Source organism: Actinomadura craniellae, assembly GCF_003289645.1.
Taxonomy (GTDB): Bacteria; Actinomycetota; Actinomycetes; order Streptosporangiales; family Streptosporangiaceae; genus Actinomadura_D; species Actinomadura_D craniellae.
Genome location: NZ_QLYX01000009.1, coordinates 1 through 55,182, shown reverse-complemented (window position 1 = coordinate 55,182; position 55,182 = coordinate 1). Strand labels below are relative to the sequence as shown.

Sequence of the window (55,182 nt, the reverse complement as noted above, 5' to 3'; positions counted from 1 at the left end):
CCCGGTCACCAAGGGCCACGACCAGCCGTTCACCGTGCTCGGCACCGGGACGGGCCCGGCGCTCGGCCCCGGGCCGGTCACCCTGGTCGGCCAGCTCTGCACGCCCAAGGACGTGTTCGCCACCCGGGTCGAGGCACCCGGCCTGCGGGTGGGCGACCGGGTGGCCTTCGGGATGGCCGGGGCGTACGCGTGGAACATCTCCCACCACGGGTTCCTGATGCACCCGCGCCCGGACTTCCACTACGTGTCCGGCTGACCGGACGCGCGCCGGCGCGCGCCCGAGCGGCTTCGGTCACCGCGCCCTCGCGCGAGGCCCGAGGGACGCGGCGTGCGTCTCGCCGTCGGGCGGCCGGGGCGGGTCAGTCGCGGGGGAAGCGGGCGACCCAGCGCCGCTGCCAGGGGGTTTCGACGGCGCGGTGATGGTGGTGCTCGCGCGTCCAGGCAACGGCCTCGGCCGGGTCCAGCCCGGCGCGGACGGCCAGGCAGGCGATGACGGTTCCGGTGCGGCCGACGCCGCCGCCGCAGGCCACCTCGACGGCGTCGCCGGACCGCGCCCGCTCGTGCAGGTCCCGGATGTGCCGGACGGCCGCCTCCCGGTCGCGGGGCAGCAGGAAGTCGGGCCACTCGATCCAGGTGTGCGCCCAGGAGATCTGCTCCGCGTGGCGGCGGCGCAGCCGGCCGGACCCCAAGTAGAGGCCGAAGCCGGGCACCGGCCCCGCGGGCGGCGGGTTGCGCAGCCCGCGCCCGCGGACCCAGGAGCCGTCCGGCAGCCGGCAGGATCCCGCCAGCGGAGGGCCGCTCACCTGCTCGCCCATCGAACGCCGCCGCCCATGTGCCGGCGAGCGTGGTCTGCGAAGTGGGGAGGTGCACCGTGCACGTTCTGCTCCAGGACTCGTCGGAACCTCTGCTCCACGTTAGGGCAACGACCTCAGGCGATCTTGGGCATTCGTCCCGGCTTCCGTCGTTTTGATGGCCGGACCCCTCGCTAACCCGCCCCCAGCAGGGTAAGTAATTACCTACAAGCCGGCGAGGAGGGTCCGACGTGGTGTTGCGGAAGGCACGTGCACTGGTGACAGGAATCTGGTGGTCAGGGATGCTGCGGCCGGTCCGGCCCGACCGGGCGGCCCGGATGTGGCCGATCTACCGGCGGCTCGGCCCCACTCCCGCGGCGGTCGGCGCGCTGGCGGCGCTGCGCTTCCCGAACCGCACGGCCGTGATCGACGACGCCGGCTCGCTGACCTTCGCCGAACTCGACCGGCGGGCCACCGCGCTGGCCACGGTGCTGGACGGCCTGCTGGACGGCCGGCCGGGGTCGGTCGGAATCCTGTGCCGCAACCACCGCGGGTTCATCGTGGCGCTGCTGGCCGCGGGCCGGCTGGGCCGGGACGTGGTGCTGCTGAACACCGACTTCTCCGCCGTCCAGCTCGGCGAGGTCATGGCCCGGGAGGAGGTCGGGCTGCTCGTCCACGACGCGGAGTTCGCCGACACCGTGCAGGCCGCGTCATTCGACGGCGTCCGGCTGCCGGCCGAGGACCTGGCGGAGCAGGCCGAGACCACCGGCCCGAAGCCGGTCAAGCCGTCCCGCCCCGGCCGGGTGATCATCCTGACCTCGGGGACGACCGGCACGCCCAAGGGCGCCCGGCACGACCTGTCGCTCCGCATGCTGATGGCCGCCGCGTTCACCCACATGAACCGGGTACGGACGCGCTCGGGCGAGCCGGTCGTCCTGTGCCCGCCGCTGTTCCACGTGCTCGGGCTGGGGTACTGCACGCTCTCGCTGAGCCAGGGCTCGCCGGTGGTGCTGCTGCGCCGGTTCGACCCCGCCGCGGTGCTCGCCGCGATCGAGCGGCACCGGGCCAGGGCGATGGTCGCGGTGCCGGTGATGCTGCAACGCCTGCTGGACCTCCCCCCGCCGGCGGGCTCCCCGCTGCGCACCGTGCTCTGCGGCGGTTCGGCCCTGAGCCCCCGGCTGGCCGACGCGTTCATGGACGCCTACGGCGACATCCTGCGCAACGCGTACGGCGCCACCGAGACCGGCTGGGCCGCCATCGCCACCCCCGAGGACCTGCGCGCCGCGCCGGGCACGGTGGGCCGCCCGACGCTGGGCATCACGGTACGCATCCTGGACGCCGAGGGCCGCGAACTGCCCACCGGGCAGACCGGCGAGATCTTCGTCGGTGGCGGGATCAAGTTCTCCGGCTACACCGGCGGCGGCGGCCGCCGGACCCGGGAGGGCCTGTCCGGCACCGGCGACCTCGGCCACTTCGACCCCGAGGGCCGCCTGTTCGTGGACGGCCGCGCCGACGACATGATCGTCTCAGGCGGCGAGAACGTCTTCCCCGGCGAAGTCGAGGCGCTCCTCCAGGCCCACCCCGGGATCACCGACGCGGCCGTCACCGGAGTCGACGACGAGGACTTCGGCCAGCGCCTGGCCGCCTTCGTCGTCCTCGCCGAGGACTCGGAACTCACCGCCGACGACGTCCGCGCCTACGCCAGGGAGCAACTGGCCCGCTACAAGGTCCCCCGCGACGTCACCTTCGTCGAGGAGATCCCCCGCACCGCCTCCGGCAAGATCAAACACAACACCCTCCGCACCTGAGGCGGGTGCTCTAGCGGGCGCTTCCCGCTTCTTTGGCGGCCAGGCAGATGCGGGCCAGGTCGTTGAGCGCCGCGACGCGGCGCTCCTCCACGGTGCGCTCGTCGCCGGGCTCGGGCGCCGCGAGCGTGTCGAGCACCAGGGAGAACACCGGCCACTCGGCGGGCCCGATCTGCCCCCGGAAGTCGGCCTCGCCCTCGGCGACCTCGTCGAGATCGACGTTGCGGGCGAAGGAGGCGAACGCCGCCTCGGCCGCGACCACGCCGATCCGCATGGCCAGCGCCGCGGGCTCCCGCTGGGAGGGAATCATGGACTGGGAGCCTACCGGGGTTCCTGTCGAACAGCGGTGCGAACCGCAGGGGCCTCAGGGGGCGATGGCGGCGAAGTGCGCGTGGTGGTGGGTCAGGCAGAGTTCGGGCTCGCCGTCCTCGCCGTCGGCCAGCACCGGGCGCAGGCCGGTCTCCGCGCCGCCGTCCAGTTCGGCCCGCAGTTCGGCCCGGATCCGGTCGGCGACGTCGGGGGTCACGCCGGTCTGCTCCAGCCAGGAGTCCACCGGGCGCACCACGTCGAAGCGGTCGATCCGCTTGACCTCGGCGCCCGCCGCGGCGACCAGTTCGACGATCTCGTCGGCGGTCAGCAGGTTCCGGTGGGACGGGTCGCGGTCCCGCTCCAGCCGGTCGGCGTCGGCCGCGGTGTCGGGCCGGATCAGGTCGGCCACGATGATGCCCGCCCCGGGCCGGCTGACCCGCACCATTTCGCGCACCGCCGCCGCGGGGTCCTCCAGGTGGTGCAGCGAGAACCGGGTGATGACCAGCGTGAACGAGCGGTCGAGGTAGGGCAGTTCGGTGGCGTCGCCGCGGGTGAAGGTGAGGTTGGTGACCGCGTCGCGGTCGGACTCCCGCTTGCCCTGCTCCAGCATGGCGGGGGTGACGTCGAGCGCGGTGACGTGGCGCACCCGCGGGGCGATCGCCCGGGACACCAGCCCGGTGCCGCAGGCCACCTCCAGGCACACGTCGGCGAGGTCGAGTTCGGGCTCGATGAAGTCCACCAGCCGCGCGAGGTAGCGGGTGAACTCCACGTTCAGCCGGGGATCGCCGAAGGCGCTCGACTGCTTGGTGAACTCCCGTACGACCCTGTCGTGATGCGCCGTCGTCACGCAGACCTCCTCGACCCGGCTGACCGTTGCCCCGGATCATCCCCTTACCGGAGGTCCCCTGACAACGCCGGGGGGCGGCCGATCGGTCAGCCCACCACCGGGACGGAGTCGAGCAGGGCGAGCAGCCCCGCCTCATCTTGCAGGTCGGCGGGGCGGAGGGTGGTGTTGGCCCGGACGTAGTGGAAGGCCGCGCTGACCGAGGTGACCGGGACGTCCGCCAACCGGGCCCAGGCCAGCCGGTACGCGGCGAGCTGCACCGCGGCGGTCTGCAGCTCCCCGTCCCGGGGCAGGGCGCCGGTCTTCCAGTCGACGACCTCGTAGCCGCTGCCGGCGTCGCCGAACACCGCGTCCATCCGGCCCCGGACCAGCCGGTCTCCGATGATCGTCTCGAACGGGATCTCGACGTCCAGCGGCCGCCGCGCCGCCCACTCCGACTCCTCGAAGCGCTCGCGCAGCATGGTGAACTCGGCGTCGTCGGCCGCGCCCTCGTCGGCGGCGCCGGGCAGCTCGTCCGGGTCGAGCAGCCGCTGCTGGCCCCACCGCGACTCCAGCCACCGGTGGAAGGCGGTGCCGCGCCGGGCGTACGGGGCGGGCGGGCGGGGCATCGGCCGGCGGATCTGCCGGGCCAGCTCCGCCGGGTCGCGGGCCAGCGCCACCAGGGAGGAGACCGACAGCCGGGCCGGCAGCTCCACCCGCAGCCCGTCGCCGCCGCGGCCCCGGTCGCGCTCGGCGAGCAGCAGTTCCACGTCCCGGGCCCAAGCCGTCATCCGGGCCCGGTCGGCGGTGGCCAGCCCGTGGTCGCCGGCCCAGAGCCGGGTGCGCCCGCCCATCGCGGCCTGGACCATCTCGGCGCCCTCGACGATCGCCGCGTACCGCTCCCCCTGCCCGTCGGCCGGCCAGACCGCCGTGGGGGCCTCGGCGAGCAGCGGGTTGGTGGCGTCCTCGTCGGGCGGGTCGGTCCAGACCGGCACGATCCCGGCGCCCGCCAGGCAGGACTCGCGGATCTCCGCCAGGAAGGGGGACGGGCCGAGCGGCCGGCTCGCCGACCCCCACCAGTAGCCGGTGGCGACGAGCAGGTGGGAGGCGCGGGTGACGGCCACGTACGCCAGCCGCCGTTCCTCGCGCAGGTCGCGCTCCGCGCAGGCCGCGTCGAAGTCGGCCAGCTCGTCCTTCTCCAGCCCGGCCAGCCGGGGCAGGTCGGCGCGGTCGCCGCGCAGCGGGAACGGCAGCAGCCGGGGGTTGGTCGTCCACCGGGTGGCGTACTGCGGCGGCGAGGGGAACACCGACCCCTTCGCGGGCGTGCCACCGCGCTGCGGGACGAACGACAGCCCGGGGACGACCACCACCGGCCACTCCAGCCCCTTGGCGGCGTGCACAGTCAGCAGCTTCACGCTGTCGGACTCGCCGACCCGGCCCGACTCCAGCCCGAACTCCTCGGACTCGGCGGCCTTCAGGTAGGCCAGGAAGGCGCCCAGCGTGGGGTCCTCGGCGTCCCCGGCGAACCGGGCGGCGGCGTCGATGAAGGCGTCCAGGTCGGCGCGGGCCGCCACCGGGTCGAGCCCCGACCGGGCGGCCACCTCGATGTCGAGGCCCAGCACCCGCTCCACCTCGGCGACCAGGTCCGGCAGCGGCAGGCCGGCCTGGGCGCGCAGCCCGCGCAGCTCCTGCCGCAACCGGGCCAGCCGGCCCCGCCCCTCCGGGGAGTACGCCTCCGGTGAGCCCGGGTCGTCGAGCGCGTCGACCAGGCTCCCGGTCTCCTGGTTCAGCTCGCCGACCAGCCGGTGCAGCGGGTCGAACTCCTCCGCCGCGGGGAGGTCCGGCTCCGCCGCCGCGGGCGCCGCCTCGGGGGCCTGGACGTCGCGGGCGGCCTCCATCGCCAGGTCGCGGGCGCGGCGCCCCAGGGCGACCAGGTCGCGCGGGCCGAGCCGCCAGCGCGGGCCGGTGAGCAGCCGGGCCAGCGAGGCGCCGGCCGTGGGGTCGTGCATCACCCGGAGCGTGGCGACCACGTCCTGCACCTCGGGGACGGTGAGCAAACCGCCCAGCCCCACCACCTCGACCGGGATGCCGCGCGCCTCCAGCCGCTGGCGGATCAGCGGGAACTGGGCGCGTTTGCGGGCCAGCACCGCGATGTCGGAGCACTTGAGCGGGCCTTCCAGCCAGGGCTCGCCGTCCGGCGCCCGCTCCGCCGGGGCGGCGAGCAGGCGCTCGATCCGGGCGGCGATCCGCTCCGCCTCCTGCTCGACCGTCTCCAGCAGCGCGCACTCGACCCGGCCGCGGCCGCGCCGGGTCTCGCCCGAGTACAGGCGGGGCACCACCTTCGCCTCGGCCCGCAGTTCCTCCTGCACCCGGGCGGCCACGTCGAGGATCCGCTCGCCGTTCCGCCAGCTCACCGAGAGCTGCGCGACCGGGGCGGGCACCGGCGGGGAGCCCTGCATCGGGAAGTCGTGCGCGAACCGCAGCAGGTTCCCGGCGCTGGCCCCCCGCCAGCCGTAGATCGACTGGCACGGGTCGCCGACCGCCGTCACCGGATGCCCGCCGGCGAACAACGCCTTGAGCAGCACCAGCTGGGCGTGGCTGGTGTCCTGGTACTCGTCCAGCAGCACCACCGGGTAGCGCGACCGCTCGATCGCCCCCACCTCGGGATGCCGGTGGGCGATCCGGGCGGCCAGCGCCATCTGGTCGCCGTGGTCGAAGACCTCCTTGCGGGCCTTGGCCGCCGCGTACGCCTCCAGCAGCGGCATCAGCTGCTCGCGCACCCCGTGCTTGGCCACGATGTCGCGCTGCGCCTTGAGCGGGCGGCGCACCGCGGCGAGCCGTTCGTCCAGCCACTCCCCGACCTTCCGCACGTCGTCGGGGGTGCGCAGGTGCTCCGACAGGTCGCCGGCCAGCTCGATCACGGCCTTGGTGACCGTGTCGGGCGACCACTCGACCATGTCCATCGGCCCGTCGTAGGCGTCCACCACCCGGGACGCGATCTGCCACGCCACCGCCGGGGAGATCAGCCGCATCGAGGGCTCCAGCCCCTCGCGCAGCGCGTGGTCGCCGAACAGCCGCGCCGCGTAGGCGTGGTAGGTCGACACGGTCGGCTCGCCGTCGAAGATCGTCTCTCCGCCGAGCCGTTCGACCTCGTCCTGCGGCAGCTTCTCGCGCAGCTGGTCGAGCCGGCGGCGAACCCGGGCGGCCAGTTCGGCGGCGGCCTTGCGGGTGAAGGTCAGCCCGAGCACCCGCTCCGGCCGGGCCAGCCCGTTGGCCACCAGCCACACCACCCGGGCCGCCATGGTCTCGCTCTTGCCCGACCCGGCCCCCGCCACCACCGCCAGCGGCGCCAGCGGCGCCTGGATGACCTGCGCCTGCTCGACGGTCGGCTCCGGGACCTCCAGCAGCCGCGCCAGCTCCCCCGGAGTGATCATGGTGACTCACTCACTGGACGTGCCCACCGTCCTCGTGCACCGGGCAGCAGGAGCGGACCGGGCAGGTACGGCACTTGTCGTTGGCGCGGGCCTCGAAGACGGGGCTGGACATCCCCTCGGCGACGATCTCGACGAGCTTCTTCGGCCAGTCGGGCTCGGCGTCCTCGGCCGGCGGCGGCTGGTTCTGCTCGCGGGCGCGGGCGGCGAAGGCGCCCTTGCCCACCTGGATCAGGCTGGCCCCGCCCGGCTCGACCAGCCCGTGCCGCTCGAACGCGCCGAGCGTCACCGCGTACTGGTAGACGCCGAGCTGCGGGTGCCGGTCGAGGTCGGCGGCGGGCACCGGGGTGGTGGAGGTCTTGATGTCGACGATGACCGCCCGGCCGTCGGCGTCGCGCTCGGCCCGGTCGATCCGGCCCTTGATGACCACCCGGCCCAGCTCGACCTTGAAGCTCTCCTCCAGGGCGACGACCTCGTTGGGGTTGTCGCGATGCCAGGTGAGGAACCGGTCGACCATGGCCGAGGCCTGCTCGCGCTGCTTCTCGGAGTACCAGGCGCTGCGGAAGTCCAGGTCGGTCCAGATCTCGTCGAGCCGCTTGGCGACGTCGACCTCGGTGACGCCGTCGTCGGCACCGGCCATCTCGGCGACCGCGTGGATCACCTTGCCCATCGTGCTGAACTCGTCCGGCCCGCCCTCCCGGGCGCCGACCGCCGAGGCCAGCAGCCAGCGCAGCCCGCAGGTGGTGAACGTCTCGACCTGGGACGGCGAGACGGTGATCGACTCGTCCGGCGCGAACGCCGGGCCGGGATCGGACAGCGCGGTGATCGCGTACCACTGGTCCGGGCCGGCGCCGCGCACCCCGGCGCGGGCCAGCCGGGCCAGGTGCCCGGCGGCAGCCCGGCGCAGCGGCTCCGGGCGGGACGGGTCGGCGACCACCGACCGCAGGTCGGCGACCAGGGCGGGTAGCGCCAGCCAGCGCGTCTTCTCGTCGAGTTGGGCCTGCTCGGCGGCTCCGGGCAGCAGCTCGTTGAGGAACCGGGACGGCCGCTCCTCGGTGTCCTCGCCGCCCACCGCGGTGACGACCAGCCGGCGCCGGGCCCGGGTCACCGCGACGTAGAACAGCCGGCGTTCCTCGTCGAGCATCTTGGCCGCCATCGACGCGCCGACCGCCTCGTCGCCGTCCGGCTCGGTGCCCGCGTGCAGCTCGACCAGCTCCTCGACGCCCAGCAGCGAGCCGCGCAGCCGCAGGTCGGGCCAGAGGCCCTCCTGCACGCCGGCCACCACGACCACCTCCCACTCCAGGCCCTTGGCGCGGTGCGCGGTGAGGATGCGGACGGCCTCGCCCTCCGGTGCCTGCTCGGCGAGGGTGTCGCCGGGGATCTCCTGGGCGGCGAGGTCGTCGACGAACACCTGGGGGCCGGCCTTGGGCAGCCGGTCGACGAAGCGCGCGGCGTGGTCGAACAGGGCGACCACCGCGTCGAGGTCGCGGTCGGCGGTGGCGCCGCGGGCACCGCCCCGGACGCTCTGGTCCAGCAGCCTTTCGGCCTGGCCGCTCTCCTGCCACAGCGTCCACAGCACGTCCTCGGCGGAGCCGCCCGCGGCGGTCGCCTCGCGGACGACGGAGATCAGGTGGGCGACGCGCTCGGCGGGGGCGCGGACCTTCTCGTGGACCAGCAGCAGTTCCCCCGGGTCGGTCAGTGCGGCGATCATGAGCTCGCCCAGCGTACGGCGTCCCCCCGACAGGTCCTCGACGTCGCGCAGCGCCCGCTTCAGCCGCCGCATGGCGAGCGCGTCGGCGCCGCCGAGCGGGCCGGTCAACAGGTCCTCGGCGACCTCCTCGTCGAGGTAGCCGCGGGTGAGGGCGGCCCGCAGCAGCATCAGCAGCGGCCGGACGGACGGCTCGGCGACCAGCGGCACCTCGTCGCCGGCCACCACCACCGGCACCCCGGCCTGGGCGAGGGCGCGGCGCAGCGCCGGCACCTGGAGCTGCGCCGACCGCACCAGCACCGCCATCCGCGACCAGGGGACGTTCTCCAGCAGGTGCGCCCGGCGCAGCTCGTCGGCGACCAGCGCGGACTCCTGGCTGACGCTGTCGGCGATGACGACGCTGACCTCGCCCTCCTCGGCCCCCTCGACGGGCAGCAGCGCGCGGTGCGCGGCGGACTGCGGGCCGGCCGGCAGCCGGCGCGCGATCCGCCGGGACGCCTCCAGCGGCTCCGGCCCCATCCGGCGGCAGGTGCGCAGCGCCACCACCGGGGCCGGCCAGCCGTCGCGGGTCGGGAACCGGTCGGGGAACTCCAGGATCCCCCGCACGTCGGCCCCCCGGAAACCGTAGATGGACTGGTCGGGGTCGCCCACCACGACCAGGTCGCGGCCCTCGCCGGCGAGCCGCCACAGCAGCTCCTCCTGGGCGGGGTCGGTGTCCTGGTACTCGTCGACGAACACGGCGTCGTAGGCCTGGTGCTCGCGCAGCCGCGTCTCCTCGTCGGCCAGCAGGTCGGCGGCCAGCTCGATCAGCTCGGCGTAGTCGTGGGTGGGCACCGGGTCGATCGCGAACCGGTCGGCGTAGCGGCCCATGAAGCGGCCGAGGGCGGTCCAGTCGTCGCGGCCCCGGGCGCGGCCCAGGCCGATCAGCTCCTCGGGGCCGTACCCGCGTTCGGCGGCCCGCAGGTAGAAGTCGCGCAGCTCCTCGGCGAAGCCGCGGGTGGCCAGGGCCGGGCGCAGCCGCTCCGGCCAGTCGGCGCCGCCGTCGCCGAGCTCGCCCACCAGCAGCCGCCGCACCTCCAGCAGCTGCTCGGGGCCCGACAGCAGGCGCGGCGGGGGTTCCTCGTTGCGGGTGGCCTCGCGGTGCATCAGCGCGTAGGCGTAGGCATGGAAGGTCAGGGCCAGCGGGGTGCGGGTGGTCCGGTGCAGCCGCCGGGTGATCCGCCCACGCAGTTCCTCGGCGGCCTTGCGGCCGAAGGTGAGCACCAGCACCCGTTCGGGATCGATTCCGCGATTCTCGATGCGGTCGACCACCGCTTCCACGATCGTGGTGGTCTTGCCCGTGCCCGGCCCCGCCAGCACGAGCAGCGGCCCACCCCCGTGTTCGACCACCCGCCGCTGGTCGTCGTCGAGCTCCGGCGGGCGCGCCTGCGCGACACCGGTGCGGCGCACGAGGCGATAGGGGGCTGATGACACAAGAGATGATTCCAACAGATCAACTGGCCTCGGCTGACCAGAATGACCGCATGTCGCGAAGGTGACGAAAGTTGCCGTTGGCACTTGTACGCAGCGTGTTGCCCCGATACTGGACTAAAGGGGCATGATGGAAGCATGTGGCGGGAGAGTGCGGTGAGCCCGGTGATGGATGGCTTCCGGGCAGAGGCCGAGCGGCTGGCCGGCGTGCTGTCGAACCTGCCCGAGAGCGGCTTCGACCGGCCCACGTCGTGCGAGCCGTGGACGGTGCGCGAACTGGTCGTCCACGTGACGAACACCACGGAACGGGTGGCCGGCTGGCTGGCCGAGCCCGAGCCGGCGACCGCCGAGGTCGACGCCGTCGGCTACTACCGGCCCGACCGGCGGTTCTCACCGGAGTCCAACGCCGTCCGGGTGGCCGACGCCCGGCGCGGGGCCGGCGGCTTCCGCTCCGGACACGAACTGGCCGGGCACTTCGACCAGGTCTGGCGAGCCGTCGACGAGGCCGTGCGGGCCGAGCCGCCCGGGCGCCGGATCAGCACCCGGTGGGACGACGCGATGCTCCTCACCGAGTTCATGGTCACCCGGGTCGCCGAGCTGGTGCTGCACGGCCTCGACCTGGCGCGCGCGCTGGACCGCGCGCCGTGGACCACCGACGAGGGCGGCGCCGTGGTCGAGCGGCTGCTGGTCACCGCGGGCGGCCCGGACGCCGTGGCCGCGCTGGGCTGGGACCGGCCCGCGCTGCTGGCCCGCGCGACCGGGCGCGCCCCGCTCACCCCGGCCGAGCGGCAGTTGGTCCGGGAACGGGGCGTACGGTGGTTGGCCCTGGGCTGATCCCCGGGTAGAACGCACGGGTCCGGCCTTTTTCAGGGAGGAGCGCCATGGCTCACACACGCTCGCAGGTGGATCTCGCCGCGGTCGAGGCCGAGCGGGCCCGGATCCGGGAGACGTACCTGCGGACCGAGGACCGGCCCGCCAGCTCCGCCCGGGGACTGCACCACACGGCGCTGCTCTCCTCGGACGTCGAGCGGACCGTCCGGTTCTACCAGGACCTGCTGGAGTTCCCGCTGACCGAGATGATCGAGAACCGCGACTACCCGGGCTCCACCCACTTCTTCTTCGACATCGGCAACGGCAACCTGCTCGCCTTCTTCGACCTGCCCGGGCTGGACCTGGGCCCGTACGCGGAAGTGCTGGGCGGCCTGCACCACGTGGCCATCTCGGTGGAGCGCCCGGCCTGGCAGCGGCTGCGCACCAAGCTGGCCGTGGCGGGCGTGGAGTACATGGAGGAGAACGGGTCCTCGATCTACTTCCGCGACCCGGACGGCGCGCGGCTGGAACTGCTCGCCGACCCCCTCGGCGAGATGTACGGCCACCAGGTTCTCTGACCACCGCCCGGCGCGCCCTGGCCCGGGGTCCGCCCGGTGGCGTGCCCGCCGGTGCTCACTGCGGCTCGGGCGGCGCGGTGGTGCGGCGGAACTCCTCGCCCGCCAGCCGGGCCGCGCGCTCCACCAGGGCGATGCCCGCCCCGGTGTCGGGGTGGTGGTCCGACAGCACCGCGATCAGCAGGTCGTGACCGCCGGTCCGGACCCGGCCGACGCTGTTGACCGCCCACAGCTTGCCGTGCGCGAGCCGGCGCTGCCAGCCGTTCTTCAGCGCCACCGGCTCGCCGGGCCGGGCCGCGGCGCTCACCCCCCACCGCTGCTCCGGGACGACCTGCGCCATCAACCCCAGGACGTACTCCCGGCCCGCCCGGTCCAGCGGCCCGTCGTCGCGGACCAGCGCCTTCAGCAGCCGGACCTGGTCGTCGGCGGTGGTGTCGGTGATGCCCCAGCAGTACAGGTCCAGGCAGCGCCCGCCGACCGTCTCCGTCTCGCGCAGCCCGAACCGCCGGTTCGCCGACCCCACCCCCTCGGCCCCGCCGGCCCGCTCCCACAGCCGGTCGGCCGCGCGGTTGTCGCTGTACCGGATCGCCGGCCCGGCCAGTTCGCGCTCGGCCGCGTCCAGCCCCTCGCCCTCCTTCTGGCGGCGCAGCAGCAGCGCCATCACCATGTCGACCTTGGCGCAGCTCGCGGTGACGAACCGCGCGCCGGGCCGGTAGCGGAAGACGGTGCCGGTGGTGAGGTCGTGCACGGTCATCGACAGCGGCCGGCCGGCGCGCGCCCGGTCGAGCGCGCGGGTGAGCCCCTTGCGGTCGAGCGACCGGACCTTCGGGGCCGCCGGGACGGGCGCCTGCGGCTGCGCGAGGACCTTGCGCGGCGGTTCCGGACGCGGCGGCGCCAGGGGGCCGGCCCCGGCCGCGCACACGCCCACCGCGAGCAGGGCGGCGGCGGCCGCGATCCGGTTCATACGCCAAGCATCCTCTCGCCCCATAAAGGACATATGTCGCGTTTACTCAGTCCAGCGTAAAGAACCCCGTGTAACGCGCCCGTTTCACTCTCCCGACCACCGGGCCCGGCGCATGTCGACCCGCGCCCCGCCCGGCCGCAGCGGGGTGCCCTCGGCCCGGTACCGCTCCAGCGCCCGCCGCTCGTGCCCGGCCGGCGGGCTGCCGTCGGCGCGGAGCACCCGCCACCATGGCACCGCACCGCCCCAGTGCGCCATCACCCGCCCGACCTGCCGGGGACCGCCGCACTCCAGCAACTCGGCGACGTCGCCGTACGCCAGCACCCGCCCGGCCGGGATCCGCTCCACCAGGTCGAGCACCAGCTCGGCGAACTCATCGGGTTCCGCTGCCATCCCCGGATTCTCCCGCCTCCCCGGCCCGCGCGTCCGCCGGCCCGGGCGGCTCCGGAACCGGATCGCCCGCGGGCCACGGCGGGCCACGGCGGACCGGCGGGGATCCCGCGGCCGGGACCGGGGCGCGGCGCCGGCCGCGCACGGCGACGAATACTGCGGCGAGCATCGCGAGGACGCCCGCCCCGGCCAGCGCGGAGAAACCGGCCAGTTCCCCCGCCGAGTGCCGGACCGCCTCGATCGGCTCCGGGCGGCCGGCGAAGCGTGACGCGTCCGGCACCGACCCCGGCGGCGGGCCCAGCGGGAGCGGGTTCTCCGCCATCTTCCGGGCCTCCCGCAGCGCGCCCGCCGGGTTCACGATCCCGAAGCCGAGGTTCGTGTCGTAGCGGCCGGCCCCCGCCGGGTGCCGCGCCGATCTCGCCAGCGCGGTGGCGACCTGGGCCGGAGTGAACCGCGGGTACGCGGACCGGACCAGCGCCGCGGCCGCCCCCGCCCAGGCCGTCGCCACCGACGTCCCCTCGTACCTCCAGAACCCGCCCGGCCTGAAGATGATGTGCTCGCCCCCGGGAGCGGCGACCAGCACGCCGCTGCCCGGCTGGGAGTACTTGCGGTACGGGCGCCCCTTCGTGTCGACCGCGCCGACCCCGACGACTCCGGTCATCGCGGCGGGGAAGGGCCGGTTACCGTGGCTTTCGGGGCCTTCCACCCGGCCGTTGCCCGCGACCACCACCGCGTTCTTGGCCAGGGCGTAGGCGACGGCCGGGCCGAGGGGACCCCCGTAACTGTCATCCCAGAAGTGCGGGCCCACCACGATGACCCCGGCGCCCTGGTCCGCGGCGTAACGAATCCCGTCGGCGGTGGTCTGCCGGCTGTCGTTCCGCGACTCCCATCTCTGCGCTCCCGGTTCCTCCCAGTCCATGTGCACCCGGACGGGAAGGATCTTCACCTCGGGGGCGAGCCCGAGCCCGCGACCTGCGAGGAGTCCGGCCAGCAGACTGCCCTCGATCTTCTTCGGTCGCGGCGTCCCGACGAAGTCGCGCCCCTTGCGCACCGCGTCGCGCCGGGCGACGAACCCGGCGTCCACCCCGGTGCTGAGGATCGCGACGGTGACCCTCCCGCCGCGGGTGGTCTGGTGGGCGTCGCGGAAGTCGCGGGCGAGCCTGTCGTCCCAGCCGGTGGAGTCGGCCCGGGCCGCCGGAACGGGGAACGCCAGTGGCGCGAGGAGGGCCAGGGCCACGGTGGCGAGCAGCGCGGACGGCCTGCGGATCAGCATCGGACGTTCCTCGTCTCGCACGGCCGCGCCACCTTCTGGAAGGACTCGATCAGGGTGCTGAAGATGTCACCGGCGAAGGTGAAGTCCTCGTCCCTGTCCTTGTCGGGGACCCGGCCTCTGGCGTCCGCCCAGCCGCTGGTGTGGAAGAAGATGTAGGGGGTTCCGTTGGCCGCCATCCAGCGTTTCTGCCGCCGGGCGTCGGTGAATCCCGCCGCGATCGTGCCGGAGAACGCGACGGCCCGCAGGCCGTACCCGTCCCTGTTCTCGGTTCCGGAGGCACTGAACCCGCCCTCCGCCGCCGCGGCCGCGGGCCGGTCGGGCATGACGACCACCCCGAAGGTGGTCAGCAACGTGCCGGTGGCGTCCGCGTAGGTGGCACGCAACACGGTCCGGCAGCCGTGGCGCGCCAGGATGGCCGCCGCCTTCGCCTCCATCGCCGCGGTACAGGATGCGGCGGGAGCGATGCCGATCCGGCGGGCCGCCAGCCGGGCGGTCTGCTCGGTGCCGGTCCAGGAGACCTCGTAGGAGAGGGTGGGCGGGAAGATCTCGCCGGCCGGGCGGAACCGCCAGCGGGCCGCGATTTCGGCGTCCCCGGCGGCCTCGACCTCGGCCCGGGTGGGTTCGCGGAGGAGTTCGGCGGCGAGCCCGGCACCGCCGCCCGCCACCGCGGCGAGGCCGAGGACGGCGAGCGCCGCGGCGAGGAGGGCCCGGCGCCGCCGGGACGGGGCGGGCACCGCCTGGTCGGCCGCCTGCTCCGGCGTTTCAGGCGTTTCGGATATGGAGTCGGCTTCGGACACGCAGGCACGGTATCCGAAAAATGATCATGAATCACTCGGATTATCCCCGGCCGCTCGGCGGGGGCGGCGGGCGGCCAGGAAGGTGAGGGAGACCAGTAGGCCGGTGGAGGAAAGGGCGGCGGCCAGCCCGGGAACGGCGAGCCGGCCAGTGTCCGGGAGAGCGATCTCGGCCGGGCCGGGCCGGCCGGAGTCCGGCCCGGGGCCGAACCGGCGGGATTCCGGCAGGCCCAGGCCGGCGGCGCGCGTGCCGGCGAGCCGGTCGGCCGCCGCCAGGGCCGCCGCGGCGTTGACCGTGCCGAAGCCGACGCCGGGGTCGTAGCCGCCGGCGGGGCGGTGCGCGGTACCGGTGACGAGGGCCTGGACCACCAGGGGCGGGGCCAGCCCGGGATGCCTGGCCCGGACCAGCGCCGCCACCCCGGCGACGAGGGCGGTGGCGGGGCTGGTGCCGTCGCCGACCCAGTAGTCCCGGCCCGGCCCGGCGCCCACGATGTCCACGCCGGGCGCCGAGACGACCACCGCGGAGTTCCGGCTGGAGAACCCGGCGTGCCGGCCCTCCCGGTCGGTCGCGGCCACCGAGACCACGCCGGGGAAGGAGGCCGGGTAGGAGTACGGCGGGCGGCGGGCGGGTTTCCCGTCGCCCTCGTTCCCGGCGGCGGCGACCACGACCGCGCCCCGGTCTATGGCGTAGGCGATCGCCCGGCGCTCCCGGTCGCTCGGGGTCGTCCGGCCGAACGACATGCTGATCACGTCGGCGCCGTGGTCGGCGGCGTACCGGATGCCGTCGGCGATGACGTCGCGGTAGCGCGCGGCGGAGTTGAAGCGGTCGAACCCGGGCTCGTCGTCCTCCAGGATCACCCGTAGCGACAGGACGCGCGCCTCGGGCGCCACCCCCGTCATGCCGTCGAGCCCGCGCGGGCCGTGGCCGTGCCCCGCGATGATCGAGGCCATGGTGGTGCCGTGGACCTGCCTGGGCGGCACGCCTCGCGGGTTGGCGCCCGCGGTGCGGTCGGGGCCCACGGTGACCGAGCCGGCGAGGTCGGCCTGCGCGGGGTCGACACCGGAGTCCAGCACCGCCACGGTGGCGCCGTTCCCCCGGGTGAGGTTCCACGCCCGGGGGACGTCGAGGGCCGCGAGCACCGGCCAGAACCGGTCCCGGATCCCGTCGGCGCGGGCCGGGGGGCCAGCCGCCGTCGCGACCGCGCAGGCGAGGGCGAGGGCCACGCCGGGGCGGAAGGTCAGCACGCCGGCCGCCCGCACCCGGGCCCGGCCGCCAGCGGGCCGAGCACCCCCGCGGCGAGTTGCGGCGCGATCTCGAAGAGGACGTCCTGCCGCGACCTGATCCGCGCGGCGGGGCGCCCGTCGGTGTATCCCACGGTCGCCGCCACCACGTACGGGCCGCGGTGCGCGACCGCGGCGGCCTGCCGGGCGGCGTCGCCGAACCGGGACGTCACCGAGCCCGGGAAGGGCAGCGCCCGCAGCCCCGGGGACGCCACGGACCGTCCCGACGGCAGCCGGGCCGCCGTCCGCGCGGCCGCCGCCGGGTCGGGCAGCACCAGCACCCCCACCGTGATCACCAGGCCCTGCGGCGCGTCGAGGTAGGTCGCGCGCAGCACCGCCCGGCACCCGGCGCGCCGCAGCCCGTCCCGCAGCGGGACGTCCACGGCCGCCGCGCACCCGGTGCCGGGCCCGATGCCCACCCGCCGCGCGGTCTCCCGGCCGCCCACCGCCAGGGTGTAGGCGATCGTGCCGGGGAAGAGGCGCCCGGCGGGCCACGACCGCCAGCGCCCGGCCTGCTCGGCCAGGACGGCCCGCGCCCGCTCGGCCCCGGTGGGCGCCCGGCCCAGTTCCCGCTGGACCGCCAGCAGCGCCGGCACCATGACGACCAGGCAGGCCGCGGCCACGCCGAGGGCGACGGGGCGCGGGCCGACGGGAAGGGGCACGAAAGCGGAGCGTAGCCGAACCGAACCTCTCCGGCATCACCGGTCCCCGGTGCGGCTCAGGGTTCGCGGCGAGCGCGCCCGTGGATCCGGGCGACCACGAAGAAGGCGACGGCGGCGCCGCCGAGCCCCGCCACGCTCAGGCCGGGGGCTCCGTACGTCAGCCAGAAGGGCCGGTCGATCACGGCCACCGGCCCGGTCTCGCCGCCGAAGCGCTGCGCGGCGGGTTTGCCCTGCGGGGTCGCGCCCGCCAGCGGGGCGGCCGCCTCGAGGGCGCGGGCGGCGTTCACCTCGCCGAAGCCCAACTCGGGGTTGTAGCCGTCCCCCTGGGCGCTGGTGACCAGCGCCTGGGCGACCAGGCCGGGCGTCAGCCGGGGGTACTTGGCCCGGATCAGCGCGACGACCCCCGACACCAGCGCGGTGGAGTTGCTCGTGCCGTCGGTCAGGAAGTAGTCGCCGCCGGGCGCCGCGGTGGCGATCTCCACCCCGGGCGCGGCCACCACCACGGAGTGGTTGCGGTTGGAGAAGGGCGCGCGCCGGTGTTCAGGGGTGGCCGCCGCCACCGTGATCACGCCGGGGTATCCCGCCGGGTAGGAGAACTCGGTGTAGCCGCCGGAGTCGGTCCGGCGGGGTTCGTCGCCCTCGTTGCCGGCCGCGGCGACGACGACCACGCCGCGCTCGATGGCGTAGCCGATGGCCTCCCGCTCGGCGGTGTTGGACACGTACTTGCCCAGGGACAGGTTGATCACGTCGGCGCCCTCGTCCGCGGCGTGGCGGATGCCCCGGGCCACCGCGTTCCGCGCCCGGGAGTCGCCCTGGTAGGAGAAGTACCCGGGGTCCCCCCGCTCGGCGAGCGCCCGGATCGCCAGGATCTTGACCTGCGGTGCCACGCCGATGATGCCGTCGCGACCGCCCGGCCCGTGCCCGCGCCCGGCGATCAGCGAGGCCATCGCGGTGCCGTGCCGTCGCAGCGGCCGGGAGGAGCGGTCGATGTGGGTCAGGTAGTTGGGCCCGGTGGTCACCGCGCCCCGCAGGTCGGCCTGGGCGGGGTCCACGCCGGAGTCGATGACCGCGACCGTCACCCCCGCGCCCCGGGTGGTCCGCCAGGCGTTCTCCACGCCGAGGGCGGCGAGCACCGGCTGCTGCCGGTCGCGGACGATGTCGGCGCGGGCGGCCGGGGCCGGGGCGAAGGCGACCGCGGCGACGACGAGCGCGGCGGACGCGGCCCTCAGCACCGCCACTCCGGGCGGTCGCAGTCGGGCAGCGCCGGGGTGGACAGGGCGCGGAGCACGGTGTGCGCGAGTTGGGGGGCGAATTCGAAGATCTCCGTCCTGCGGCGGTCGCCGAGGGCCTCGGCCGGACGGCCGTCAGCCTGCCCGGCCGTGCTGAGCGCCAGGTAGGGGCCGCCGCGCTCGGCGGTGCCGTACTGCCGGGCGGGGTCCTCGAAGCGGGCGGCCACCGTGCCGGGGAACGGCGCGGCGCGCAGCGCGGTCGCCGAGCCGGGGACCTCGCGGCGGGCCCGGGCCGCCGCCGTCGGGTCGGGGAAGACCACCACCCCGACCGTCACGACCACCCCCTGGAGCCGGTCGACGTAGGTGGCGCGCAGCACTCCGCGGCAGCCCAGCGCGCGCAGCTTGCCGACCAGGTCGGGGTCGAGTCCCGCCTCGCAGGCCGTGTCGGTGGCGATGCCCGCCCGCCGGGCCTGCTCCTGCCGCCCGTCGGGCGGCGCGTACGCCAGCCGCTCGGGGAAGATCCGTCCGGACGGCCACGCCTGCCAGCGGCGGGCCACCTCGACGTCGGCGGCACGGCGCAGCTCGGCGGGGGTGGGGTCGCGGGTGAGGGTCATCCAGGTGCCGACCACGGCGATGGCCGCGGTGAGGGAGTACGCGACGGCGACCGCGACGGCGACCACCAGCCACTGGCGCAGGCGCAGGCCGAACACCGTGGATCGGTTAGGAAACGGCTGAAGCGCCACGAAAGCCAAGATTAGTCGGAATTTGGCAGCGGGGCGCGGCAACAGGGGTCTCCCGGTGCCGGGAGACCCCTGCGAACGTGCACGCGGTTACCGGTTCCTCACCGGCGGAAGGTCTTGCGGACCTCCCGGGCGGTGTCCTTGGCCCGCTCGCCCACCTGCTTGGCGCCGCCGGCCACCCGGTCTCGCCGCCCCTCCGCCTCCAGGTACGGGTCGCCGCTCCGCCGGCCGGCCTCTTCCTTGCTCCGGCCCGCGGCCCGCTGGGCCTTGTTCTTGAGCTTGTCCAGGAAACCCATGTCCTGCCCCTCCTTCGGGTTACGGCCGCCCCGTGCCCGGTGCGCGGGGATCCATGCGTGGTCAGGTGTACTGGCCGCGGATGCGCTCGGCCTCGCGGTGGATGCGCGCCTGGGTCTCCAGCAGCTTCGCCTCGGCCTCCTGGGTGCGCCGCTGGGCGCGGAGTTCGCGCAGGCTGGGCGTGCGGCGGGTCTTGCGGGTCCGGCCCGGTCGCTTGAACAGTCGCATGGCGTTCCTCCTTGGATTGCGCGGCGGGAGGATCCCCCGCTTCGACCGGTTCATGCGCGCCGGCCCGCTGACGTGGGGTGTCGCAGGACACTGCCGCACCGCCGGGGATTCGGGAATGCGGCACGGCATGGCAAGGTTGGGGGTGAACAGGACGAAGGAGTCCGCCCGCCCGCCCCATCGCACGCGCAGGAGCACAACCGTGTCGTTGCCACCTCTGGTCGAGCCCGCTGCGGAGCTGACCGTCGACGAGGTACGTCGTTACTCGCGGCACCTGATCATCCCCGACGTCGGGATGACCGGGCAGAAGCGCCTGAAGAACGCCAAGGTGCTGTGCGTCGGCGCGGGCGGCCTCGGCTCCCCCGCCCTGATGTACCTGGCCGCCGCGGGCGTCGGAACGCTGGGCGTCATCGACTTCGACGTCGTCGACGAGTCCAACCTGCAACGCCAGATCATCCACGGCCAGTCGGACGTGGGCCGTCCCAAGGCCGAGTCCGCCGCCGCCACCGTCGCCGAGATCAACCCGCTGGTGAACGTCGTCGTGCACAACGAGGCGCTGTCCAACGAGAACGTGCTGGACATCTTCTCCGGCTACGACCTCATCGTGGACGGCACCGACAACTTCGCCACCCGCTACATGGTCAACGACGCGGCGGTGCTGCTCGGCAAGCCGTACGTGTGGGGGTCCATCTACCGCTTCGACGGCCAGGCGTCGGTCTTCTGGTCCGAGCACGGGCCGTGCTACCGCTGCCTCTACCCCGAGCCGCCGCCGCCCGGCATGGTGCCGTCGTGCGCCGAGGGCGGGGTGCTGGGCGTGCTGTGCGCGTCCATCGGCTCCATCCAGGTGAACGAGGCCATCAAGCTGCTCACCGGCATCGGCGACCCGCTGGTGGGGCGGCTGATGATCTACGACGCCCTGGAGATGACCTACCGCAGCGTCAAGGTCCGCAAGGACCCCGAGTGCGTGCTGTGCGGCAAGAACCCCACCGTCACCGAACTGCTGCCCGACTACGAGGCGTTCTGCGGCGCGGTCTCCGACGAGGCCGCCGCGGCCGCCGCCGGCTCGACCATCACCGCGTCCGAGCTCAAGGACATGCAGGACCGCGGCGACGACATCTTCCTGGTGGACGTCCGCGAGATCAACGAGTACGAGATCGTCTCCATCCCCGGCGCGACGCTGATCCCCAAGGGCGAGTTCCTGTCCGGCGCGGCCCTGGAGCGGCTGCCGCAGGACAAGAAGATCGTCCTGCACTGCAAGTCCGGGGTGCGCAGCGCCGAGGCCCTGGCCGTGGTGCACAACGCCGGCTTCACCGACGCGGTCCACGTCGGCGGCGGCGTCCTGGCCTGGGTCAACCAGATCGACCCGAGCCTGCCCTCCTACTGACCCGACACGCACGCGACGGCCCCGGAATCCCGGGGCCGTCCGTGTTCGGTTCAGTCGAACATCTCCTCGGCTGATTTAGCCGTGGCGGCCTGCTTGGCCCACGCACGCAATTGACCGAGATCGGTACAGGACGTGAGCCGTTCCCGAACCTGATCGGAGACCTCCAGTTCCTGAACTTCCAAGAAGTTCAGGATGCCTTCCACCATGATCTTGGCACTGCCCACAGCCCTGCCATAACCCACCGCAAGGCCCAGTTCGTAGTACTTGCGGGAGAAGACGCCCAGGTCTTCCGGGCTCATGGCGCTCACGACTTCTTCCGCGCTGTGCAGGACACCCCATCTCGGAGGACTCGGCTTTCCGAGGCTCACCGGAGCCAGACCAGTTCCGAGTCCAGGCGGCGGGACGCGCTCTCCGGGCTGCGCCAGTTGCTGATGCCCCTGCCCGACGGGTGCACCGTCAGGACGTGCCCGCCGGGCAGCGCCATGCCGTACGCAACGACGTCCCGGACGGGCACGTCGTTGTCGTCGGTGTCCTCCTGGACGAGCATGAACAGCCTCGCCGTTCCGGCCCTGTCCGGGTCGGCGGCATCGGCTCCGGCCCCGGCCGGATCGCGCTCGTGGTAGACAGGCGGTTGTTCGGATCCGCGGATGCCATCCATCGGGGTTGCTCCCTTCCGAGCGTCCGGGCCGGGACGGGGCCGCCTCGCACGCGATGACCCGTCCCGGCCCTCTTTCGCCCTACTTTTCGTCACTGACTGCATCAGGTGGCCTACGGTTGGTATAGTTCCACCGAACCAGGCACTTAACAAGTTGTTCAGCTCAATACCTGCGAACTTCTTCGCGGAGGGAAGTTCGGTGGAAGGGAGAACCCGGTATGGCCCCTCGGCAGCGGGCGACCTTGCGCTCCCAATGGCTCGGGCAGCAGCTACGTGACCTGCGTGACGGCAGCGGGCTCATGCTCAAGGAGGTCGCCGAATACCTCCAGCGGGACCCCGGGACCGTCAGCCGCTTCGAGTCGGGCTTCTACCCGATCCGGCGCCCGGACCTGATGGCCCTGCTGGATCTGTACAGCGTCTCCAACCGCAGGCGCCGCGAGGCCCTGCTGCAACTCAGCGAGGACGTCTGGCAGAAGGGCTGGTGGGACGGCTACTCCAGCGACGTGGTCGGATCTCTGATCGACTACGTCTGGTTGGAGGCACGGGCGATGCACATCCGGTCGTTCGCCGCCTTCGTGATACCCGGCCTGCTCCAAACACCCGCATACGCCGAGAGCGTGATCCGCGCCAACGATCCTGAAGCGACACCCGAACAGATCGAGCGCTGGCTCGAACTGCGGATGGCCCGGCAGCAGGTGCTGGATCGCGACGATCCGCCCCGACTGTCCGTGATTATGGACGAGGCGGTTCTCCGCCGCCAGATCGGCGACCCGGCGACCATGGCCGCCCAACTGCACCGCCTCGCTCTGTACGCAGCCGGACCCACGGTGGACATCCGGATCCTGCCTTTCCGTGCGGGCACCCCGGCCAGCACCTACGGTCCGTTCGAGATCTTCGAACTACCCGACCCGTTCCCGGAAGTGGCCTACACGGAGACGATGGCAGGTGCTCTCTACGTGGAATCGCCCGACAATAAGCGGTTTTTCCGGGCGTACGATGGACACGAGAGCTTGACTCTCAGTCCAGTTGACTCCGCCAAGTTGATCTCAACAGCGGCAGACGAATGGCAGTGAACATGTCAGAGACACACGAAACGCTCAGCCCCCAGGAGCGATCCCGCGTCGCCTGGCACATCAGCACCTACAGTCCCAACAACGGTGGCAACTGCGTGGAGGCGGGCCCCCTGGGTGACGGCAGCGAGCGGGTCGCCGTGCGGCACAGCCACCACCCCGACGCCGAAGTCATCGTCTACACCCGCGCCGAATGGGAAGCCTTCACCGCCGGCGTCCGCAACGGCGAATTCGACTTCTTCCCCCGCTGACCAGCGCGCCAGCCAGGCGTGACTGAACCTTCCTCGCACACGCCCTGTCGACCGCATGCATGGAACGGCCCCGAGGCACGCAGCCTCGGGGCCGCTGGCGTTTAGAGCCAAGCCCGCCTCCGGGCAGGCGCTGGGCCCCCCCGGCTCTGCACTGCACGACTCGCGATCAGCCCACCGAAGTGGCACAGCGGTTACACCGGATGGACGCCGGTGGCTCAGTCGAACAGCCCCTCGGCAGATTCGACCACAGCGGCTCGCCTGCCCCAAGCCTTCAACTGATCGAGGTCTGTGCAGGAGGTGATCCGCTCCCGAGCCTCGTCGGAGACGTCCAGTCCCCGGGCCTCCAGAAAGACTAGGATCATCTCCGCTTCGCCCTCGGCTTTGCCAGCACTGTGGTATTTGCCGGTGAAGGCGCCTTCGTAGTCGTGCGTCGTGGTCGTCATGAGCTCCTCCAGGCTGTCCCGGGCCGCCCCGGACAGTTGTGACCGCACATACTGATGGTACTGAAAAGCGGTGTCCTCGTCCGGGACGCTCAGGGCGGCCAGGTAGGCGTCCAGGACCTGCAGGTAGTCGGGGTGATCGGTGTGGGCGACGGCGCTCAGGACCGACAGTTCCGGTAGGCGGCGGGCCTGTTCGGCGTCGGTCACCACGGGGAGCCGGTCGGGGCCCAGGACCTGGGGTCTGAGTACCCAGTCCGGGCCGCCGGGCGGGCCGAGGTCGATGGGTTCGGCGCAGGCGGCGGCCGTGGCGGCCGTCGGGCACAGCACCAGCAGTGTCACCGGGCACCGGCAGCGGGCGCGCAGCACCGCCAGGTAGGCCGGCCAGCTGAACCGTTTCTCGGTGCTGGGCTTGAGCTGTACCTCGACGATGATTCCCAGTTCCGGATTGGTGGGGTCGCCGACGAGGACGGTGGTGTCGCAGCGCAGTTCCTTGGGTTTGACGTCGTTCAACGTCTCCGAACTCAGGCTGACCTTGGCGGAGTCGGGGACCGCCACACCGCAGACCGTTCTGAGCAGCTCGGGGGCCAGTTCCGGCCGGTTCCGGAACAGCTCCAGCGGCATCTCGTGTTCGAGCGAGGGCATGCGGAGAACATTATCCGCGACAATTCACCAGCACATGGCAAAGAGCGAGTTATCCCGGTATTCAGCACTTCACACCCCGCCCGGCAATCTGGAAATTCCGGGCAGATAAAACATTTCCCTTAATTCACCGAACGTCATTCCGGCGGCGGGTACTCCAGGCCGAGCATCGGGGCCAGATCGGCGAGCATCATGTCGAACAGCGGCTCGGCGTCGTCCAGCGCGAAGGCCAGGTGGCCGAAGACCTCCAGGCTCACCGCGCCCTGCAGGCGCACCCAGCACTGCAGGTACGTCAGCATCGTGCCCAGCGGCAGCGACACGCCCAGGCCGTCCCGGTAGGTGCGGAGCTGCTCGCGCAGCCGGGGGTCGATCTCCTCGTCGGCCGGCACGGGGAACGGCCGCTTCTGCCACAGCTCCATGAACAGCCGCAGGAAGGTCCAGCCGAACCGGCGGCCGCACTCGGCGGCGATGTCGGCCGTCTCCACGTACAGGCCCGGCATCGGGGTGCCGAAGATGAGCGCGTACTCCCGCGGGTGACCCAACGACCAGCGGCGGAACTCCCGGGCCGCGGTCACGAACTTGACCGCCATGTCGACCTGGCCGAGGCCGTGCAGCGCCGTCGTGATGTCGTCGGTCAGCTCCGTGAAGACGTCGGCGATCAGGTGTTGCAGCAGCTCGTGGTGGCTGTCGAAGTAGCGGTACAGGGCGGGCGCGGTCATGCCCATCTCCCGGGCGATCGCCCGCAGCGTCACCGCGTCCGGCCCCTGCTCGACCAGGATCCGCCGGGCCGTGCCGGTGATCTCACGGACCGTGGCGGCCCGGAGCCGGTCACGCCGGGTTTCGGCCATCGAATCCTCTTTTCTGGTCGGGCGCGAAGCGTCCTCGCATGATTCACCAAGAACGCCCTTGACGGAAGTGAACGCCGTATGCAACGTTAACACCGTTCGCAGTAAACGCCGTTCACCATGGTGACCATGCATAACCAGCGAGCGGCGGCCGAGGCGTGACGAGACGAACCGGGAGCAGGGATGTTGGAACGATGGGGACGCCTGGTCCACCGCAGACGGTGGGCCGTCCTGGCCGCGGCGCTGGCCTTCATGATCTTTTCGGGGGTGTGGGGCACCGGCGTGTTCGGCGCGCTCCAGTCGTCCGGCGGGTTCGACACCCCGGGCTCCGAAAGCGTCCAGGCCCAGGAGATCGCCGAGCGCGGCCTCGGCCGGACCGAGGGCGACGTGGTGGTGCTCTACCGCGACCGGGCGGGCCGCACCGTCGACGACCCCGCCTTCCGGGACGCGGTCGCCCGGGAACTGGCCGCACTGCCCAAGGACAAGGTCGCCGCGGCGACCACCCACTGGTCCACCGGCGCACAGCACCTGGTGAGCCGGGACCGCAAGACCACCTACGCCGTCCTGCGGCTCGCCGGCGCGGACGCGGGGGCCCGCGCCGACACCTTCGAGGCGGTCAAGGACGACCTGGCCACGGCGGCGGGGCTCACCGCCCAGCTGGGCGGCCAGGTGCCGACGGAGACCGCGATCAACGAGCGGGTCTCCTCCGACATCGCCCGGGCCGAGATCTTCTCGATGCCGGTGCTGCTGATCCTGCTGGTGGTGATCTTCGGGAGCCTGGCCGCGGCCGGCCTGCCGCTGCTGATCGGCGGGCTGGCGATCCTCGGCTCGTTCACCGCGCTGCACCTGCTCACCTTCGGCACGGACGTCAGCATCTTCGCCATCAACATCACCACCTACCTGGGCCTCGGCCTGGCCATCGACTACGGGCTGTTCATCGTCGCCCGGTTCCGGGAGGAGCTGCGCCGCACCGAGGACGTCGAGGACGCCGTCGCCGCCACCATGACGACCGCTGGCCGCACCGTGCTCGTCTCCGGGGTCACGGTGGCGATCTCGCTGGCCGGGCTGACCCTGTTCCCGCAGGTCTTCCTGCGGTCCATGGGCTACGGCGGTGTCGCCACCGTGGTGGTGTGCATGCTCGCCGCGCTCACCGTGCTGCCCGCCCTGCTGTCCGTGCTCGGCCCCCGGGTCAACGCGCTGCGGGTCCCCTGGCGGAGGAAGGAGAGCGGCCGGCCGGGGACGGGCTGGTACCGGTTCGCCCGGGCCGTGATGCGCCGTCCCGTCGCGGTGATCGTGGGAACCGCGGTCATCCTGCTCGCCCTCGGCACACCCTTCCTGGGGATCAACTGGGGCGGGGTGGACACCAAGGTGCTGCCCGCCGGCACCGAGGCCCGGGTGGTCGCCGACGCCATCGAGCGCGACTTCCCCGGCGGCAACACCGACCCCGTCGACGTGGTGCTCACCGGGCGCGCCGACCCCGCCGCGTTCGCCGCCCGGCTCGGCCAGGTGCCGGGCGTGACCGGCGCCCAGGTGACGGCCGTGCGCGGGGAGACCGCGCGGATCGCGCTGCGCTACGACGGCGACGCCCAGTCCGAGGCCGCCCGCGACCTGCTCCAGCGGGTCCGCGATGTGCCGCCGCCGCCCGGCGCCGACGTCCACGTCGGTGGGGCGACCGCCCTGGTCTCCGACCAGCTCGCCAGCCTGGGGGCGACGCTGCCCTGGGTGGCGCTGCTCGTCGGCCTGGCCACGTTCGTGCTGCTCTTCCTGGCCTTCGGCTCGGTGGTGCTCCCGATCAAGGCGATCGTGATGAACCTTCTGTCGCTCACCGCGGCCTTCGGCGCGGTGGTCTGGATCTTCCAGGACGGCAACCTGTCGGGCCTGCTCGACTTCACCGCCACCGGGTCGATCGCGCCCGCCATGCCGATCCTCATGCTCGCCATGCTGTTCGGCCTGTCGATGGACTACGAGGTGTTCCTGCTGTCGCGGGTCCGCGAGCAGTACGACCTGACCGGGGACAGCACGGAGGCGGTCGCCACCGGGCTGCAGCGCACCGGCGGCGTCATCACCAGCGCCGCCCTGCTGTTCGTGGTGGTGATCGGGGCCCTGTCCACCTCGGGCATCTCGTTCATCAAGCTGTTCGGGGTCGGCATGGTCATCGCGGTCGTGGTGGACGCCACCGTGGTGCGGGCCCTGCTGGTGCCCGCCACCATGCGGCTGCTGGGCCGGGCCAACTGGTGGGCGCCCGGCCCGCTCGGCGGCCTCTACCGCCGGTACGGCATTCGTGAGGAGGACACTCCGGCACCGCGCGAACCCGCACCGGTCTGACGTGCACGGTGCGGCGGGGGCTCGCGAGCCCCCGCCGCACCGTTTTCCGGGTGTCTGACAACGATCTGACACAGTCAATGACGAACAATCGGGTAAGAAGCCCTATATGACCATGCCCTGGCCGGTGGAGCCCATGCTGGCGACCACCGGCGAGCTGCCCGCGGACGCCGAGCACTGGGCGCTGGAGGTCAAGTGGGACGGCGTCCGTGTGATCACGCGTGTTTCGAAGGGGCGCGTCCGCGCCGCGGGCCGGCGCGGCACCGAGGTCGCCGCCCGCTACCCCGAACTGTCCGCTTTGGGGGATCTCGTCCCCGACCGTGACGCCATCCTCGACGGCGAGGTGGTCGCCTTCCACCGGGGCAGGCCCAGCTTCGACCGGCTGCAACGCCGGATGCGCGCCACCCGTCCCGACACCCGGCTGGTCCGCGCGGTCCCGGTCCGGTACGTGGCCTTCGACCTGCTGTACCTGGACGGGCGCGAGCTGTTCCGCCTGCCCTACGCCGACCGTCGGCGGATGCTGGCCGGCCTCGAACTGGCCGGTGCCGGCCCGGTCGAGGCCCCCTCGTTCCTGCACGCGGCCGACGAGGCGCAGGTCCGGGAACTGGTGGACTTCACCCGGGAACAGCGTCTGGAGGGCGTCGTCGCCAAGCGGCTCGACTCGGCGTACCTGCCGGGCCGACGGGTCGACTTCTGGCGGAAGGTGAAGAACTTCCTTACCCAGGAGGTGGTGATCTGTGGCTGGAAGCCCGGTCGCGGCCGGCGCGAGGGCGGGGTCGGCTCGCTGCTGCTGGGCGTCCACGAGAAGGGGGCCCTGGACTTCGTCGGCGAGGTGGGCACCGGCTTCACCGACCAGGCGCTGACCGAGCTGTACGAGCTGCTGTGGCCGCTGCGCCGGCTCACCAGCCCCTACGACGAGGAGCTTCCGGCCGAGTACGCCAAGGACGCGCAGTGGGTGGACCCTCGCCTGGTGGGCGAGGTCGCCTACCGGACGTGGACCCCCGACGACCGGCTGCGCGCCCCGTCATGGCGCGGCCTCCGGGACGACAAGGACCCCTTGGAGGTCATCCGCGAAACACCTGGCCGAACCTCCTCGTAGTCGAACGACTACTCTCCGCCGCCGGATTGCGCCACCATGGGCAGGGTCCGACGGAAGGAGACGACAGATGCCCGATCACGACGTCGTGGTGCTCGGCGGGGGGACCTCCGGCGAGCTGATCGCATCCGAGCTGGCACGCGCGGGCCGGAGCGTGGCCCTGGTCGAGGAACGGCTGGTCGGCGGCGGGCGCCCGCACTTCGCCGACCTGCCGGCCAAGTCGCTGCTGCACTCGGCCCGCCGGGGCGAGAGCTGGGAGCTGGCGGTCGCCCGCCGCCGGGCGCTGACCGGGAACCTCGACGACGCGGCCGCCGCGACCCGGCTCACCGCCGAGGGCGTCACCCTGCTCCGCGGCCGGGGCCGGATCACCGGCCCCGGCACCGTCGAGGTCGACGGGGTCGAGCACGGCTGCACCGACCTGGTCGTCTGCACCGGGAGCGAGCCGGTGCTACCCGAGGTCGAGGGCCTGGCCACGGTCCCGGTGTGGACCAGCGACAACGCGCTGAGCGTGCCCGACCTGCCGCGCCGGCTGGTCGTGCTGGGCGGCGGGCCGTACGGCTGCGAGCTGGCCCAGGCGTACGCGGCGTTCGGCTCGCACGTCACCCTGGTCGAGCCCGAAGAACGGCTGCTCGGCGCGGAGGCGCCCTTCATCGGCGACGCGCTGGCCGGCGCGCTCCGCCGGCGGGGCGCCGAACTGCGGCTGGGCACCGGGCTCGACCGGGTCGATCCGCTCGATCCCGGGGTCCGGCTGTGGCTGTCGGACGGCGTCGTCCTGGACGCCGACCGGATCCTGGTGGCGGGCGAGCGGCGGCCGCGCATCACCGGCCTCGGCCTGGAGACGCTGGGGCTGGTGGTCGACCCCGCGCTGGGGCTGCCGGTCGACGAGACCGGGCGGCTCGTCCCCGAGGAGGAGCCCGACGGGCCCGACACCGGCGGGGTGTGGGCGGCCGGTGACGTCACCGGGCTGCCCCCGGCCAGCCACACCGCGGCCTACCAGGCGCGGGTGGTGGCCTCGAACGTGCTGGGCAAGCGGTACCCGGCCGACCACCGGGCGGTCCCCCGGGTGGTCCGTACCACCCCGGCGGCCTACGCGGTCGGCCTGTCGCCAGCCCGGGCCCGGGAACTCGACGTCGATCTTCTGGTGGCGGGCCACGACCTGGCCCGCACGGTCCGCACCGCCCTGGAGGACGACGGTCCCGGCGGGCGCGTCGAGCTTTACGCCGACCGCGACCGGGGCGTGCTGGTCGGCGCAGCCGCCGTGGGCCCGTACGCTGAGGAGTGGATGGGCGAGATCGCGCTGGCGATCCGCGCCGAGATACCGCTGGGGGTGCTCACCGACATGGTGCACGCGTTCCCGACCTACGGTGAATCACTCGAACCTCCGCTGCGCGAGCTGGCCCGGCGGCTGTGACCGGCCCGCGACGGGCGGGGCCCGGCCCGGGGCCGTGATGGAGGATGCATGACCGAGATGAACGAGGCCGACGCCGCCGAGCAGAACGCCGACCTGGTTCCCGAGGAGGAGCCGGAGGCACCCGCCGAGGTGCCGTTCGACGCGAACGAGGCCGACGTCGTGGCACAAGATCAGATCGTCGGGATCGACGAGGACGACTATCGCTGATCACGATCCTTTGTTAGTGACCTACGAGGTTACTGGCGCGTAGGATGATGGGATTGTTTCCCCGTGATGCCGCATCCGCGGCGCGATGACCAGTTGATCGGAGAAAGCGGTGACCGCGACCCCTGACGCCCGCCCCCGTGGCACGAGACTGCCGCGCATGGCCCGTCGCCGGCAGTTGCTCGGCGCCGCGCAGGAGGTGTTCGTCGCCCAGGGCTACCACGCCGCCGCGATGGACGAGATCGCCGAACGCGCCGGTGTCAGCAAGCCCGTCCTGTACCAGCACTTCCCCGGCAAGCTGGAGCTCTACCTCGCCCTGCTCGACGAGCACGCCGAGGCACTGGTCAACACGGTCCGCGACGCGCTGGAGTCCACCAGCGACAACCGGACGCGGGTGCAGGCCAGCATGCAGGCCTTCTACGACTTCGTGGCCGGCGAGGGCGAGGCGTACCGGCTGGTCTTCGAATCCGACCTGCGCAACGTCGCGCCCGTCCGCGCCCGGGTCGAGCGGGCCAACCACCAGTGCGCCGAGATGATCGCCCGGGTGATCCAGACCGACACCGACGCGCCCAGCGACGAGGCGTACCTGCTGGGCATGGGCCTGGTCGGCATGGCCGAGGTCAGCGCCCGCTACTGGCTCTCCCAGCATCGCGCCATCCCCAAGGACACCGCGGAGAAGATCATCGCCAGGCTGGCCTGGCGGGGCATCTCCGGCTTCCCGATGACCAACTGAACCCTCCAGGCAGGAGCCGTCCACGTGCAGGTACGCATCGGTGTCCAGTCCGTTCCCAAGGAGCTCGTCGTCGAGACGACGCTGTCGGCCGACGAGGTCGAGCGGGCGCTGAACGAGGCGCTCGCCGTCGACGACGGCGTCTTCGTCCTCCAGGACGAGCGGGGCGGCCGTGTCGCCGTGCCCGTCGACCGGCTGGCCTACCTGGAGATCTCCGAGGACGACACCCGGCGGGTCGGATTCGGCACCCTGTGACCCCCGTAGGCAAAACTTTCGTTTAAGGCGCGTCAGCCGGGCATAACGGTCGCCGTCCGTCACGTCTACGGGATGGGGATCCAAAATGCTGACGACGATTCTCTGGTCCATACTCGTCGGTGCCGTGATCGGCGCCCTGGCCCGGGTGATCGTTCCGGGCCGTAATCCGATCGGCGTCGTGCTGACCGTCCTGGTCGGTATCGCCGGGTCACTGCTGGGCGGGGTCATCGCCGAGGCGCTGGGCGCCGGCACGATGGTCGCGCTGCTCTTCGCGGTGATCATCGCCGCCCTCGGCGTCGCACTGCTGACGGCGGCCAACCGCGGCGGTCGCTGGGGCCGGGGCAGCACCCGCAGCCGCACCTTCTGACCCCCCTGAGCCGGGCCTGTCCGGCACCCCCGGCCGGTCAGGCCCTTACCGGCGGCCCCCGCCTCCCCGCGGCGGGGGCCGTCGTCATGCCCGACGTCATGCCCGACGTCATGCCCGACGTCATGCCCGACGTCATGCCCGACGTCATGCCCGACGTCATGCCCGACGTCATGCCCGACGTCATGTTCGGTGTCATGCCCGCGGCACGGCGTCCGCGCGGGGATCCGTAGGTCCGCTCGGCCGTCACGCAGGCCCGGGACCGGGCTCCCGGCGCCGGCCGGCTCGTCGTCCGGACGGCACCCGTCACGAGCGCCCGGGGGTCGGGCGCCCGGGGGTCGGGGCGGCGGGCAGCAGGGCCAGGAAGCCGGGCGCCAGCAGGTCGCGGATCCTGCTGTACGGCACCTTGACGAGGTGACCCTCGCAGGGGAAACCGGTGCCCGGCCCCACCTCCAGGCCGTCGGCCGCCGGCATGATCACCACCTCGGGAAGTACGGCACCGCCCGCGGGGCGCAGGTGGGCCGGAGTGATCGTGGCGGGGAGCATGTTGCACAGATCCTGGCTGGGGCGCCGCGCGGGCAGCCGCCCGGAGAGCCCGCCCAGGCCGGCGGGAGTGAACATGTCGGCAGAGGTGATCACCTTGCCGGTCTCCGGGTCGACCGTCACCACCGGCGCGGCGCCGAAGTACTCGCTCGCGCAGATCAGGCCGAGCTGCAGGTCGTACCGCACCGAGACCAACCGGGGCCCCGAGACGCCGCGCACCATCGTGCCCCGCAGATGCGCGCCCCGGCACCCCGGGCTCGGCCTGCCGTAGTCCGTCTGCTGCTGCAGGGTCGTCCGGGAGGATGCGATCACCCGGTCCAGGGGCGCCCGCAGCGCCGTGTTGACCCGCCCCTGGAGGGCCTTGTCCCGCAACGTGACCTGCAGGTACCTGACGCCCTCGATGGTGAAGTCGGGCCGGCCGCCGGAAACCGGGTACGCCGTGTTCAGCAGTGGCTCGGACGCGCTGACGAACTGCGCGGGCGGCGGCGCCTCGTCTCCGGATCCGGAGACGATGACGGCCCCGGTCGCGGTGGCCCCGACCACGGAGGCCGCCGCGATCCCGAGGGCGACCTTGCCGCCGGCGGTCGCCAGGACGCCGCCCCCGGACGCCGCCCCCGCCGTCCCGGACGCCGCTCCCGCCGCTCCCGCCGTCCCGGAGCCGGCGGCCACGGCACCGCCCGCCGGAGCGGCCAGGGCGGCCAGCGGGAAGACCGCGGCCAGCGCCACCGCGGCCGCGGCCAGCGCCCGGACGCCGCGCCGCTCCCAGTCGACGCCGTAGGCGGCGGTGGCCGCCGCCTCCAGATCGGTCACGAACGTCCGCGCCCCGTCCGGGCGGTCCGCCGGATGCTTGGCCAGGCCGCGGGCCAGCAGCGGGCGCAGCGGTTCCGGCACCCCTTCCACCGGCGGCGGGGCGGTGATGTGCCGGGCCATCAGCGCCACCTGGTCGGCGGCCTCGTAGGGCTTGCGGCCGGTGACGCACTCGAAGAACACGCACGTCGCCGCGTACACGTCGGTCGCCGGCCCGGCCGGCTCCCCGCGCCACTGCTCCGGCGCCATGTAGGCCGGGGTGCCCGAACGCGCCGCCCTTCCCGCCAGCGCCGCCACCCCGAAGTCGATCAGTTTGCTCAGCCCGTCGGCCTGGACGACCACGTTCGCCGGCTTGTAGTCGCGGTGCACCACCCCGGCCGCGTGCGCCGCCGCCAGGCCGAGCAGCGACCCCTTCAGCACCGCCAGCGCGGCCTCGGGCTGCAACGGCGCGTGCCGGGTCAGCAGGTCGCGCAGCGGGGCGCCGTCCACCGCCTCCATCAGGATCGCCGCGGTCGACTCGTGCTCGTAGTGGCCGAACCAGCGCGCCACGTACGGGCTCTGGACGCTCTTGAGCAGCGCCGACTCGGACCGGAACGCCTCCCGCGCCCCCTCGGTGGCGGCGAGGGCGTACTTCAGCACCGCGATCCGGCCGCTCTCTCCCTGCCGGACCAGCACCGCCCTGCCCTGCGCGCCCTCTCCGAGCACCTTCACCTCGGTGAAGCCCGGCACCCGCCAGGTGTCGTTCATCGGCACTCCTTCGGTTCGGTCAACGCGGCGAGGGTCTCGGGCTCGAGCAGGTCGCGCGCCCGGGCCAGGCCCGGGCACCCCGTCACGACGGCACCGGAGTGGGCACGGGGCGCGCTCCGGCCGCCTGCTCGGCCAGGCGGGGGATCACCAGATCCGCCAGCCGGGCGTAGGGCATCTCGATCGTCTCGCTGCGGCAGGCCTCGGAGACGTCCCCGCCCAGTGTCCTGATATCGACGAAGAAGTCCATGTGCCCGGGAGCAAGCATCACCTGGACGGGCGCGTCCTCGCGGGTGAGGTCCCGTGGCGTGAGCCGGGCCTGCAGGCCACCGGTCTCGCTGAGGCAGCCGTTGGCGCTCAGCCTCCGCAGCCGGTCGAGGAGCGCCCCGGCGCCGGCGTCGGTCAGCACGGCGGGCCGGAACAGCTCGCGCGGGCCCAGTGCCCGGCCGGTGACGAGGTCGACCACCACCGTCCGGACGGCGTAGAAGTTCTTCACCCAGTTCCCCTCCATGCCGGGCTCCGGGCGGGGGGACACGTCGTAGCGGACCGACAGCAGTTCGGAGCCGTGCATGGTCACGGTCGCCGTGGTGCCCACCGGAAAGGCCGCCCCGGTGCGGAAGGAGCGCGTCAGCCGGTCCGCCGGGGCGCGCAGGACCGCGTTGATCCGCCGCTGCACCGCCGGGTCGCGATGACCGCCGACGGTGACGAACTGGAACTCCTCGCCGGGACGGCTCGCGGTGCCGATCGACAGGGAGACCGGGCGCCAGGGGGCGGGTTCCGGTTCCCCCTGCTGCACCGCGTACACCCCGGCCCCGCCCGCGGTCACCACCGCGGTCGCCGCCACGGCGAGCGTCACCTTGGTGGCGGCCGCGCCCAGCGCGCCCCCGCCCGCCGCGCCCGCCACGCCCCCGCCGGCCGCGACCGCCGTACCGGGCGCCGCCAGCGCGCCCAGCGGGAACAGCATGGCCAGGGCCACCGCCGCGCCGGCCAGCGCGCGCACGCCCCGGGCCTCCCAGTCCGGCCCGTACGCGGCCGCCGCCGTCGCCTCCAACTCCACGACGAACTCGGCGGCTCCCGCCGGCCGGTCCGCCGCCCGCTTGGCCAGACCGTGCGCCAGCAGCGGGCGCAGTGGCTCCGGTACCCGCTCCACCGGTGGCGGCGCGGTGAGGTGCTGGGCCATCAGCGGCGCCCGCTCCGTCTCGGGGTACGGCGGGCCCCCGGTGGCGCACTCGAAGAACACGCACGTCGCCGCGTACACGTCGGTCGCCGGCCCGGCCGGCTCCCCGCGCCACTGCTCCGGCGCCATGTAGCGGGGGGTGCCCGCGGCCGAGCCCCGGCCGGCCGGGGCCGCGATCCCGAAGTCGATGAGCTTGCTCAGCCCGTCTGCCTGGACGACCACGTTCGCCGGCTTGTAGTCCCGGTGCACCACCCCCACCGCGTGCGCAGCCGCCAGACCCAGCAGCGACCCCTTCAGCACCGCCAGCGCCGCCTCCGGCCCCAGCGCCCCATGCCGCCCCAGGATCTCCTTCAACGAGACCCCGTCCACCGCCTCCATCACGATCGCCATGCCGTGCGGGCTCTCCACCAGTTGGTACAGCCGGGCCACGTGCGGGTCGTCCACCGACGCGAGCATCAGCGCCTCCTGTGGCGCCCCGGGTCCGCCCGGCGGCAGATACTTGATCGCCACCGGGGTGCCCGCCGTCTCGTGCCGGGCCAGCACCACCCGGCCCTGCGCGCCCGCGCCCAGCGGCCGCACCTCGGTGAAGCCGGACACTCGCCAGGTGTCGTTCAATCGGCGCTCCTTCGGTTCAGCTGCGGGTAGGGGCCGGCGAGCCGGTGGGCAACGCCGCGAGGATCTCGGGCTTGAGCAGGTCGCGCACCTGGGCGTAGGAGGCGGTCAGCCGGTCGTAGGGGCACTCGCTGCCGCCGGGCGACCAGCTGACCTCGAAGCGGTCCGGGGCCAGGAACGGCGTGGCGGTCGGCGGCCACTCCACGTCCTCGATCGGGCGGGGGAGGAAGTCCGCCCGCTCCGGGTCCTCTCCGCCACTGCACACGCCGGCCGCCCACATGTCCGGGAAGTCGCTCTTCAGCCGGCTCCACAGGGTGCGCAGCCCGGCGGGGGTGAGGGCTTCCGGCCGGAACACGTCGTCCGCGGTGAGTGCCCGACCCGTGTCCAGGTCGACCGTGACCGCCCAGGAGGGGTACTCGCCGTCGGCGGGCGCGCAGTACCCGTTGCGCGTCCGGTAGGCGGCCGAGACGAACCTCGGCCCGCGCAGCCCGAGCCGGGCGGTCGTGGTGAGGAAGGCGGTGGTGGTGCAGGCCGCGCCGACCTGGGCGGTCCCGGAGTGCAACTGCCGGGCGGTCCAGTCCAGGGGCGCCCGCAGCGCGGTGTTGATCCGCCGCTGGACGGCCGGATCGCGATGGCCGGAGATCTGGACGTACTGTGCGTTGCGGATCTCCAGCGGCACGTCGGTGTACCGCTGGTTCTGGGTGGAGACGGCGACCGCGACGGGCCGGACCGGGGGCGCCGCGTCCTCCTGCTGGGCGAACACGACGGCCCCGGTGCCCACCGCGGCGACCGCCGTGACGCCCGCGACGGCCAGCGCGACCTTGCCGCCCACCGCCGCGCCCGCACCGCCCGCCGCACCCGCGCCCGCACCACCCGCCGCGCCCGCCGCACCCGCACCGCCGGCGGAGGCCGCCCCGCCCGCCGACGCCGCGCCGCCCGCGGACACCGCCGCGCCGCCGCCGGCGGCCAGAGCCGTGCCGGGGGCGAGAAGCGCGGCGAGCGGGAAGAGGGCGGCGAGGGCGGCCGCGGCCATCGCCAGCCCGCGGACCCCGCGGCCCTCCCAGTCCGGCCCGTACACCGCGGCGGCCGCCGTCTCCAGTTCGACGACGAACTCGCGGGCGCCGGGCGGGCGATCCGCCGGGTCCTTGGCCAGGCCGTGCTCCAGCAGCCGGCGCAGCGGGTCCGGCATGCCCTCCACCGGTGGCGGCGCGGTGAGGTGCCGACCCATCAGCGCCACCTGGTCGGCGGCCTCGTAGGGCCTGCGGCCGGTGGCGCACTCGAAGAACACGCACGTCGCCGCGTACACGTCCGCGGCCGGCCCGGCGGGTTCCCCGCGCCACTGCTCCGGCGCCATGTAGGCCGGGGTGCCCGAGCGGGAGCCGACACCCGACGGCGCGGCCACCCCGAAGTCGATGAGCTTGCTCAGCCCGTCTGCCTGGACGACCACGTTCGCCGGCTTGTAGTCCCGGTGCACCACCCCCACCGCGTGCGCAGCCGCCAGACCCAGCAGCGACCCCTTCAGCACCGCCAGCGCCGCCTCCGGCCCCAGCGCCCCATGCCGCCCCAGGATCTCCTTCAACGAGACCCCGTCCACCGCCTCCATCACGATCGCCGCGCCGCGCTCGCCCGCGACGAACTCGTAGAGCCGCACCACGTGCGGGTCGGTCACCCTGCCGAGCAGGACGGCCTCCGCGCGCAGTCGCTCCACCGTCTGCTCGTCCCCGGTCGCGCCGTCCAGGTACTTGATCGCCACGGGTGTGCCGGTCTCGTCCCGGCGGGCCAGCACCACCCGGCCCTGCGCGCCCGCGCCCAGTTCCCGGATCTCGCTGAACCCGGAAACGCTCCATCCGGCCATCCCCGTCTCCTTCGCGCCGCTGCAAGATCTAGAAATAGCGGAGAATGCGGAATATGTCGCGTAGCGTGGTCAGGGTCGGACCAGCGCGAGCGCCAGCACCTCGGGCCGCACCAGGTCCCGCACCTCGCTGTACGGCAGGTGGACCACCTGGTCCCGGCAACGGTAGGAGGCATAGCTCACCGACACCTCCAGGTGCCGGAGGGCGAACATCACCCCGATCCTGCTGCGGCCGTCCTGGTTCGGCTCGAAGTCGGCGCGGGTGACCTCGGCGGGCCGGATCCCGCACTCGCCCTCCGGCGGGAAGCGCACCCGCCCGACGAAGGAGCGCAGTCCGGCCGGGGTCAGCACCGCGGGCTGGAAGATGTCGTCCAGACCCAGCGGCCGGCCGGTGCGCACGTCCACCGTGACCGGAAGCAGCCAGTCGAGACCGCCCTCGCAGTCGCCGACCGTGGTCAGCGCGAGCCGGTAGCGCGCCGAGATCAGGCCCGGACCGGTCAGGCCGATCTTCACCGCGGTCGCGATCGTGTTCTGCTGGGCGCACTCGGGCCCGGCGGGGGTCCGGAGCCGGCGGTCGATGTTCAGCAACGTGCGCAACCGGGCCACCTCCGCGTCCAGCGGCTCGCGCAGCGCGGCGTTGATCCGCCGTTGCGCCGCCGGGTCGACGTGGCCCGAGATCGTGACCACCTGGGACGCCCGCACCTCGAACGGCGGGCTGGCGACGCGCGTCGCGACCGGTGAGGGGGCGACCGCGAGCGTGAACGCCGGCGGCCGGGGATGCTCGTGGGTGACCGCGTACACCCCCGCGCCGCCCGCGCTCGCGAGCACCGCACCGCCCGCCACCGCCAGCACGACCTTCGCCCCGGGCCGGGCGAACAGGCCGCGCAGGCCGCCCGGTTCGGCCTGGCGCCCCGGCTCCTCGACCGGCACGAGTTCCCGCGTCGACGGCGGGGGTTCGGGCGCCGGCGGCTCGGGGGGCGCCGGCTCCTGCGCAGGCGGAGCGGGCGGCGGGACGGGCGGGCGCCGGGGCGCGGTGTGGAAAGGGGTGGCGGGGAGCGCGGCGGCGGCGGTCGCCAGCCGCTCCCGGCCGCGTGCCTCCCAGCCCGAGCCGTACGTCGACGTGGCGACCTCGTCGAGTTCGGCGGCGAACGCGGCGGAGTCCGGGCGGTCCTCGGGGTCCTCGGCCAGGCCGGCCCGGATCAGCGACCGGACCAGGCGTGGCAGTTCCGCCGGGTCGGCGTCCGGGTCGCCGGTCGCGCACTCCATGAACACGCGGGTCGCGGCGTACACGTCCGCCGCGGGGCCGGGCCGCCCCTCGGGCGCCGGGTACGCCGGTTCGCCCGGCTCGGCCCCGAGGGCGACGTCGACCAGCCGGGCGGGCCCGTACTCGGGGACCAGCACGTCGGCGGGCCGGTGGTCGCGGTGGGCGACCCCGACCCCGTGCACGGCGGCCAGCCCCAGCAGTGAGTGTTTCAGTACCGCCAGCGAGGCCACCGGGTCCAGCCGGTCGTGCACGTCGAGCACCGCGCGCAGGGTGACGCCCTTCACCGCCTCCATCACGACGGCCGCGCCGTGCGAGAACTCGACGTAGCCGTGCAGCCGGGTGACGTACGGGCTGCGCAGCCGCCGCAGCCGGCCGGCCTCGGCGCGGAACCGGGCCAGGAAGCGCTCGTCGGCGAGATAGCGGGCGGCCAGGTACTTGATCGCCACAAGCTCGCCGGAGTGCTGCTGGCGGGCCAGCACCACCCGGCCCTGCGTTCCCGTGCCCAGCTCGGTCAGCTCGGTGAAACCGGGCAGACCGGGGACCCGCCAGGTTCCCGTACGCGGCTTCTGCTCCATTGAGCCCATATGGGACCGGAAGATCCGGGTACTGCGCAACCTCTTCGGGTAGGGGAAATAGCTTGGCGCCCAGAGTTCGGAAATAGCGGGAGAGCAGCGGACGTTCCAACCATTGATCTGCTATTGGTGCGCTGGCGTAAAGCCCGGTACACTGTGTCGCGGAATGTGACTGCGCGCAGCTACACCGAGTCGCCGCGTTCACCCTCAGCGGTCACGAAGGAATGATTGACGGCTGGTCCCTCCCGCGCGAGCGCGCGGCCGTGCGAAGCGATCGGCAGGCGCACCAGCGCCCTGCCGCTGATCTACGCCGCCTCGCAGTATCGCCGCAGCGCCGCGCACCGGGAGAGCGGACCCCGCACTATGGAGGCTGAAAGCCCTGTCTACGTTTCGTGAACTCGGGGTCCTACCCGAGATAGCAGATGCCCTCGCGACCGAGAGCATCGTCAACGCGTTCCCCATCCAGCAGCTCGCCCTGCCCATCGCGCTCGGCGGCCACGACATCATCGGCCAGGCCCGCACCGGAACCGGCAAGACCCTGGCGTTCGGCATCCCGCTGCTCCAGCGGATCGAGCACGGCGGCACCAAGCCGCAGGCGCTGGTGCTCGTGCCCACCCGTGAACTGGCCAGCCAGGTCACCGCCGACCTCCGGCTCGCCGGCACCAAGCTCGGCACCCGGGTGCTGTCGGTGTACGGCGGCCGGGCGTACGAGCCGCAGATCGACGCCCTCCGCGACGGCGTCGAGGCGGTCGTCGGCACCCCGGGCCGGCTGCTCGACCTGGTCCGGCAGAAGCACCTCGACCTGTCCCAGATCAACACGCTGGTGCTCGACGAGGCCGACCGCATGCTCGACCTGGGCTTCCTGCCCGACATGGAGCGGATCATCGACCTGGTCCCGGTCGAGCGGCAGACCATGCTGTTCTCCGCGACCATGCCCGGCGAGATCGTCGCGCTGTCCCGCCGCTACCTGCGCCGGCCAACCAACGTGCGCGCCGAGTCGCACACCGAGTCCGAGGCCACCCCGCAGGTCGCCCAGCACGTCTTCCAGGCCCACCAGATGGACAAGCCGGAGATGCTGGCCCGCCTCCTCCAGGCCCGGGGCCGAGGGCTGACCATGGTGTTCTGCCAGACCAAGCGGGCCTGCGACCGGGTCGCCGCCGACCTGGCCGGCCGCGGCTTCGCGGCGGCCGCGGTGCACGGCGACCTCGGCCAGAGCCAGCGCGAGCGGGCGCTGCGGGCGTTCCGGTCCGGCAAGATCGACGTCCTGGTGGCCACCGACGTGGCGGCCCGCGGGCTCGACGTCGACGACGTCACCCACGTGGTCAACTACGAGTGCCCCGACTCCGCCGACACCTACGTGCACCGGATCGGGCGCACCGGGCGGGCGGGCCGCGAAGGCATCTCGGTGACGCTGGTCGACTGGGCCGACCTGACCCGGTGGAAGCTGATCAACACCACCCTCGACCTGCCGTTCGCCGCGCCCGAGGAGACCTACTCCACCTCCCCGCACTTCTACGCCGTGCTGGACATCCCGACCGAGGTCACCGGCAAGCTGCCGCGCGACCGGCGAGAGCGGGCCGGCCTGGCCGCCGAGGAGCTCGAGGACATCGGCGAGACCGGCCGCAGCCGGTCCCGGCGCGATGCCGACCAGGACACCGACGAGCGCCCCGCCCGGCGCCGCCGGTCCGGGCAGCGCCGGCGCACCCGAAGCGGGCGCCCTGTCACGGGCACTGTCACTGGCACGGACGCGGCGGCCGGCGAGGCCCCGGCCGAGGCGGCCGAGCCCGGCACCGAGCCCGCCGGTGAGGCCGCACCCGCCGCGGGCGCCCGGTCCCGCAATCGCAACCGGCGGCGCACCCGGGGCGGGCGTACCGCACGGCCCGCGGCCGCCGCCGAGTCGAGTGAGAACTCCTGACTCCTTCCCGGTCCCGGACGACCACGGCCCGCGCGGGTCGTGGTCGGCCCCGTCCCGAGCAATCTCCGCAGGTCGCCGCGGGTAACGGTGCGGCACCATCGAAATCGCCGCGATGGTGCCCCCCGCGGCCGGTTGACTAGGGTGGAGCCCTGTGAGTACGCCCCGGTTCCTGACTCTGCCCCCCGGTGTACGCCGGACGCACGTCGAAACCTCCCGCGGCCGGTTCGCCGCGCTGGAGGCGTTGCCGGGTTCGGGGGTGCCTGAGCGCTGTCCGGCCCTGCTCGTCCCGGGCTTCACCGGGAGCAAGGAAGACTTCATCGCCGTGCTGCAGACCCTCGCCCGGGCCGGCCGGCGGGTGGTGGCGATCGACATGCGCGGGCAGTACGAGACCGTGGGGCCGGACGACCCCGCGGCCTACACCTGCGCCAGCCTGGGCGCCGACATCGTGGCCCTGGCCGAGGCGCTCGGGCCCGATCCGGTGCACCTGGTCGGGCACTCCTTCGGCGGGCTGGTCACCCGGGAGGCGGTGATCTCCCGGGCCGTCCGGCTGCACTCGTACACGCTGATGAGCTCCGGCCCGGCGAACATCACCGGGCCGCGGGCCGATGACGGCCGCGCCCTGCTGGCCACCTTGCCGCAGATCGGCATCGACCAGGTGTGGTCGGTGCACATGGAGCCGCAGGCCATCGCCAAGGGCGTGCCGCCCGAGATCCTGGCCTTCCTGCGGGAGCGGATGCTCAAGAACTCCGTGCCGGGCCTGCTGGGCATGGTGCAGGAGGTGCTCAACTGCGCCGACCGGGTGGACGACCTGGCGAAGGCGCTGGAGGAGAGCGAGTTGCCGGTGCTCGTGCTCTACGGCGAGAACGACGACGCGTGGGACCCGCGCGCCCAGGCGGCGATGGCCGACCGGCTCGGCGCGGTCAAGGTGGTGATCCCCGGCGCGGCGCACTCCCCCGCCGTCGAGGCCCCGGAGACCACCGCCGGCGCGCTCACCGACTTCTGGAACCGGGCCGAGCGCATGGGCCGCTGCACCATTTAAGGAAGGTAACTGTACACTTACATGAGTTTGTCTCATGGAGGTGTGTCGCATGCAGGCGACCGTCCACGCTCCCGAGAGCGTCACCTGGCGAGTCCACATCGACCGGGCCATGTGGATCGGCGGGGTCCGCGGCCTGATGCTCCAAGCCCTGCACCCGATGGCGATGTGGGGCGTCTGGCAGAACTCCGACTTCCAGAACGACCCGTTCGGCCGATTGCAGCGCACCTCCGACTTCGTGGGCGTCTGCACCTTCGGCAGCCCTGAGGAGGCCGAGGCGGCCGGGCGGAAGGTCCGTGGCATCCACCGCCGGCTGCGCATCCGCAACCACGACACCGGCCGGGTCGAGCGGCTCGACCAGCCCGAACTGCTGCGCTGGGTGCACTGCGCCGAGGTCTTCTCCTACCTGGAGGTGGCCCGCCGCTCCGGCCTGCTGCTGACCGACGAGATGGCCGACCAGTACCTGGACGAGCAGCGCAGAGGCGGCACCTATGTCGGGTTGCATGCCGACGACCTGCCCGGCAGCGTCGCCGAGATGCGGGCGTACTTCGCCGAGATGCGGCCCCAACTGCGGGTCACCGAGGAGGCCGCGGCCACGGTGCGCTTCCTGCTCTGGCCGAAAATGCCGGAGAACCTGCGGATGCTCGCCCCGGGAAAGGCCGCCTACTTCCCGTTCGGCGCGCTCTGCTACTACTCGCTGCCCGGCTGGGCCCGCAGGATGTACGGGATACTGCCCGAGGTGCCGCAACCCGCGGTGACCGCGGCGCTGCGGTCCTTCCGGCTGGCGATGAACTCGGTGCCCGAGCCGCTGCACGACTACTCGTTCATGCAGAACACCCGCGACATGCTGGACCGCGCCCGGAGCCGGCTGAGCGCCGAGGGCTACGACCTGAGCCGCGGACTGTACGGGCTGCGCGACCCCCGGCGCTGGCCGGGCCGCCGCGCCCCGGCCCGGCTCAGTCGTCCCTGAGAGCCGCCCACGGCTCCTTACGCGGCGCGGCAGCCAGCCCCTCGGGGCAGTGCCGGGCGAAGTCGCACCAGGAGCAGAGGCTGCCCGTCCGGGGCGGGAACAGCTCCTCGCGGACCTCGTCGGGCCGCTCGCGGTAGGCCGCGTCCGCGGCGGCCGCCTCACCGGCGATCTGCTCGGCCCGGCCGATGTGGCGGCTCAGCGACTCGTCGGTGTGCTCCCAGACCGCGGTCTCACCGCTGGGCAGGTGGTGCAACTCGACCCGGTGGCAGGACCGGCGCAGCACCCGGGAGGCGGCGACGGCGTAGATCGCCAGGGCCAGCGAGCCCCGGGCGTCGTCGGAGTCCGGCACCCACCGGCCGGTCTTGTAGTCGACCACCACCAGCTCCGGCCCGCGCGCGTCGAGCCGGTCGATCCGTCCGGACACCGCGATCCGGTCGGTGCGGGTGGCGACCGTACGCTCCACCCCCACCGGCTCGTCGGCCGGGTCGAGGCCCGCCACGTACCGCTGGACCATCTCGCGGGCGCGCTCGCGCCAGGCCGCCGACTGCTCGGCGTCCCGGTAACCGTCGGTCAGCCAGCCCCGCAGGAGCAGCCCGCCGGCCGCCTCGGGGGTGCGCTCGGCCTCCGGCAGCCGCCACCAGGCGGCCAGCGCGTTGTGGACGCTCGCACCGAGGCTGTTGTGCGCCCAGGGCGGGCCCTTCTGCGGCGCCGGCCGGTCGAGGTAGGTCATCCGGTAGCGGCGCGGGCAGTCGAGCCAGCTGTTCAGCCGTGAGGGCGTGCAGGAGTACAGCCGCTGCGGCATGCCCTCGAAGCCGAGCTGCGTTCCGGCGCTCATCGCCCGCCGTCCGCCCGACTCAGTCCTCGTCGGACTCGCGAGCGAGGGCGCCCCAGCTCTCCCAGCGGGCGTCCTCGTCGGCGACCGTGGTCTCGTCGCCCTGGCCGGGCAGGACCCGGGTGTCCTTGGGCAGCGGGGTGATCAGCGAGCCGATCGAGTTCAGCTGCCGGCGCAGGTCGTTGAAGACACCGCCGATCGAGCCCGGCCGGCCCCGGTGCAGCGTGTCGCCGGTGAACAGGACGTCCAGCTGCTCGCAGTAGAGGGAGACGCTGCCGGGGGTGTGGCCCGGAGTGTGGTGGACCTCCAGCTGCACGTCGGCGATCTCGAAGACCCCGCCGTCCTCCAGGTAGATGTCCGGCTCCAACGACCGCAGCGCCTTGGCGTCCTCCTCGTCCTCCTCGTCGCGGGCGAGGCGGCCGAAGTACTCGCGCCACAGCAGCCGGTCGGCGCGGTGCAACGCGATGGGGGCGGCGAAGCCGTCCTCGTCATCGTCGTCGCCCTCGTCGTCGTCGGCGTCGCCGGTCTCGGCCTCCGCCACCTCGATCGCGACGTTCAGATGAGCGTCGTGCCCGTCGGTGCAGATGACCGCCATGACCTCGCGGTCACCGACCGCCTTGAGGATCGCCTCGGCGTCGTGCGCCGGGTCGATCACGATGACCTCTTCGTCGTCGCCGACGATGTAGGTGTTGCTCTCGACGTCGTACTCGGTGTCGTCCAGGGTGCACTTACCCGACGTCGTCACCTGTTCAATGCGCGCGTCCACGGTGAGCAACCCTACCCACAAAGCCGCGCGGTCGGGGCCGGCGCCGGCGGGTCACTGGTCGAGTCGGGGGCTGAGGGCGCCGAAGGGCAGGTCGAGGTCCATTCCGGGCTCGCGCAAGTCGATCAGCCCGGCGGGTTCGAGGACGAGCATCCCGGCGTCGGCCGGCCAGAAGACGGCCCAGAGCCAGTTGCCCATCGCCTCGCCCGCGTAGGCGGCGCGGTCGGGCGGGGCCCGCAGCGCCCACATCGGCACCGGATGGCCGCGGACGTCGACCTTGGCGTGCGGCACGCCCCGCCCACAGCCGTCGCCCGGGTCGGCTCCGGGGAGCCCGGCGAAGTGCGCGCCCAGCCCGATGCCCATCTCCTCGGCGATGAGGAGGATGTCGGCCGGGCCGCCGGCCAGCCGGGGGCCGGAGAGCGCGACCCCGCAGGCCCGGCCGCCGGTGCGCCCGTCGCCGGCGTGCACGAACCCGGTGACGAGCCAGCCGGCCGGCAGCGGCCAGGGCAGCCATACCGGGACCCGGGCGTCGCGCAGGACGGCGGCCAGCCCCGCGGCCGACGCGCTGCGGACCGGCTGCCAGGGCAGTACGGCGCCGTGTACGGAACACGTCCAGTCGCTCGACCATGGATTGGGTGCGTTGACTTGCCCGCCGCATCGCGGGCACCTGGGCTCCGCTTTCATGGTTACCCACCGTCGTCGCTCGGACGCCGACTCGTCAAGTCGCAGGCCGGGCAGAATCAGACCCATGCGGGTGCGCTGCGTGGGAGCGATCATCAGGGACTCCGGGCGGCTGCTGCTGATCCGCCGGGGCCGGCCGCCCGGGGCGGGGCTGTGGTCGCTGCCCGGCGGGCGGGTGGAGCCGGGCGAGTCCGACGTCGCCGCCGTGGTCCGGGAGGTGCGCGAGGAGACCGGCCTCCTGGTGCGGCCGGGCCGGCTGGTCGGGACGGTGGAGCGCCCGGGACCGGGGAACGTGATCTACGAGATCTTCGACTACGCGGCGGTCGTGGACCCGGCCGGGCCGGTCGTGCCGCGGGCGGGCGACGACGCGGCGGACGCCCGCTGGGCGGGGCCTGGTGAGCTGCTGTCCCTTCAGCTGACCTCCGGCCTGCTGGACGTCCTGGCAGAATGGGACATATGGGACGCCGACTGTTATCGTCTCTTTGACGATTAATGATCGGAGTCTCGATGTCCGTGAACGTCCCCCTGGGCCCCCTGCTCGACCCCGCCTTCCACCTCGGTCAGACCCCCACCAGCTGGGCCGAACTACTCGGCTTCGGCACCGGCGTGGTCACCGTGTGGTTCGTGGTCCGCCAGAACATCCTCAACTGGCCGCTCGGCCTGGCCAACGTGATCCTGCTGGGCCTGGTCTTCCTCGACAGCGGGCTGTACGCGGACGCCGGGCTGCAGATCGTCTACGTCGCGTTGCAGGCGTACGGCTGGTGGCAGTGGCTGCACGGCGGCCGGGACCACGGGCCGCTGGCCGTCACCCGAACCACCCGCGCCGAGTGGGCCGCCCTGCTGACCGCGGGCGCCCTCACCGCCGCCGCGCTGACCTGGCTGCTCAGCACCCACACCGACTCCACCGTGCCGTTCTGGGACGCCACCACCACCGCGATCTCGCTCATGGCCACCTACGGGCAGTGCCGCAAGCGGCTGGAGTCGTGGTGGCTGTGGATCACCGCCGACCTGATCTACATCCCGCTCTACGCCCACAAGGGGCTCCACCTGACCAGCGGGCTGTACGTGATCTTCCTGGGGCTGTGCGTCCTGGGGCTGCTCTCCTGGCGCGCCGACCTGCGCATCCGCACCACCGCCGCCCCGGCCGGAGCCACCGCATGACCTTCCGGCACGGGCTGGTGATCGGCAAGTTCTACCCGCCGCACGCCGGCCACCACCATCTGATCGACACCGCGGCGGCGCGCTGCGCCCGGCTGACGGTCGTGGTCGCGGCATCGCCGGTGGAGAGCGTCCCGCTGGCGCTGCGCACGGCCTGGCTGCGCGAGGCGCACCCCCAGCCGCAGGTCGAAATCGTCCCGGTGGTCGACGACGTCGAGATCGACTACGACTCGGACGAGATCTGGGCCGCCCACGTGGCGGCGTTCCGGAACGGGCTGGCGCTGGCCGCGGGCACCGGGACCGGCGCGCTCGACCGGCCGGAGGTGGACGCGGTGTTCAGCTCCGAGCCCTACGGCCCGGAACTGGCCCGGCGGTTCGGTGCGGCACACGTACCGGTCGACCCGCCCCGGCGACGGCACCCCGTCAGCGGTACGGCCGTCCGCGCGGACCCGGCCGGCCGGTGGGAGTGGCTGTCCCCGCCGGTCCGGGCGTACCTGGCCCGCCGCGTCGTGGTGGTCGGCGCGGAGTCCAGTGGGACCACCACCCTGGCCCGGGCACTGGCCGCGCACTACGCCGCCCGGGGCGGGGCCTGGGCGGCGACCCGGTGGGTGCCCGAGTACGGCCGGACCTACTGCGAGGAGAAGCTGGCCGCGGCCCGCCGGGCCACCGGCCGGCCGGACCTGTGGCTGGACGACCTGGACTGGGAGACCGCGGAGTTCACGCTCATCGGCGAGCGGCACCTCGAGCTGGAGGACGCCTGCGCCCGGGCCGGCTCCCCGCTGCTGGTCTGCGACACCGACGCCTTCGCCACCGCGCTCTGGCACGAGCGCTACCTCGGCGCGCCGTCCCCGGAGGTCGAGCGGCTGCACGCCCGGGCACCGCACCACCTGTGGATCCTCACCGACGTCGCGGGCGTCCCGTTCGAGCAGGACGGCTGGCGGGACGGCGAGTCGATCCGGGAATGGATGCACGGGCGGTTCCGCGCCGAACTCCGGCGCCGCGGGCTGCCCCACCTCGAGGTGACCGGGCCGCACGAGCGGCGGCTGGCGGCGGCGGTGCGCGCCGTCGACGACCTGCTGGACCGGGGCTGGGAGTTCGGCGAACCGCTGCGGCCGGGCGAGCTCAGCTCGCCGGGACCGGAGCCCGATCACCTGCCGGCGGGCTGACCGTGGCGACCCGCCGCCACCGGGCGGCGAACACCACCAGCGCGCCGTAGACCGCCAGCGGGATCAGGTCGGCGATCACCGTCTGCAGCGGCACATCCCCCTGCTGCAACGCGGAGTCGAGCTGGCCGAACGCGGCGATCAGCCAGAACGCCATCAGGTTGTTGAAGACGTGGATCGCAATCGACGCCTCCAGCCCCCCGGTGCGCACCGCCAACCAGCCGGCCAGCACCGCGAAACCGAAGATGTCGAGCAGCCCCCAGCCGGTGTAGCCGTGCCCCGCGGTGAACAGCACCCCGCTTACCGCGATGGCGGGCCAAGGGGTACGGAACACCGCGCTCGCCGCCCGGCCGATCCGGCCGGTCCGCGTCTCCAGCGTGCACGCCGCGATGCCCTGGAGCAGCCAGCCCCGGAAGACGTACTCCTCGGCGGTCGCCTGAAACGGCACCAGCAGCAGGATCAGCACGGCCGGCAGCAGGAACTCCGACCAGCCCACCCAGTGCTCCGGCTCGGCCGGGGGCGCGGTCGGGAACAGTTCCTCGACCAGGTAGGCCAAGCCCACCGAGAGCAGGCACGCCACGACGGCCAGCCCGCAGCACAGCAGCAGCCAGCGCCAGCGCAGCCGGCCCAGCACCGAGGAGAGGGTGCCCGGCCTGCGCCGCTGCACGACCCAGGCGGCGAACAGCACCGGCGGGATGAAGACCGCCAGCAGGACGAGTTGCAGGGCCAGGTCGGCGGTCGGGTCACCGAGGATCTCGGTCTCGCTGAGGACGGGTTCGCCACCGCCGGTCGCGAAGTGGATCACGGCCACCGCCACGCCCGCCGGGATCATCAGCGCGATGGCCGAGACGAGGATCAGCAGCGAGCCCACCAGCAGACGCCACCAGCGGTGCAGCGGAGTGCGGGCCAGCCGGTGATACGGGCTGCCGGGCGGGGCCGGGACCGTCCACACCGGCCGCGGCGCCGGTCGCATCGGGTACCCGGGCGGCGCGTATCCGGCCGGCGGGTACCCCGGGGCGGCCTGCCACGGGCCACCGCCCGGCACGGGACCGGACGGGTAGGCCGGGGCACCGCCCGGAACCGGACCGGACGAATACGACGGGACGCCTCCCGGGGACTGGCCCGGCGGGTAGGCCGGAACACCCTCCGGAACCGGACCGGACGAATACGGCGAAGCACCGTCCGGAGACTGGCCGGGCGGGTACGGCGGAACGCCCTCCGGGGACTGGCCCGGCGGGTACGGCGAAGCACCGTCCGGAGACTGGCCGGGCCAGTAGGTCGGGGCGCCCTCCGGAACCGGACCGGACGAGTATGGCGGGGCGCCGTCTGGGGCCGGGCCGGGCGGGTACGGCGGGGCGCCGTCTGGGGCCGGGCCGGACGAGTACGGCGGGGCGCCGTCCGGGGCCGGCGGCCGGTCGCCCGCCGGGTACGGCGCGGGGGCGGGTGGGCGCGGCGGCGTGTCGCCCGGAACGGGGCCGTGCGGCCGGTCGCCGCCCGGGTGTCCCCCGGAGTCGGGCGGAGTCCAGCCGTCGGTGTCGTGCTGATCGGTCACCGGGACCCCCGCTCGATCATGTCCGCCCTCTACTCGAAATCGTATGCGGCGGTCACCGGTCGGGAGGCGTGAAGGCCGTGGTGCGGGTAAGGCCCGCCGCCCGGCCCTTGGCCGCGATCACCAACGCCATCTTCCGGGACGCCTCGTCGATCATCTCGTCTCCGAGGGTCGCCGCGCCGCGCTTCTCGACGGTCGTGTGGTACTCGTACGCGTCCAGGATCAGTTCAGCGTGGTCGTAGTCCTCCTGGCCGGGCGAGAACACCTCGTTGGCGGCGTCGATCTGCGCCGGGTGCAGCACCCACTTGCCGTCGAAGCCCAGCGCCGCCGAGCGCCGGGCCACCCGGGTGAACGCCTCGACGTCCCGCACGTTGAAGTAGGGCCCGTCCACGGCCTGGAGGTCGTGCGCGCGGGCGGCCAGCAGGATGCGCATCAGGATGTGGTGGTAGGCGTCGCCCTCGGTGTAGCCCGGCGGCTGCTCCCCCACCACCAGCGTCCGCATGTTGATCGAGGCCATGAAGTCACCCGGCCCGAACACCAGCGCCTCCAGCCGGGGCGACGCGGCGGCGATCGCGTCGATGTTGGTCATCCCCCGGGCGTCCTCGATCTGCGCCTCGATGCCGATCCGGCCCGGCTCGTATCCCATCGCCGTCTCGATCTGGGTGAGCAGCAGGTCCAGCCACTGGACGTGCGAGGCGTCCTGCACCTTGGGCAGCATCACGCAGTCGAGGTTGGCGCCGGCCCCCTCGACCACCTCGATGACGTCCCGGTAGGTCCAGTGGGTGGACAGGTCGTTCACCCGGACCACCCGGGTGCGCCCGTCCCAGCCGCCCTCGTTGAGCGCGGCCACCACGGTGTTGCGGGCCTCCTCCTTGACCGCGGGGGCGACGGCGTCCTCCAGGTCGAGGAAGAACTCGTCGACCGGCAGCCCGCGCGCCTTCTCGATGAAGCGCGGGTTGCTGCCCGGCACGGCCAGGGTCGAACGGCGAGAGCGCATGGACCTGCCTTCCTGGGAGGTTCGCCCGGATGTTACCGGGGGCCCGCCCGTGAGAGCCTGGCGGTATGGACGACGTCGACGCCGCGCTGGTCGAGGAGGCCGCCAAGAAGTCCGGCCTGCTCTGGCTGGCGCTGCCCGATCTGCCGCAGCCGCGCGCCGCCTGGCACCTCTGGCACGACGGTGCCGCGTACGTGCTGACCGGCGGCGAGGGCGAGCAGCCGCTGCCCGGCCTGCCCGAGGCCGACCGGGTGCGGGTCACGGTGCGCAGCAAGGACAAGGGCGGCCGGCTGGTCACCTGGGAGGCCGCGTGCTCCCAGGTGGAGCCGGGTTCGGAGCTGTGGGACGCGGTGACGCCGCTGCTGGCCAAGGAGCGGCTGAACGCCTCCCACGAGGGCCTGGTGGAGCGCTGGGCCGAGCAGTCGTACGTGATCCGGCTGGCCCCGACCGGCACGGTGTTCGAGGCCCCGGGCGGGCAGCCCGACGACTACGCGGCGGTCCGTCCCGTGCCCACCCCGGCCACCACGGCCGGCCCGCCGCCCCGCCTGCTCGGCCGCAAGCGCCGCCGGGCCGACCGCTAGCGGTCGAGCACCCGCCCCTCGGCCAGGGCGCGGAGCTTGTCGGGGTTGGCCACCAGATGGACGGCCTGCACCCGGCCGGCGGTGTCGACGTCGACGGTGAGCGTGGAGATGGGGCCGGCCGGCCCGTCGATCACCAGCCCGGGCATCCCGTTGATGTCGGCGCGCCGGACCCGCATGTCCTCGGGCCGCACCCCGGCGTACCCCTGCCCGACGGTCCCCTGCATCCAGCGGGCCACCTTGTCGGCGCCCCGGACCACCCGCCGCGCCGCCCGGACCTTGCCGCCGCCGTCCGTCCACAGCGCGACGTCCGGGGCCAGCACCTCCATCAGCGCGTTGATGTCACCGCCGATCGCCGCGGCGAGGAACCGCTCGACGGCCACCTCGCGCTCGGCCCGGCCGGTCTCGACCCGGGGGCGGCGCGCCTCCACGTGCTTGCGCGCCCGGGTGCCGAGCTGCCGGACCGACTCGGGCGTCCGGTCCAGCGCGGTGGCGATCTCGGCGTACGGGAAACCGAACACCTCGCGCAGCACGAACACCGCGCGCTCCAGCGGGGTGAGCGTCTCCAGCACCACGAGCATGGCCATCGACACCGACTCGGCCAGCTCGACGTCCTCGGCGACGTCCGGGGCGGTGAGCACGGGCTCGGGCAGCCAGGGCCCCACGTACGACTCGCGCCGGGCCCGCGCCGACCGCAGCCGGTCCAGCGCCAGGTTGCCCGCGATCCGGACCAGGTAGGCCTTCGGGTCGGTGACGCCGGACCGGTCGGCCGACGACCAGCGCAGCCAGGCGTCCTGGACGACGTCCTCGGCGTCGGCCACCGTGCCGAGCATGCGGTACGCCACCGCGAACAGCAGCTCGCGATGTTCCTGGAAGTCCTGGTCGGTGTCCATCTTCGTCGCTCCTGTCGCCGCCGCCGGCGGGCCGGGGTCCCTGTTACGAAGACGACCCGCACGCCCGGGACGTGACATCCGGTAAGCCTACGGATCGCGGGTAATGTCGGGGCCATGAGCGGCTTCCCGACGCGGGTCTTCATCGCCCGGCTGGCCGGAATCGCCGTGTTCGACCCGCTCGGCGACCAGGTGGGCCGGGTCCGCGACGTCGTCGTCGCGCTGGGCGGCGGCAAGCGCCCGCCCCGGGTGCTGGGGCTGGTCGTGGAGGTGCAGCCGAGGCGGCCGGTCTTCCTGCCGATCACCCGGGTGACCACGATCGACTCCGACGCCATCATCTTCGACGGGCGGTTGAACGTGCGCCGGTTCCAGCAGCGTGAGGCCGAGACGCTGGCCATCGCCGAGATGCTCGACCGCCGGGTCCGGCTGCCCGACACCGGCGCCGAGCGGGTCGTGGTGGACGTGGCGATGGAGCCGACCCGCACCCGCGACTGGCACATCACCAAGATCGCCGTCCAGCCGGCGGGCCGGGGGCTGCGCCGCCGCCGGGGCCCCGTCTCCGTCGTCGACTGGGACGCGGTCACCGAGCTGTCCACCCCGGAGGAGGACCAGGGCGCGGCGGGGCTGGTCGCCACGTTCGAGAAGATGAAGGCCGCCGACCTGGCGCACGTCATCCACGAGCTCACCGAGAAGCGGCGGGCCGAGGTCGCCGCGGCCCTGAATGACGAGCGGCTCGCCGACGTCCTGGAGGAACTGCCCGAGGACGACCAGGTGGAGATACTCGGCAAGCTCGGCTCCGACCGCGCCGCCGACGTACTCGACGCCATGGACCCCGACGACGCCGCCGACCTGCTCAACGAGCTGCCACCGGCGCAGCGCGAGCGGCTGCTGGCGCTGATGGAGCCCGAGGAGGCCGCCCCGGTGCGGCGGCTGCTGACCTACGCCGAGAACACCGCCGGCGGGCTGATGACCTCCGAACCGGTGATCGTGCCGCCGGACGCCACCGTGGCCGACGCGCTGGCACGGGTCCGCAACCCCGACCTCACCCCGGCGCTGGCCGCCCAGGTGTACGTGGCCCGGCCGCCGATGGAGACCCCGACCGGCCGCTACCTGGGCACCGTCCACTTCCAGCGGTTGCTGCGCGAACCCCCGTCCACCCTGGTCGGCGGGCTGCTCGACAGCGAGCTGGGCGCGCTGCGGCCGGCCCTGTCGCTGGAGGCGGTGGCCTGCCACCTGGCGACCTACAACCTGGTCTCCGCGGCGGTGGTCGACGAGTCGGGGCACCTGCACGGCGCCGTCACCATCGACGACGTGCTCGACCACCTGCTGCCCGAGGACTGGCGGGAGACCGTGATGGACGCGATCGCCGAAGAGCACGGACCCGACCCCGAGGAAGAGGCCCTCCGCGGCGCAGGGGGGCGGGCGTGAACGGACGGCTCGACCAGCCGCTGCAGTCGCGGCGGGCCCTGCTGCCGCGCCCGCACTACGACCCCGAGTCGTTCGGCCGGGTGTCGGAGCGGATCGCCCGGTTCCTGGGCACCGCCCGGTTCCTGGTGTACATGACGGGGTTCGTCGCGTTCTGGATCGGCTGGAACATCTTCGCCCCCGCGCCGCTGAAGTTCGACCCGTACCCGTTCATCTTCCTGACGCTGATGCTGTCGCTGCAGGCGTCGTACGCCGCGCCGCTGATCCTGCTCGCGCAGAACCGGCAGGACGACCGCGACCGGGTGCAGTTCGAGCAGGACCGGGCCCGCGGCGAGCGCAACATCTCCGACACCGAGTACCTCACCCGGGAGATCGCGGCGCTCCGGCTGGCCATGAACGAGGTCGCCACCAGGGACTTCCTGCGCTCGGAGCTCCAGCAGATGGTCAAGGAACTCGACGGCGAGCGCCGCGCCAGATCCTAGCCGCGGCTCTGGCCACGCCATTGGTGACCAGCCGATTCGCCGCGGGCGCGGACGAGTTCATACCATGGGGTCATGGCCTCCCCACTCACGATCGAGCAGGTGACCGCGGCGCTCGCGTCCGTCCAGGATCCCGAGATCCGCCGCCCCATCACCGAGCTCGAGATGGTCAAAGGCGTGGACATCTCGCCGGACGGCTCCGTCCGCGTCGGCGTCTACCTCACCGTCGCCGGCTGTCCGATGCGCGACAAGATCACCAAGGACGTCACCGCCGCGGTCGCCGCGCTGCCCGGGGTCTCCTCCGTCGAGGTCGACCTCGACGTCATGAACGACGAGCAACGCAAGGCGCTGCAGACCAAGCTGCGCGGCGGCGAGCCCGCCAAGGAGATCCCCTTCGCCAAGCCGAACTCGCTGACCAAGGTGTACGCCGTGGCCAGCGGTAAGGGCGGCGTGGGCAAGTCCTCCATCACGGTGAACCTGGCGGCGTCGCTCGCCGCCATGGGGCGCAAGGTCGGGGTGGTCGACGCCGACATCTACGGCCACTCGGTGCCGCGGATGCTCGGCGTGGACGGCCGCCCGACCAAGGTCGAAGACATGATCATGCCGCCGGCCGCGCACGACGTGAAGGTCATCTCCGTCGGCATGTTCACCGCGGGCAACCAGCCGGTGGTCTGGCGCGGGCCGATGCTGCACCGCGCGCTCCAGCAGTTCCTCGCCGACGTCTACTGGGGCGACCTCGACATCCTGCTGATGGACCTGCCGCCGGGCACCGGCGACATCGCGATCTCGGTAGCGCAGTTGCTGCCGTCCGCCGAGATCCTCGTCGTCACCACACCGCAGCAGGCCGCCGCCGAGGTGGCCGAGCGGGCCGGCGCGATCGCCGCGCAGACCCACCAGCAGGTGGCCGGCGTGATCGAGAACATGTCCTACCTGCCCTGCCCGCACTGCGGCGAGCGGACCGAGATCTTCGGCTCCGGCGGCGGCCAGACGGTGGCCGACGCGCTCACCCAGACGCTGGGCGCCCGGGTGCCGCTGCTCGGCCAGGTGCCGATCGACCCCCGGCTGCGCGAGGGCGGCGACACCGGCCGGCCACTGGTGCTGGACGACCCCGACGCCGAGGCCGCCAAGGAACTGCGCACCATCGCCGACAAGCTCGCCGGCCGCAGCCGCGGCCTGGTCGGCCGATCTCTGGGCATCTCCCCCGCCGGACGCTGACCCGCCCGGCACGAGAACGCCGGAAGGCCCCGCACAACCCTGTCGCGCGGGGCCTTCCGGCGTTTCTCAGGTCGCCTCGGCGTCGAACGGCGGGCGCTCGCCGTACTCGAGCTCGAAGTCGTCGGGGTGGCCCCCCACGGGTTCGAGCCGCTCGGGGCGACGGTCGTCGTCCACGTCGTCGAACAGGTGCTTGCGGACGAACGTCTTGGGATGCAGGTCGGCGATGTCGAAGTCTTTGAACTCCGGGCCGAGCCCATCCTGAAGATCCTGCTTGGCGTTGTTGGCCATCGAGCGGATCTGCCGCAGGGTCCGGCCCGCCTGCGCCGCCGCCTGGGGCAACCTGTCGCCGAAGATGACCAGTGCCAGCAACACAAGGACGATCATCTCGCCGAGACCGACGTCAAACACCCGACCTCCACCGAACAGCAGGGGGCCGAGCCCGTTCGGGCCCGGCCCCCTCAGGGTATCCCCGTACAGGTCACCCCGGACAAAACACCTGGTGAACGAGCCCGTCAGGCCGTGCTCACCACGCCCTCACCTCACTCGGTCGCTACGCGGACCGCTCGTCCCGCACGGGCCGCTCCGCTCCCTCACTCGGCTCAGGCCGTGCTCACCACGCCCTCACCTCACTCGACTCAGGCGGCGCCCAGGACGACGTCGACCGTGCTTTCCTTGCCGTCGCGCTGGTAGGTGACCTTGATCCGGTCGCCCGGCGCCTTGCTGGTG

56 protein-coding genes (1 of these 56 only partly in view) are annotated in these 55,182 nt (G+C 73.6%); 25 read left to right on the top strand and 31 right to left on the bottom strand.

The window, feature by feature from the left end; genetic code table 11:
* On the top strand, positions 1-256 hold the final stretch of the coding sequence (locus DPM19_RS19725) for a type III PLP-dependent enzyme (RefSeq protein WP_233510513.1). 851 nt of this gene lie to the left of the window's left edge; the window shows 256 of its 1,107 coding nt (coding positions 852-1,107); its start codon lies off the left edge, out of view; it ends in the stop codon at positions 254-256.
* A gap of 103 nt (positions 257-359) precedes the next feature.
* Here the strand turns inward: DPM19_RS19725 and DPM19_RS19720 are convergent, their stop codons facing one another.
* Positions 360-815 carry a protein-tyrosine phosphatase family protein gene (locus tag DPM19_RS19720; RefSeq protein WP_199485177.1) on the bottom strand — a complete coding sequence of 152 codons (456 nt, stop codon included), beginning with the start codon at positions 813-815 and terminating at the stop codon, positions 360-362.
* Positions 816-1,069: 254 nt separating this feature from the next.
* Between DPM19_RS19720 and DPM19_RS19715 the strand changes: the two genes are divergently transcribed.
* Positions 1,070-2,599 carry an AMP-binding protein gene (locus DPM19_RS19715; protein WP_233510512.1) on the top strand — a complete coding sequence of 510 codons (1,530 nt, stop codon included), beginning with the start codon at positions 1,070-1,072 and terminating at the stop codon, positions 2,597-2,599.
* A 10-nt stretch (positions 2,600-2,609) separates the two neighbouring features.
* On the opposite strand, the gene DPM19_RS19710 is transcribed toward DPM19_RS19715, so the two are convergent.
* The 4 genes from DPM19_RS19710 to DPM19_RS19695 form a co-directional block, all read right to left on the bottom strand.
* Positions 2,610-2,906 (bottom strand): DUF222 domain-containing protein, encoded by a 297-nt coding sequence (locus DPM19_RS19710; protein ID WP_111869435.1) that lies wholly within the window; start codon positions 2,904-2,906, stop codon positions 2,610-2,612.
* 54 nt (positions 2,907-2,960) lie between these two features.
* Positions 2,961-3,752: a class I SAM-dependent methyltransferase gene (locus DPM19_RS19705; RefSeq protein ID WP_111869434.1), complete on the bottom strand. Its 792-nt coding sequence runs from the start codon at positions 3,750-3,752 to the stop codon at positions 2,961-2,963.
* An 86-nt stretch (positions 3,753-3,838) separates the two neighbouring features.
* Positions 3,839-7,162, bottom strand: coding sequence for an ATP-dependent DNA helicase (locus DPM19_RS19700; protein ID WP_111869433.1), 3,324 nt, complete (start codon positions 7,160-7,162; stop codon positions 3,839-3,841).
* Positions 7,163-7,172: 10 nt separating this feature from the next.
* Positions 7,173-10,316 (bottom strand): ATP-dependent helicase, encoded by a 3,144-nt coding sequence (locus tag DPM19_RS19695; RefSeq protein ID WP_233510511.1) that lies wholly within the window; start codon positions 10,314-10,316, stop codon positions 7,173-7,175.
* 159 nt (positions 10,317-10,475) lie between these two features.
* Between DPM19_RS19695 and DPM19_RS19690 the strand changes: the two genes are divergently transcribed.
* Both DPM19_RS19690 and DPM19_RS19685 read left to right on the top strand, forming a co-directional pair.
* Positions 10,476-11,171 carry a maleylpyruvate isomerase N-terminal domain-containing protein gene (locus tag DPM19_RS19690; protein WP_158566834.1) on the top strand — a complete coding sequence of 232 codons (696 nt, stop codon included), beginning with the start codon at positions 10,476-10,478 and terminating at the stop codon, positions 11,169-11,171.
* A 47-nt stretch (positions 11,172-11,218) separates the two neighbouring features.
* A complete protein-coding gene (locus DPM19_RS19685; protein ID WP_111869430.1) occupies positions 11,219-11,725 on the top strand; it encodes a VOC family protein in 507 nt (168 codons plus the stop codon).
* 55 nt (positions 11,726-11,780) lie between these two features.
* Here DPM19_RS19685 and DPM19_RS19680 read toward each other — a convergent pair whose 3' ends face one another.
* The 10 genes from DPM19_RS19680 to DPM19_RS35790 form a co-directional block, all read right to left on the bottom strand.
* Positions 11,781-12,686 (bottom strand): serine hydrolase, encoded by a 906-nt coding sequence (locus tag DPM19_RS19680; protein WP_111869429.1) that lies wholly within the window; start codon positions 12,684-12,686, stop codon positions 11,781-11,783.
* Between the two features lie 84 nt (positions 12,687-12,770).
* The gene (locus DPM19_RS19675) at positions 12,771-13,076 is read right to left on the bottom strand and encodes an MGMT family protein (protein ID WP_111869428.1); all 306 of its coding nucleotides are present in this window, start codon (positions 13,074-13,076) and stop codon (positions 12,771-12,773) included.
* On the bottom strand, positions 13,057-14,346 hold the full coding sequence (locus DPM19_RS19670) for a S8 family serine peptidase (protein WP_111869427.1): 1,290 nt from the start codon (positions 14,344-14,346) through the stop codon (positions 13,057-13,059). The genes DPM19_RS19675 and DPM19_RS19670 overlap by 20 nt, the downstream gene beginning before the upstream one ends.
* Positions 14,340-15,143, bottom strand: a complete 804-nt coding sequence (locus DPM19_RS19665; RefSeq protein WP_111869426.1) for a hypothetical protein — start codon at positions 15,141-15,143, stop codon at positions 14,340-14,342. The genes DPM19_RS19670 and DPM19_RS19665 overlap by 7 nt, the downstream gene beginning before the upstream one ends.
* 24 nt (positions 15,144-15,167) lie before the next feature.
* Positions 15,168-16,385: a S8 family serine peptidase gene (locus tag DPM19_RS19660; protein ID WP_233510510.1), complete on the bottom strand. Its 1,218-nt coding sequence runs from the start codon at positions 16,383-16,385 to the stop codon at positions 15,168-15,170.
* Positions 16,379-17,083, bottom strand: coding sequence for a hypothetical protein (locus DPM19_RS19655; RefSeq protein WP_111869425.1), 705 nt, complete (start codon positions 17,081-17,083; stop codon positions 16,379-16,381). Before DPM19_RS19655 ends, DPM19_RS19660 begins: the two co-directional genes overlap by 7 nt.
* A gap of 56 nt (positions 17,084-17,139) precedes the next feature.
* The gene (locus DPM19_RS19650) at positions 17,140-18,315 is read right to left on the bottom strand and encodes a S8 family serine peptidase (protein WP_233510509.1); all 1,176 of its coding nucleotides are present in this window, start codon (positions 18,313-18,315) and stop codon (positions 17,140-17,142) included.
* On the bottom strand, positions 18,309-19,022 hold the full coding sequence (locus DPM19_RS35345; RefSeq protein WP_158566833.1) for a hypothetical protein: 714 nt from the start codon (positions 19,020-19,022) through the stop codon (positions 18,309-18,311). Before DPM19_RS35345 ends, DPM19_RS19650 begins: the two co-directional genes overlap by 7 nt.
* 131 nt (positions 19,023-19,153) lie before the next feature.
* On the bottom strand, positions 19,154-19,348 hold the full coding sequence (locus tag DPM19_RS19640) for a CsbD family protein (protein ID WP_111869423.1): 195 nt from the start codon (positions 19,346-19,348) through the stop codon (positions 19,154-19,156).
* A gap of 61 nt (positions 19,349-19,409) precedes the next feature.
* Complete coding sequence (locus DPM19_RS35790) at positions 19,410-19,574, bottom strand: hypothetical protein (protein WP_199485176.1); 165 nt, start codon at positions 19,572-19,574, stop codon at positions 19,410-19,412.
* A gap of 199 nt (positions 19,575-19,773) precedes the next feature.
* On the opposite strand from DPM19_RS35790, the gene moeZ reads away from it, so the two are divergent.
* Positions 19,774-20,955, top strand: coding sequence for an adenylyltransferase/sulfurtransferase MoeZ (gene moeZ, locus DPM19_RS19635; protein WP_111869422.1), 1,182 nt, complete (start codon positions 19,774-19,776; stop codon positions 20,953-20,955).
* A gap of 50 nt (positions 20,956-21,005) precedes the next feature.
* Here moeZ and DPM19_RS19630 read toward each other — a convergent pair whose 3' ends face one another.
* A complete protein-coding gene (locus DPM19_RS19630; RefSeq protein WP_111869421.1) occupies positions 21,006-21,263 on the bottom strand; it encodes a hypothetical protein in 258 nt (85 codons plus the stop codon).
* A 56-nt stretch (positions 21,264-21,319) separates the two neighbouring features.
* Positions 21,320-21,613, bottom strand: coding sequence for a hypothetical protein (locus tag DPM19_RS19625; protein ID WP_111869420.1), 294 nt, complete (start codon positions 21,611-21,613; stop codon positions 21,320-21,322).
* A gap of 215 nt (positions 21,614-21,828) precedes the next feature.
* Between DPM19_RS19625 and DPM19_RS19620 the strand changes: the two genes are divergently transcribed.
* Both DPM19_RS19620 and DPM19_RS19615 read left to right on the top strand, forming a co-directional pair.
* Positions 21,829-22,683, top strand: coding sequence for a helix-turn-helix domain-containing protein (locus DPM19_RS19620; protein WP_111869419.1), 855 nt, complete (start codon positions 21,829-21,831; stop codon positions 22,681-22,683).
* 2 nt (positions 22,684-22,685) lie between these two features.
* Positions 22,686-22,931: a DUF397 domain-containing protein gene (locus tag DPM19_RS19615; protein WP_111869418.1), complete on the top strand. Its 246-nt coding sequence runs from the start codon at positions 22,686-22,688 to the stop codon at positions 22,929-22,931.
* 215 nt (positions 22,932-23,146) lie between these two features.
* Here the strand turns inward: DPM19_RS19615 and DPM19_RS19610 are convergent, their stop codons facing one another.
* Both DPM19_RS19610 and DPM19_RS19605 read right to left on the bottom strand, forming a co-directional pair.
* Positions 23,147-24,013 carry a hypothetical protein gene (locus tag DPM19_RS19610; RefSeq protein WP_111869417.1) on the bottom strand — a complete coding sequence of 289 codons (867 nt, stop codon included), beginning with the start codon at positions 24,011-24,013 and terminating at the stop codon, positions 23,147-23,149.
* Positions 24,014-24,147: 134 nt separating this feature from the next.
* Positions 24,148-24,858, bottom strand: a complete 711-nt coding sequence (locus DPM19_RS19605; RefSeq protein ID WP_111869416.1) for a TetR/AcrR family transcriptional regulator — start codon at positions 24,856-24,858, stop codon at positions 24,148-24,150.
* 180 nt (positions 24,859-25,038) lie between these two features.
* Here DPM19_RS19605 and DPM19_RS19600 point away from each other — a divergent pair, with 180 nt between their 5' ends.
* From DPM19_RS19600 to DPM19_RS35335, 8 genes are all read left to right on the top strand, one after another.
* The gene (locus DPM19_RS19600) at positions 25,039-27,180 is read left to right on the top strand and encodes an MMPL family transporter (protein ID WP_111869415.1); all 2,142 of its coding nucleotides are present in this window, start codon (positions 25,039-25,041) and stop codon (positions 27,178-27,180) included.
* Positions 27,181-27,286: 106 nt separating this feature from the next.
* Positions 27,287-28,276 (top strand): non-homologous end-joining DNA ligase, encoded by a 990-nt coding sequence (ligD, locus tag DPM19_RS19595; protein WP_199485175.1) that lies wholly within the window; start codon positions 27,287-27,289, stop codon positions 28,274-28,276.
* A gap of 67 nt (positions 28,277-28,343) precedes the next feature.
* Positions 28,344-29,684 (top strand): dihydrolipoyl dehydrogenase family protein, encoded by a 1,341-nt coding sequence (locus DPM19_RS19590; RefSeq protein ID WP_111869414.1) that lies wholly within the window; start codon positions 28,344-28,346, stop codon positions 29,682-29,684.
* Between the two features lie 48 nt (positions 29,685-29,732).
* Positions 29,733-29,891 carry a hypothetical protein gene (locus DPM19_RS35340; RefSeq protein WP_158566832.1) on the top strand — a complete coding sequence of 53 codons (159 nt, stop codon included), beginning with the start codon at positions 29,733-29,735 and terminating at the stop codon, positions 29,889-29,891.
* Between the two features lie 109 nt (positions 29,892-30,000).
* Complete coding sequence (locus DPM19_RS19585; RefSeq protein WP_111869413.1) at positions 30,001-30,621, top strand: TetR/AcrR family transcriptional regulator; 621 nt, start codon at positions 30,001-30,003, stop codon at positions 30,619-30,621.
* 24 nt (positions 30,622-30,645) lie between these two features.
* Positions 30,646-30,873, top strand: a complete 228-nt coding sequence (locus tag DPM19_RS19580; protein ID WP_111869412.1) for a DUF3107 domain-containing protein — start codon at positions 30,646-30,648, stop codon at positions 30,871-30,873.
* 85 nt (positions 30,874-30,958) lie between these two features.
* Positions 30,959-31,240 carry a GlsB/YeaQ/YmgE family stress response membrane protein gene (locus DPM19_RS19575; RefSeq protein WP_111869411.1) on the top strand — a complete coding sequence of 94 codons (282 nt, stop codon included), beginning with the start codon at positions 30,959-30,961 and terminating at the stop codon, positions 31,238-31,240.
* Between the two features lie 86 nt (positions 31,241-31,326).
* Positions 31,327-31,470 carry a hypothetical protein gene (locus tag DPM19_RS35335; protein WP_158566831.1) on the top strand — a complete coding sequence of 48 codons (144 nt, stop codon included), beginning with the start codon at positions 31,327-31,329 and terminating at the stop codon, positions 31,468-31,470.
* A 73-nt stretch (positions 31,471-31,543) separates the two neighbouring features.
* Here the strand turns inward: DPM19_RS35335 and DPM19_RS19565 are convergent, their stop codons facing one another.
* The 5 genes from DPM19_RS19565 to DPM19_RS36365 all read right to left on the bottom strand — a co-directional run bounded on the left by DPM19_RS19565 (position 31,544) and on the right by DPM19_RS36365 (position 39,385).
* Positions 31,544-33,334: a serine/threonine-protein kinase gene (locus DPM19_RS19565; protein WP_111869410.1), complete on the bottom strand. Its 1,791-nt coding sequence runs from the start codon at positions 33,332-33,334 to the stop codon at positions 31,544-31,546.
* Between the two features lie 82 nt (positions 33,335-33,416).
* Entirely contained in the window at positions 33,417-35,123 is a 1,707-nt protein-coding gene (locus DPM19_RS35785) for a serine/threonine-protein kinase (protein WP_199485174.1), read from the bottom strand.
* Between the two features lie 16 nt (positions 35,124-35,139).
* Entirely contained in the window at positions 35,140-36,975 is a 1,836-nt protein-coding gene (locus DPM19_RS36370) for a serine/threonine-protein kinase (RefSeq protein ID WP_233510508.1), read from the bottom strand.
* 69 nt (positions 36,976-37,044) lie between these two features.
* Complete coding sequence (locus DPM19_RS19550; protein ID WP_158566830.1) at positions 37,045-38,811, bottom strand: serine/threonine-protein kinase; 1,767 nt, start codon at positions 38,809-38,811, stop codon at positions 37,045-37,047.
* 403 nt (positions 38,812-39,214) lie between these two features.
* On the bottom strand, positions 39,215-39,385 hold the full coding sequence (locus DPM19_RS36365) for a hypothetical protein (protein WP_233510501.1): 171 nt from the start codon (positions 39,383-39,385) through the stop codon (positions 39,215-39,217).
* Here DPM19_RS36365 and DPM19_RS19545 point away from each other — a divergent pair.
* The 3 genes from DPM19_RS19545 to DPM19_RS19535 all read left to right on the top strand — a co-directional run bounded on the left by DPM19_RS19545 (position 39,311) and on the right by DPM19_RS19535 (position 42,729).
* Complete coding sequence (locus DPM19_RS19545) at positions 39,311-40,723, top strand: DEAD/DEAH box helicase (protein ID WP_233510538.1); 1,413 nt, start codon at positions 39,311-39,313, stop codon at positions 40,721-40,723. The two genes, DPM19_RS36365 and DPM19_RS19545, sit on opposite strands and share 75 nt — an antisense overlap.
* A 151-nt stretch (positions 40,724-40,874) precedes the next feature.
* Positions 40,875-41,762, top strand: a complete 888-nt coding sequence (locus DPM19_RS19540; protein ID WP_111869407.1) for an alpha/beta fold hydrolase — start codon at positions 40,875-40,877, stop codon at positions 41,760-41,762.
* A 49-nt stretch (positions 41,763-41,811) separates the two neighbouring features.
* Positions 41,812-42,729, top strand: coding sequence for an oxygenase MpaB family protein (locus tag DPM19_RS19535; protein ID WP_111869406.1), 918 nt, complete (start codon positions 41,812-41,814; stop codon positions 42,727-42,729).
* Here DPM19_RS19535 and DPM19_RS19530 read toward each other — a convergent pair.
* The 3 genes from DPM19_RS19530 to DPM19_RS19520 are packed head-to-tail and all read right to left on the bottom strand — an operon-like array spanning position 42,716 to position 45,008.
* Positions 42,716-43,564: a RecB family exonuclease gene (locus DPM19_RS19530; RefSeq protein ID WP_111869405.1), complete on the bottom strand. Its 849-nt coding sequence runs from the start codon at positions 43,562-43,564 to the stop codon at positions 42,716-42,718. The two genes, DPM19_RS19535 and DPM19_RS19530, sit on opposite strands and share 14 nt — an antisense overlap.
* A gap of 19 nt (positions 43,565-43,583) precedes the next feature.
* The gene (locus tag DPM19_RS19525; protein ID WP_111869642.1) at positions 43,584-44,327 is read right to left on the bottom strand and encodes an MBL fold metallo-hydrolase; all 744 of its coding nucleotides are present in this window, start codon (positions 44,325-44,327) and stop codon (positions 43,584-43,586) included.
* 51 nt (positions 44,328-44,378) lie between these two features.
* Complete coding sequence (locus DPM19_RS19520) at positions 44,379-45,008, bottom strand: DUF6758 family protein (protein ID WP_111869404.1); 630 nt, start codon at positions 45,006-45,008, stop codon at positions 44,379-44,381.
* A gap of 64 nt (positions 45,009-45,072) precedes the next feature.
* Between DPM19_RS19520 and DPM19_RS19515 the strand changes: the two genes are divergently transcribed.
* Genes DPM19_RS19515 through DPM19_RS19505 form a run of 3 tightly spaced genes read left to right on the top strand, consistent with a single transcriptional unit; the run spans position 45,073 to position 47,329 of the window.
* On the top strand, positions 45,073-45,498 hold the full coding sequence (locus tag DPM19_RS19515; RefSeq protein WP_111869403.1) for an NUDIX hydrolase: 426 nt from the start codon (positions 45,073-45,075) through the stop codon (positions 45,496-45,498).
* Positions 45,499-45,512: 14 nt separating this feature from the next.
* On the top strand, positions 45,513-46,166 hold the full coding sequence (pnuC, locus tag DPM19_RS19510; RefSeq protein ID WP_111869641.1) for a nicotinamide riboside transporter PnuC: 654 nt from the start codon (positions 45,513-45,515) through the stop codon (positions 46,164-46,166).
* A complete protein-coding gene (locus tag DPM19_RS19505; RefSeq protein WP_111869402.1) occupies positions 46,163-47,329 on the top strand; it encodes an AAA family ATPase in 1,167 nt (388 codons plus the stop codon). The genes pnuC and DPM19_RS19505 overlap by 4 nt, the downstream gene beginning before the upstream one ends.
* Here the strand turns inward: DPM19_RS19505 and DPM19_RS19500 are convergent.
* Entirely contained in the window at positions 47,286-48,299 is a 1,014-nt protein-coding gene (locus DPM19_RS19500) for a CPBP family intramembrane glutamic endopeptidase (RefSeq protein ID WP_111869401.1), read from the bottom strand. The two genes, DPM19_RS19505 and DPM19_RS19500, sit on opposite strands and share 44 nt — an antisense overlap.
* Before the next feature lie 631 nt (positions 48,300-48,930).
* A complete protein-coding gene (locus DPM19_RS19495) occupies positions 48,931-49,872 on the bottom strand; it encodes an HpcH/HpaI aldolase/citrate lyase family protein (RefSeq protein WP_111869400.1) in 942 nt (313 codons plus the stop codon).
* Between the two features lie 65 nt (positions 49,873-49,937).
* Between DPM19_RS19495 and DPM19_RS19490 the strand changes: the two genes are divergently transcribed.
* Positions 49,938-50,450, top strand: a complete 513-nt coding sequence (locus DPM19_RS19490; RefSeq protein WP_111869399.1) for a hypothetical protein — start codon at positions 49,938-49,940, stop codon at positions 50,448-50,450.
* Here DPM19_RS19490 and DPM19_RS19485 read toward each other — a convergent pair.
* Entirely contained in the window at positions 50,447-51,340 is an 894-nt protein-coding gene (locus DPM19_RS19485; RefSeq protein WP_111869398.1) for an RNA polymerase sigma-70 factor, read from the bottom strand. The genes DPM19_RS19490 and DPM19_RS19485 overlap by 4 nt on opposite strands.
* A 114-nt stretch (positions 51,341-51,454) precedes the next feature.
* Here DPM19_RS19485 and DPM19_RS19480 point away from each other — a divergent pair, with 114 nt between their 5' ends.
* The 3 genes from DPM19_RS19480 to DPM19_RS19470 all read left to right on the top strand — a co-directional run bounded on the left by DPM19_RS19480 (position 51,455) and on the right by DPM19_RS19470 (position 54,456).
* Positions 51,455-52,765, top strand: a complete 1,311-nt coding sequence (locus DPM19_RS19480; protein WP_111869397.1) for a magnesium transporter MgtE N-terminal domain-containing protein — start codon at positions 51,455-51,457, stop codon at positions 52,763-52,765.
* Positions 52,762-53,244 (top strand): DUF1003 domain-containing protein, encoded by a 483-nt coding sequence (locus tag DPM19_RS19475; protein WP_199485173.1) that lies wholly within the window; start codon positions 52,762-52,764, stop codon positions 53,242-53,244. Before DPM19_RS19480 ends, DPM19_RS19475 begins: the two co-directional genes overlap by 4 nt.
* Before the next feature lie 72 nt (positions 53,245-53,316).
* Positions 53,317-54,456: an Mrp/NBP35 family ATP-binding protein gene (locus DPM19_RS19470; RefSeq protein ID WP_111869395.1), complete on the top strand. Its 1,140-nt coding sequence runs from the start codon at positions 53,317-53,319 to the stop codon at positions 54,454-54,456.
* A 66-nt stretch (positions 54,457-54,522) separates the two neighbouring features.
* Here the strand turns inward: DPM19_RS19470 and DPM19_RS19465 are convergent, their stop codons facing one another.
* The gene (locus DPM19_RS19465; protein WP_111869394.1) at positions 54,523-54,864 is read right to left on the bottom strand and encodes a sec-independent translocase; all 342 of its coding nucleotides are present in this window, start codon (positions 54,862-54,864) and stop codon (positions 54,523-54,525) included.
* Positions 54,865-55,182 lie beyond the last annotated feature (318 nt).

Bases quoted from the DNA above. Each gene is read 5' to 3' on its own strand.
- DPM19_RS19720 (WP_199485177.1), bottom strand. From the start codon at position 815: ATGGGCGAGCAGGTGAGCGGCCCTCCGCTGGCGGGATCCTGCCGGCTG.
- DPM19_RS19710 (WP_111869435.1), bottom strand. From the start codon at position 2,906: ATGATTCCCTCCCAGCGGGAGCCCGCGGCGCTGGCCATGCGGATCGGC.
- DPM19_RS19700 (WP_111869433.1), bottom strand. From the start codon at position 7,162: ATGATCACTCCGGGGGAGCTGGCGCGGCTGCTGGAGGTCCCGGAGCCG.
- DPM19_RS19690 (WP_158566834.1), top strand. From the start codon at position 10,476: ATGTGGCGGGAGAGTGCGGTGAGCCCGGTGATGGATGGCTTCCGGGCA.
- DPM19_RS19685 (WP_111869430.1), top strand. From the start codon at position 11,219: ATGGCTCACACACGCTCGCAGGTGGATCTCGCCGCGGTCGAGGCCGAG.
- DPM19_RS19680 (WP_111869429.1), bottom strand. From the start codon at position 12,686: ATGAACCGGATCGCGGCCGCCGCCGCCCTGCTCGCGGTGGGCGTGTGC.
- DPM19_RS19675 (WP_111869428.1), bottom strand. From the start codon at position 13,076: ATGGCAGCGGAACCCGATGAGTTCGCCGAGCTGGTGCTCGACCTGGTG.
- DPM19_RS19670 (WP_111869427.1), bottom strand. From the start codon at position 14,346: ATGCTGATCCGCAGGCCGTCCGCGCTGCTCGCCACCGTGGCCCTGGCC.
- DPM19_RS19640 (WP_111869423.1), bottom strand. From the start codon at position 19,348: ATGGGTTTCCTGGACAAGCTCAAGAACAAGGCCCAGCGGGCCGCGGGC.
- DPM19_RS35790 (WP_199485176.1), bottom strand. From the start codon at position 19,574: ATGCGACTGTTCAAGCGACCGGGCCGGACCCGCAAGACCCGCCGCACG.
- DPM19_RS19625 (WP_111869420.1), bottom strand. From the start codon at position 21,613: ATGGATGGCATCCGCGGATCCGAACAACCGCCTGTCTACCACGAGCGC.
- DPM19_RS19620 (WP_111869419.1), top strand. From the start codon at position 21,829: ATGGCCCCTCGGCAGCGGGCGACCTTGCGCTCCCAATGGCTCGGGCAG.
- DPM19_RS19615 (WP_111869418.1), top strand. From the start codon at position 22,686: ATGTCAGAGACACACGAAACGCTCAGCCCCCAGGAGCGATCCCGCGTC.
- DPM19_RS19610 (WP_111869417.1), bottom strand. From the start codon at position 24,013: ATGCCCTCGCTCGAACACGAGATGCCGCTGGAGCTGTTCCGGAACCGG.
- DPM19_RS19605 (WP_111869416.1), bottom strand. From the start codon at position 24,858: ATGGCCGAAACCCGGCGTGACCGGCTCCGGGCCGCCACGGTCCGTGAG.
- DPM19_RS19600 (WP_111869415.1), top strand. From the start codon at position 25,039: ATGTTGGAACGATGGGGACGCCTGGTCCACCGCAGACGGTGGGCCGTC.
- ligD (WP_199485175.1), top strand. From the start codon at position 27,287: ATGACCATGCCCTGGCCGGTGGAGCCCATGCTGGCGACCACCGGCGAG.
- DPM19_RS19590 (WP_111869414.1), top strand. From the start codon at position 28,344: ATGCCCGATCACGACGTCGTGGTGCTCGGCGGGGGGACCTCCGGCGAG.
- DPM19_RS35340 (WP_158566832.1), top strand. From the start codon at position 29,733: ATGACCGAGATGAACGAGGCCGACGCCGCCGAGCAGAACGCCGACCTG.
- DPM19_RS19575 (WP_111869411.1), top strand. From the start codon at position 30,959: ATGCTGACGACGATTCTCTGGTCCATACTCGTCGGTGCCGTGATCGGC.
- DPM19_RS35335 (WP_158566831.1), top strand. From the start codon at position 31,327: ATGCCCGACGTCATGCCCGACGTCATGCCCGACGTCATGCCCGACGTC.
- DPM19_RS19565 (WP_111869410.1), bottom strand. From the start codon at position 33,334: ATGAACGACACCTGGCGGGTGCCGGGCTTCACCGAGGTGAAGGTGCTC.
- DPM19_RS36370 (WP_233510508.1), bottom strand. From the start codon at position 36,975: ATGGCCGGATGGAGCGTTTCCGGGTTCAGCGAGATCCGGGAACTGGGC.
- DPM19_RS19550 (WP_158566830.1), bottom strand. From the start codon at position 38,811: ATGGAGCAGAAGCCGCGTACGGGAACCTGGCGGGTCCCCGGTCTGCCC.
- DPM19_RS19535 (WP_111869406.1), top strand. From the start codon at position 41,812: ATGCAGGCGACCGTCCACGCTCCCGAGAGCGTCACCTGGCGAGTCCAC.
- DPM19_RS19530 (WP_111869405.1), bottom strand. From the start codon at position 43,564: ATGAGCGCCGGAACGCAGCTCGGCTTCGAGGGCATGCCGCAGCGGCTG.
- DPM19_RS19520 (WP_111869404.1), bottom strand. From the start codon at position 45,008: ATGAAAGCGGAGCCCAGGTGCCCGCGATGCGGCGGGCAAGTCAACGCA.
- DPM19_RS19515 (WP_111869403.1), top strand. From the start codon at position 45,073: ATGCGGGTGCGCTGCGTGGGAGCGATCATCAGGGACTCCGGGCGGCTG.
- pnuC (WP_111869641.1), top strand. From the start codon at position 45,513: ATGTCCGTGAACGTCCCCCTGGGCCCCCTGCTCGACCCCGCCTTCCAC.
- DPM19_RS19505 (WP_111869402.1), top strand. From the start codon at position 46,163: ATGACCTTCCGGCACGGGCTGGTGATCGGCAAGTTCTACCCGCCGCAC.
- DPM19_RS19500 (WP_111869401.1), bottom strand. From the start codon at position 48,299: ATGCGACCGGCGCCGCGGCCGGTGTGGACGGTCCCGGCCCCGCCCGGC.
- DPM19_RS19495 (WP_111869400.1), bottom strand. From the start codon at position 49,872: ATGCGCTCTCGCCGTTCGACCCTGGCCGTGCCGGGCAGCAACCCGCGC.
- DPM19_RS19490 (WP_111869399.1), top strand. From the start codon at position 49,938: ATGGACGACGTCGACGCCGCGCTGGTCGAGGAGGCCGCCAAGAAGTCC.
- DPM19_RS19485 (WP_111869398.1), bottom strand. From the start codon at position 51,340: ATGGACACCGACCAGGACTTCCAGGAACATCGCGAGCTGCTGTTCGCG.
- DPM19_RS19480 (WP_111869397.1), top strand. From the start codon at position 51,455: ATGAGCGGCTTCCCGACGCGGGTCTTCATCGCCCGGCTGGCCGGAATC.
- DPM19_RS19470 (WP_111869395.1), top strand. From the start codon at position 53,317: ATGGCCTCCCCACTCACGATCGAGCAGGTGACCGCGGCGCTCGCGTCC.